The organism is Rhizobium sp. BK456, assembly GCF_014194045.1.
GTDB lineage: Bacteria > Pseudomonadota > Alphaproteobacteria > Rhizobiales > Rhizobiaceae > Rhizobium > Rhizobium redzepovicii.
This window is the reverse complement of sequence record NZ_JACIAO010000017.1, coordinates 1-56671: the sequence shown is the minus strand read 5'-3', so window position 1 is coordinate 56671 and position 56671 is coordinate 1. Positions and strand designations below refer to the sequence as shown.

Below are 56671 nucleotides of genomic sequence, written 5' to 3'. Positions count from 1 at the left end.
CCAAAGTACATGAGGTTGGTGATGATCGAAAACAGGGTGGTTTCCTCTCCGCCATGCTGGGTACCTGTCGACGCGAACTCAGCGCCCACCTTACCGTTGAGAGCTCCCCGTTCCCACAGGCCACCGGCCTGGTCGAGGAAAGAAGCCATCTGCGACGACATGCGGCCGAAGCGAGTACCCGTACCGACGATGATCGCGTCATAGTCGGCGAGTTCCGCTACCGTCGCAATCGGTGCGTCTTGTTTGATCTTGAAGTGAGCCTTTTCGGCGACGTCAAGCGGGACGGTTTCTGCGACACGTTTGATCGTAACGTCAGCGCCAGCGCTTCTTGCCCCTTCTGCGATCGAGCCTGCCATTGTCTCGATATGGCCGTAGGACGAGCAGTAGAGAACGAGAACCTTGGTCACTTGTTTTGCTCCGTTTGGGATGGTTGAATTCTGCGCCGCTTCGCTGTCGTTAATAACAGAGCGTGCGCAGCATCCCTTCGACATTGGGTTTTTTCTGGCACGATATTTTCGCCGGCGGCCTACTCTTAACTTGATTTTTGTCGGCGGCAGCAGGTTTGGGGCGAACGTTGTCGTGATGAGAACATCCAGTACAAAAAGAGGACAATATGGCTATGACCGTTAAGCCAAGGATCACTTTCATCGCCTACTCCTTCTTTTCGGGGTACACTAAATTGGGTTTTCACGAGCCGGATCATACATCTGCTTAACCGAGCGGCGTTCACGGGATTTCTTCAGTGAAGCCGACAGTAACAATACCGTCGACACACTAAAAAAGATCAATGGCCTGCGTGCAAGGCGCTTACATGCTGCAGAGATTTGTTGCAAACGCCTTTCTCCGGATCTCAGCAGTAACGCGCGAACATTTCTTTAAGGCAGTTCAGCGCCCATGTTGGACATTCCTCCCTCGCAAGCCCTCTGTCGTAACCGATCGAATCTTCGAGCCGGGGGACCTACAGCAGTGCCGGTGGCGATCTGTTTCATCCCAGCGATTTTGGGGCGCAAAGCCAATCTTCTTCCGGCGATGACACGATAACTGCCTGCGCCCAGGTGTTGGCTGCCCGTCTTAGCGCGTCGTCGACCGCGTTGATTTCGGGCAGCGTCTCGAGTGATAGGTCCTCGACGGTTATCAACATCATTGTCGGCAGGGACGGATCCGGACGCGTGAAATCTCTCGGCGGATGAAAATTAGGCTGCGAGGCCGGTTCCATAAAGCCACCTCTTTGGTTTTGAATAAGTCCTAGTAAGCACACCTGCTGTGGCGATGCGGCTTACCAAGCGATTGGGCTGCCATCATAGGCAAAGAACCCCCCGGAATCAGCAGGCTGGAGGGAGTCAAGCGCTTGAAGAACCGCCTGCGCGGCGTTTTTAGGCTCCGACCTTTGATGGCCAGACGAGAACGGAGCGGAGAGCGAGGTCATGACACTTCCCGGATGCACTGTCACAACCACCGACGCCGGGTTCGCCCTGGAAACCTCGATCGCTGCCGTGTGGACGATCTGGTTGAGTGCTGCCTTGGAGGAGCGGTACGAAATCCATCCACCGAGCTGATTGTCGCCAATCGACCCGACGCGCGCAGACAGGAACGCAACGATTACGCGCCTTTTCCTAGCAAGTAGCGGAGCGAAGTGTTTCAGGATCAGTGCAGGTCCAACGGCATTGGCGGCAAACTGGTTCATCATCGCGTTTTGCGAAAGCTGTCGGATCGACTTCTCCGGCCCGACGCCGTTTATCGTCAGAGCGCCCGTCGCACAGACAATCAGATCGAATGCAGTTTCCCGAAGCCGGTCGGCGGCGCGATGGACGGTTTCCTCGTCCGTTATCTCGAGCCCGTCCTCCCGGCGCGAGAGCCGAACCAGGTTCGAACAGCTAAGATCAGCTGCCAAGCAATTGGATATTGCCTGCCCGATGCCGCCGCTGGCTCCTATGACTAGGGCCGAGTAACCGGCCTGCAACGATTTCATCAGCGTATCGGCCATGGAACATTCCCTCCCGCAGTTTGGGTGGACGACCAATCCAGACAGATCAGCCGCGCGCCAACATCATGAAGCGTGACTGGTCCTCAGCTGAGCGCTCAAATTGGCCGATGAACACCGTCGTTATCGTTTTGGCACCCTGTCTCTGAATGCCGCGCATCGCCATGCACATATGCTCGGCTTCGATCATGACGGCCACACCCTTGGGGCGGACATAAATATCCACCAGCCGTGCCATCTTGGAGAGGCCGAGCACGCCGCCTTCCGGGACATATGCGATATGGGCAACGCCATGAAAGGGAACCATGTGATGCTCGCAATGTGAATGGAATTGTATATCCTTGACGACCACCATGTCGCCGTAACCAGCAACATCGGAGAAAGTCTTTGCCAGAATGTCTTCCGGGGCGGTGTCGTAGCCGGCAAAGAGCTCACGATATGCTTTGGCCACGCGCGCCGGGGTGTCGTGGAGGCCCTCGCGCGATGGATCGTCGCCAGCCCAGCGGATCAAGGTGCGCACGGCGGCTTCTGCTTCCTCCTGCGTTGGGATGTCTGAAGCTCTTAAAAATTCGGTATCGGTGACGATCGCGTCCATCGGAACATGTCCTTCATTTATAACCGCGCTGGTACGTCGGTCGTCTTACGCCGGATCAAATTTCCCAGCATTCGAATAGCAAGTTTTTGATCTGCTACGCGGCCGTGGCGTAAGATCTGCGTGTCTTATGGAGTTCATCCCAATGTCGGCAAAAATCGTGATAGTGGGGAACGGGTCATTTTCGGGAGACGAAGCGGACAAGATCGACAGTTGCGATCTCGTCATCCGCTTCAACGGCTGCCGTTCGGCCGGTGAGGGTGGCATCAGAACCGATGTTGTTGCGGTGTCCAATACAGGCCGTCCCGCAGCGACGATGATCAGGCACAATGCGTGGCGCAACCATCCGGCCGTCAAGAATGCCGCGGAAATTTGGGGCGTTCGCGACGCTTTGAAGTTTGCTGAACTGAAGCCAATCATCGCGATACAGTATCCCGAGCTTGATGATTTCTGTGATGACCACACGGAGGAGTTCGCCAGCTTCTCCGCCGATGGCGGCAAGAGTTTTGCTGTTATTCCCGGCCGATACCATGATCTCCTCGATTTAGAGCTGCGCGCTTTGATGCCAGGCGGTTACGTGGTCACGAGCTCGGGATTGCTCGCTGTTGCTTATGTGATTGGCGAGGTTGCGGTTCCTGGCGACAAGGTCTTGCTCGCTGGTTTCTCCCATCAGGATGGGACGGGCAACCGTTTGCCGCCGAGCAGGCGCTTATAAGAATAAGCGGATCAGTAGAATGAAAAGCGATCAGCGCGTCGTGTCGATCGCCTTGACGTATTTGGGCGCATTGCCGTTTTGGCTGCTTATACTCGCGTCCGTGGCCGCCCCGCAGATTGAAGCTCAGCGCGCGTTTATAATTTATGGTGCGATTATCGGCTCATTCATGGCAGGAACGCTTTGGGGGAGTATTCAAAACGGCCGGCACGACGTCTTGGTTGTCGTTTCGAGTAACGTGTTGGCGTTGGTTGCATTCGCGACGCTCCTCATTGGATCCACCACAGTGAGCCTTCTCACTCAGATGATTTCGTTCGGTCTTCTGCTCGCCGCCGACGCCAGGATTATTGCTGAACACGATGACCTCGGCTGGTACTTGAAGCTTCGTGTAAGGGTCACGCTGGTCGTTCTATTCGCTTTCTGTCTGATGTTTGTGTTGCATTGGGCCGGGTAACGCGCAGTTATTGTCATGAGATCTGGACTGCATGGAGTGTTCGTAGGATTTGAGTCAGCCTAGCCGCATAGGAGACGAGAGCCGACATCACGTCGTGATCCGGTCACGATAAGCAGAGCACGCCATCAGCTCTTTGTAGCATAGTGGATGCGGGGTCGTCCTACGCTGAAGGCCGTGTTGCGAGCCACATCAGTCACCGTAGGGACTACGAATACCTTACGCGCTTCTGGTGTTGTGATGTTTTATGCAGATCATCCGTTAAGCCAAAGCAGGGACGCATTGAGAAGAGAAGCAAATCCGACCCATAAGGCGTAGGGGACAAAGCACAGGCGCGCTGTGAGGTCTGTGGACACAGCGATGAACGAAACGATCAACGCCAGCAAACACAGGACAACGACAAGGCCTAACAACATCGCGTGGGCACCGAAAAACAGCGGTGTCCACAGCCAATTGAGCACCATCTGTCCAGCCCAGATCAAACCGCTCGGCTGCTTGAATCCGCTGGTCACCCATGTTCGCCATGCAGCCACGGCGATAAGAACATAAAGGATTGTCCAGGCCGGAGCGAAAACCCAGTTCGGAGGATTGAAGAATGGTTTATTCAGCGAACTGTACCATTCTCCAGGCCTGATTGTGAACCCGATCAGGAGCCCGACTCCAAGGACCAGCAAAAGGAAAAAAGCGAGTACCGTCGGGCTGCCGAAAGATCTGGACGTCATGTTTTCCATTTTCCTTGAACTTTAATGAGCTCACACGCCCCATCGCCACCAATGCTTATTGCGCCGGGAACTCAAGCCGGCGCACGTCGTAACCCAGCTCGCTTGCCTTTCTGACCATGCGTTGAAGTTTACTTTTGGACGGTACCGTCCGCGCGTAAATCCAAAGGTCGGTCATCGAGGGGTTGGCACTGATAAACCACGATTTGTCCGGGGATTTGTACAAGACCCAGTAATTGAACGTGATGAACCAGGGATAGCGGACGCGCATTTTCGCGTTCGTCGTTCCATAATCGGTGATGGTGCCGACGCCCTTGACGGTCTTCAGTCGGCCATTTGGCGTATCCACCTTGCAACCATCCTCGACGAGGATCTCGTCACGCGATGGGCCGGGCCTATACGTCGAGTAGCCCGCGACGCAGCCGTCGGTCAGATACATCGGTCTCCTGCCGATCTCCAGCCAGCTGCCGCGATAGTGATCAGGTCCGACCTTTACGACATTGGGTTCGGCCTGTGCCAGGCTCGTTGCCGACACAATGACGGCCAGCGCCAGCGTCAGCGGCCGGATCTTACGAAGATGATTTTTCATTGAGACCTCCCTGGACTGTTACTCTGAGTTTCCGATGTTGATTGTTGACGCCGAATTCCCGCGTATCGGAGCGCGACAAAGGTCGTCAGGCTGGCGACCGCGAACGCGTTGAGATTGAAGAGTGTAGCCAAGTCGCTTTCGCTCCACACATGTAGCGGCGCACCTACAAATGATCGTGAAGCGACAAAAACGACGAATACAAAGGCAGCCATTCCCCGCTGCCACCATGTCTCCTCGGCACGGAATGACATCGCAGCCAACATGGTGCAGGCCGAAAAAAACAATTCTGTCCCGGAGTTTTGTCCGAATAGTTTCGTCTCGAACAATGTATCGAGTGTTCCAATGAGGGGTAGCGCAATTCTTGCAGCGAGCGGCGACCGCTTGGCCAGAAAAGGGATTGTCAGGAGAAGAGGAGCGGCTGCCAATGCCCAGAGCGACGCATATACGCCATCGCCGACAAGGTACCACACGTAGACCGGATAGAAGGGCTTATTTGCGATGATCACCCACGCAACGGTGACAGTCGCCTCGGTTAGCGGGTCCAGCCGTTGGTCGACAGCTCTCATCGCATCGGTGCCATCAGATAGTGGCCGACGCCCCATACGTCGCCAGCGCCATGGCCGAACAGCCCCGCCGTCGAGAGAAAGAACAGCCGCCAACGACGCTGCCAGAGTGCGGCGTCGGCACCGTATACCCCAGTAAAAGTCGGGCGGATTTGTTCGACGCGTCGATCGAAATTGGCAAGCCAGTCGAGCGCGGTGCGGCGATAATGCATGCCAGACCAACGCCATTCCGCTTCGACCTGGAAGAGATTGCCAAACCTGTGAGGCAGATCGTGAGCCGGCATGATCCCACCCGTGAAGAAATGTTGTGCGATCCAGTCGGCAGGATCGGCGCGGTCAAAGCGATAGGATCTGTTTTTGTGGGTGAAGACGTGGAGGAAAAGCTTGCCGTCTGGCTTGGTCCAGCCCCAGATACGATGGAGCAGAGCGCGCCAGTTCGACATATGCTCGAACATCTCCACCGAAACCACGCGGTCGAACCGCTGGCCGGTCTCAAACTCGTTCATATCAGCGGTGATGACGTCGAGATTGCTTAGGCCATGCGTGTTTGCGAAGCCGAGAATATGTGAGCGCTGCGATGCGGAATTCGATACCGAGAGGATCCGTGCGTTTGGGAATTTCTGTGCAAGGTAGAGTGAAAGCGAACCCCAGCCGCAACCAAGCTCAAGAATTCTCATGCCGTCTTCGATTTCGGCATGCCTGACCGTCTCGGCAAGCGCCAACGTTTCCGCCTCAGCAAGAGAGATCGTGGCATCGGGATATAGACAACAGGAGTACTTCCGCTGCGGTCCAAGAACCTGTGCGAAGAATTCCGCCGGCACCTCGTAATGCTGACGGTTGGCTTCGACCGTATGAATGGCGACAGGAAACTGATCCATAGCATCCACGAAAGCCTGTTCCGCTTCGTCGGTCTCCGAAATCAACCGCCGTTTCATTCGGCTGCACAGCAAATCGATGGCGGCAAGCGATATCCTGTCTGGCATGGGCGCACGTTCGGCGGTGTTGATGGCAAAGGCCAGCATATTCATTGAACGTCTCCATTGGGATTGAACGAAGATTTACGGCGCGGGCCGGGGAAGAAGGCATTGACGCGCTGTTGCAGGGAAAGGAACTTGGCGCCGCGAGTGCGCAGCATGTAGTCTTCCAGTGGCGGAATACCGGAGACGTGGACGAGCAGCCAATACATCATTATCGGGGCCAGGAGCGAAAGCCAGCTCCATATAGGCCCGGCAAGCGCAAACAGCGGAAAGCAGCACCAAAACAGCCATTCAAAGAAATAGTTCGGATGGCGGGAATAACGCCACAGACCCACCTCGCAAACTCCTGTTCTTACGCCGGGTGACTTCCGAAATCGTGCCAATTGGGCATCCGACGCTGCTTCGCCGCCCAAGGCAATCAACCCGACCACAAGTGCAAGGAAGTCGAGAGGGCGTAAGAGATATCCGTCATTGGCCGACGCCAGATAAACGGCCAATACGAGGACGAAGGCGGCGACGGCCTGCACCTGCAGGAATACAAACAGCCGCCTCGGCGCGCTATTGCCCCACTCTTCGATGAATTTCGCGTAGCGGGGATCCTCTTTCGCGCCTCTTGTGCGCAGCCCGATGTGGCTGGCGAGCCTCAGCGACCAGATTGCCACGAGGATCAGCACGAGGGAGCGACGACTGAAGCTACCGTCTGCGAAAATTGCCGCTGCTATGCCGCCGGCTCCCACAGTCAAGGACCAGATCGTATCTATCCAGCCGCTGAGGCCAGTCGCGCGCTGTATGGCCCAGGCGCCAGCCATCACCACGGAGAGCCCGATCGCAATGATGACCAAGAGATAGACGTCCATCATATTCCCAACAAATATCTGTTTTGCGAAGGCCTCTACGCCGGGTTCGGCAAGTCGGTTTGCGGATTACGGCCAGAAACGCGAAAAAAACCTGCACGTGAGAAAACCGCAGCGAATTTCATCCGTAGAGATTGTCAATTCATGCCTTAGAATGACGAGAGAGCGTTTATGGAATTTGGACCTCGCAGCGCCGGTTCGCGCCGCCTTAAAGTTGGAATTATTGGTAGCGGTATCTCAGGTCTTTCCGCCGCTTGGCTTCTCGCAAAACATCATGACGTGACCGTATTCGAAGCTGCGGGTCGGATTGGCGGTCACAGCAATACTGTGACGTTTACGGCAGAGAGCGGCGAGGTTGCGGTCGATACAGGCTTCATCGTCTACAACGAAGTGACCTATCCCAATCTCACCGCAATGTTCGACACACTCGATGTCCCGACGGCTGCATCCAATATGTCCTTCGCCGTATCCCTCAACGAAGGAGAATTCGAATACTCCGGCGGCACAGGACTTGGCCTATTCGCCCAGTGGTCAAACGTCGCAAGCTCCCGCTTCTGGTCGATGATGCGCGATCTCCTGCGTTTCTACCGCAATGCGCCGCGCGATCTCGCGATGATGGGCGGCATTTCTCTTGACGACTATCTCTCTCGAAACGATTACGGTCGTGCGTTTCGCGAGGATCATCTTTATCCGATGGCCGCAGCGATATGGTCGACGCCGGCAATCCAGGTCGGTGCCTATCCTGCCGCCAGCTTCGTCAAATTCTGCTGTAATCACGGACTTCTCGCTCTCTGGAATAGACCAGCGTGGCGCACCGTCAAGGGCGGCAGTCGGGAATACGTGGCGCGGATCACCGCTAGTCTCCCTGACCGGGTACGGCTTTCGACTCCTGTCAGAGAGATCCGCCGTCTCAGCGATCACGTCGAGGTCCGCGATTCATTCAACAAACGATATACGTTCGATGACGTTGTCGTTGCGACGCACGCGGACCAGGCGCTTCGGATGTTGGCCGATCCGAGTGAAGAGGAGCGAAGGATACTTGGAAGCTTCCGCTACTCGCGGAACGAAGCGGTTCTGCATGGCGATACCGGCTTTATGCCAAAGCGCGCTGCAGCCTGGTCAAGCTGGAATTACGTCGCAGGCAACAGGGGTTCCTATCCGCAGGATCATACGCAGCCTTCGATCACATACTGGATGAACAGGCTGCAGCCGCTTGGTTCTGCACCGCCCACCTTCGTCACGCTCAATCCGAGCCGTCCGCCACGTGCCGAGACGATCATCGCCACAGAGACTTATGAGCATCCGGTTTTCGATCTCGAGACAGACCGCGCCCAGCGCGCAATCTGGTCGCTTCAGGGCTCACGCAAGACATGGTTTTGCGGCGCGTACTTCGGCTCCGGTTTCCATGAGGACGGCATTCAGGCGGGGCTAGCGGTTGCTGAAGATCTCGGCGGTGTGCGACGCCCGTGGAAAGTCAGTGATGAAAGCGGGCGCATTATTCGCGTCCCATCGATGCGATCTTCCGACCTGCTGCCTGCTGATCGGGAAGTGCTTGCATGAGGATCACAAGCAGGACGTCATGGCCTCGCCATTTAGGCTGGTATGTCTCTTGCCGTTCAAACACTAACGAGGCAAGACCCCATGGCGCAGTTTAACGAAGCTACCAACTCACCGATCGCAGGTCCTGGTGAGCAGACGAGGGTTGGCGTTGGTGGGCTTATATTCGGACGGTTGATTAAGAACCTTCAGCACGGTCAGATGACTGTCGTCCTGCCGAATGGGGAAACCGTTACAAAGCGAGGCACTGAAATCGGACCCGAAGCGACGGTTGTCATTCGCCGATGGGATGCGCTTCGCAGGCTTGTGGTGTCTGGTGATCTCGGAGCGGCGGAAGGATATATCCACGGAGATTGGACAACACCGGATCTAACGGCGCTTATACGCTCGGTCGCCGTAAACGCCGATTTGCTGGAGCCAGCTCTGTCCGGAACTCGGATAGCAAGACTGGCTGGCCGCCTTCGTCATATCCTCAACGCTAACACCAAGCGCGGCAGCCGCCGCAATATTGTGGCGCATTACGATCTGGGCAACGAATTTTATGAGCAATGGCTTGATGGCTCGATGCTGTATTCCTCGGCCGTCTTCGAGAATTCCACGCAGACACTTGAAGCGGCGCAGCAAAATCGGCTCCAGCTCATCCGCGACAAGCTGGACGTATCGGATGGGCAACGCATTCTCGAGGTCGGTTGCGGATGGGGCGCTCTGGCGCTCGACCTCGCCACGCATTCAAATGCACATGTGATGGGTATAACCCTGTCGCCTTCCCAACTCGATTGGGCAGACCGCGTCATAGTGGCGGCCGAGAAAACAAGCCAGATCGAACTGAGGCTTCAAGACTACCGTGATTTTTACGGTAAGTTTGATCGTATTGTTTCTATCGAAATGTTCGAAGCGGTCGGTGAAGCCTATTGGCCGGATTACTTCGCGATGGTCAAGCGGTGCATGACATCAGGCGGGCGAACCTTGATGCAGGTCATTTCGATCGAAGAGAGCCGGTTCGACGCCTATCGGGGTAGCACCGATTTCATTCAGAGATACATCTTTCCCGGCGGATTTCTGCCTTCCGACGAGGCGCTGCGAAGCGCGGTCGAACGCGCCGGGCTTAAACTGACCGAAGTCGCGCACTTCGGCAAATCCTACGCCCGCACCCTTCGGGAATGGCGAAGACGGTTTGACGCGAATTGGCCGGCTATCGCTAGTTTGGGCTTCGACGAAACGTTCAAGCGAATGTGGCACTACTATCTTTGTTACTGCGAGGCAGGGTTTGAGGAGGATAGTATCAATGTCGGACTTTACACGATCGAGCATGCCTAAGACGGCGGTCTTCGGCAGGAACAGAATGAAATCGTTTGCGTGGGCAATCCCCGTTATCGTTGTTGGAGCTGCATTCCCGGCTGAAGCCTCCGACATAAACGGCAACTGGGCCCGTGGAGACGGAAATGCGCATGTGCGGATTGCGCCGTGCGGCGCCGATATCTGTGCGGTCAACACATGGATAAAGCCCGGTACGCCGAAGGAGAAGGAAGGCGACAAATTGGTGATGTCCATCAAGGAAGACGCTGAGGGCAGCTACTCTGGCACCGCTTTCGATCCGCAACGCGACCTGAGCTACAAGCTCACCGTGAAAATCGACGGCGACAGGATGACCACGAAAGGCTGTGTTATCGCCGGTCTGATTTGCAAGGGCGTGGACTGGACGCGCATGAAATGAGCCCGAAAATCCATCTGGGAGCCCCGTATGAAAACTTACCTGACAGCCTATACTGCAACACTGATCGCTCTCGTGGCAATCGATTTTGTCTGGCTGAGCACCATGGCCGACCGTCTCTATCGACCGACCTTAGGAGACATGCTGGCGCCGCAGTTCCGATTGGTGCCGGCAGTGGCATTCTATCTGATCTATGCTGCCGGGCTGACCTTCCTCGCTGTCAGGACAGGGTTGATGTCAGGATCGATAGCAACAGCAGTGATCTATGGCGCTGCCGTTGGTTTCATGGCTTATGCCACCTATGACCTGACCAATCAGTCCACCCTAAAAAACTGGTCGACCGTCTTGACGGTTGCCGACCTTATCTGGGGAACCGTCCTGTCGGCGGCAGCGTCAGGCGTCGGGTTTTGGGTCACGCAGCGGATCTTTGGCGCTGTTGCGCGCCCTTGACGCCTGAAGGCGACATCGGCCGACAGGCGCTATCGGGGTCCGAGCAAAAGACCTCGAGGCAAATTTTGGAGTTGATTTTTGATCCAGTAGTAGGCTGATGCGTAGGTTATGCCATGAATATGGAAATGCCGCTTCGAACCGGATTACTTCGAGATACATGCGCCAAGGCGAAAGTGTGGCCGACGTCGTCGTCGGGCGGGGCGCGAAAGGTCGGTCAATTGGAGGAAGAACCCGTCAGCTTAGATGCCGAACGGATCAAGGCGCTGATGTCCGCGGTCGCAGATTCGCGCGATATCGGCGCGTTCGAACTCCTCTATCGGCACTTTTATCCCCGCGTGCGCTCTTACATGGTGAAGATGACGAGAGGAAACCGGATACTAGCAGAGGAGCTGGCGCAGGAGACGATGATGCGCGTGTGGCACAAGGCGGCATTGTTCGACCCGTCCAAGGCGCAGGCGTCAACCTGGATATTCACGATCGCCAGAAATCAGATGATAGACTCGGTTCGCAGAGCTTTAAGACCTGACTTCGATCCCAACGATCCGGCGTTCGTGCCAGATGAGTTCGTGGCCGCCGACCTGCTAATCGAGCGAAAGCAAAGCGCTGCAGCGCTGGGCCGGGCAATGACGGCTCTGAAGGGCAGATATGCGGAAGTGCTGCGCATGTCGTTCTTCGAGGGTCTCACCCATTCGACGATCGCGGAAAACCTAAACCTCCCAATTGGTACGGTGAAATCAAGGATACGACTTGCATGCGAGAAACTGCGCACAGCGCTTCAGGACGAAGCCAAATGATCGAACATCATCTGGATGACGACATGCTCCAGCAATATGCGGCCGGGACCCTGGCTGAAGGCTGGAGCGTTGCTGTGGCGTCTCATCTCGCCTTATGCCCGGCATGCAGATCCAAGCTGTCGGTCCTCGAAAGCGTTGGCGGTTATTTTATCGATAGTGAAACTGCTGATGAAACCGATGTCTCGCAAAGTTGGGCAAGCCTCAAAGCAAAAATCGATGCGGGCCAGATGGACAAGGTTGTGCCAATCAAGAAGCGGTCTGCTTCGGATCAGACATACCCGGAACCGCTGAGGACCTATATCGACGCAGCCGGCGGTCTGAAATGGCGTCAGCTTGGGCGCGGCGCTGCCCAAATGATGATACCGACCGGCGACGGAACAACGAAAGTGCGATTACTCAAGATTCCCGCCGGTCAACCGGTTCCGGAGCATTCCCATCGGGGCGTGGAATTAACGCTGGTGCTTGATGGGAGCTTCAGCGACGAGGTTTCGACATTTGCGCGAGGCGACGTCGAAATGGCAGACGACAGCTTGATGCATCAGCCGAAGGCTGATGCCGGCAAAGACTGTATTTGTCTTGCAGTGACCGAGGCGCCGCTCCGCTTCAAGAGCAGATTTTTGCGGTTGATACAGCCAATGCTCGGCATCTGACGGTCAGCATCATCGATCAACCATCGCATAGCTCAAGAGCGCCCGTGAATATTACCTCACCAGATCTTTCTTCAATTTTTGAACTGAAGCGGCCGTCATTCGTACAATCGATACCGAGCCAGGAGGCCGGCATTGAGAGGAGAGGATCACTAAGGAATTTTTGGTAGTTTCGGCCGTCGCGTTGGCGAGCATTATGACAAGCAGCATGGCTGCCTATGCAGCCAACCCGAAGGTGGAGCTGCGATGTTCGAGGACAAAAACATCGTCGAAAACGCCGCCAATTCGAAGGATCACACGACGCTCGTCGCTGCCCTCAAGGCTGCGGGTCTCGTTTCCACACTCGAAGGGAAGGGTCCGTTCACCGTGTTCGCTCCGACCAACGAAGCTTTCGAGGCGCTTCCGAAAGGGACCGTCGAGACGCTGCTCAAGCCCGAAAACAAGGACAAGCTCACTAAAATTCTGACTTGCCATGTGGTCGCCGCTGACGCAATGGCCAGCACCGTTGCCACGATGATCAAGAACGATGGCGGCCACCATGACATCAAGACCGTCGGTGGGTGCGTTTTGAAGGCCAAGGAAAGCATGGGCAAGATCACGCTCACAGACGAGGCAGGTGGCACGGCGACAGTGACGATCGCGGATGTGAAGCAGTCGAACGGCATGATCCACGTGACCGATAAGGTACTTCTTCCCAGATGAAAGTGCCGGGCCGACTTATCGGCCAGGCATTTTCTCAATCTAAGTCACATCAACTGTTTCGGTGTATCCCGATCGTTCGAACGCCAGCCGAGTTTGAAGCATAAATCTTCCCCAGCAGCAACGCCACTGCGGGCACTTTCATAAGGTCCTTTGAGTATCGTGGTTTTCCCACGGAAAACAACGATTACTGTCTTTGATACCGGATCGTAAAACACGGTCATACCGTCTTCGTAGTCCATTGATGACTTCCTCCAATGAAGGGCCGGCGGAGCGGCCGCCGGCCCCTGCGGATCCTATGCAGATCCGCGTCAGCTCCTGGGGTGTGGAGCCGGCTCCACTGCTATAGTGCTCTGCATGGAGCAGACTTGTTACGGAGTGCGCGAAACCCGGATCAAAACAGAAAGGATTTTTGTGGGTTACAGTCATCTACGCGGTTGACCACGGGCCAACAGTCGCTGGCGCTGTCATCTCAATGTTGTTACCGCTTTCAGCGAACACCCTGTTTATATGTTCCCAGCGGACTTGTTCGGCGGACTTCAGGCATGGGGCCTCAGTCTCGCCCTGAGCTACTCCAAGCACTTCTAGAGTTCATCCACATCTGCAGGTTTGTTCTCGTCCCATCACATCTAGGGCATATCCGGGCAAAGACTTGCCGCTAAATTCTGGACTGTGCGGGGATTATGCTGTCTTTTTCGAGGATCGCCTCGTCCGAATTTTGCGCGTGGGCGTCACCAATGATGCTGGTGCATCGGCGAGTGCCTCGCGGGCAGCTGAGGTCAAGGTGGTGGCAACGAAATCCGCCTCCGGAAGCGCAGGCGGTTGCTCTTCCTCCTGATTTTCCACCCAAAGGACCGCGCCGACCCGAATGGCCGGGTATATGCGCTTGTATCGACGAACAAGTATGGTGGCGTGCCTTGCGGAGTCCTCGTTGAGGAAGCATACCACGATGGCGTTCGATTGTTTCGGAACGAGGCTCATGGCACGGCGATTGGGGATGTCAGAATGCCTCGCTGCGACCACCTCGGCTCCCTGTACCTGAAGAATCTGGGCAAGCATCGCAGCCGACGCGTCGTCGAGCGGGCCCCTGCCTCCGACGCAAAAGACGGTCTTGCCCCGTCCATCAGGTAGTTCGCTTTCATCCCCATTTCCTTCCCTAAGGGGGGTGCTGGGCCGACTTGCCGCTTCCGTCTCCTTCTGTTCGTCTTCCTCTTCCTGCTCTTCTTCCTCCGCGATTTCCCCGAGGTTCGAGACCAGTGTGATGGCGGTCCCGAACACCTGTTCCATCTGCTCCGCGGTCAAGACGCCTCGACGCCTGTCCTTCTCCGCGAGTAGAAGGGCGGGAATGGCAACCTCGCCATAGTAATCCTCCAGATAATCCTCCTCGAGGAACTCCTCAGCGTAGTCGGTCGCCTCGTCGGGATCGCCGGCAAGAAGCCGCTGGTACAGCCGCTCCTTGGGATCGAGCACCGGGTCGCTACCAAAAACGACCTCAAGGAACTCGAACTGCGGGACATACCGGCCCAACACTGCAAGACACACGGTCAGGGGCGTGGACAGCACAAGACCAACTGGTCCCCACAGCCATGCCCAAAAAATCGCCGCGACGATGATTGCCAGCGGAGAGAGGCCGGTACGAGAACCATAGAGCCAGGGCTCGATGACGTTGTTGCTGGTCAGTTCCAGCACGACGAAAATGGCCGAAACCCAGAGAACAAGGCTCCAGCCAGGGTCTACTGCAAAGGCCAGGAACAGCGGCAGAACTGTAGCGATGACAGGCCCGATATAGGGGACAAATCGAAGGACGATGGCCAGCATCCCCCAGAGCGCTGGATTTGGAATGCCAACCGCCCACAGTCCAAGAGCCAATGGAACACCATAAGCGCAGTTCACCACCAACTGCATAAGAAGATACCGTGCGACGCGGCTTCCCGCCTCCTGGATGGCTTCTGTTGTGCGATGCAGATCTCCATAGCCAACGAGCCGGATAAAGCGATCGCGAAGCTCTTCCCGTTCCAACAGCATGAATATTACCACGACGATGATCAAACCCAATGAGGCGATGGGACCAAGCAGAGGACCAATCAGGCTAGTGAGCGTTTCAATTGGTCTACTCGGCGCGAATATCTCGACGAGCACGGGCTCCCTTGGTCTCGATGAGGTGCCGGAAGCAACTGGGCGCTCCTCCGCATTGCTGAGCTCACGACCGACGCTTTCAACGACGGACGTCAGGCGCCGCACAATGCTGCTATCCGTTCCACCTTCCTGCAGAGAGCGGATTTTCGCTATGATATTGCCCTGGTAGGCCGGAAGGTTCTGCGCAACTTCGGCAATGTGTCCCGCTACGACAAGCCCGAACAGGACAAGGACAAGAAAAGCGAGCACGACAGTGATGATGACCGCCGGGATACGAGGCAGGCCAAGCTTTCGAAGATGGGAGGAAATGGGAGCTAAGGCGAACGTCAGCAGGACTGCGATTGCTAGAGGTAAGAGTACGTCCTTGCCGAAATACAGAATAGCAATAACAGCGAGTACACTCGCGAAGGCAGGCATTCGTGAAGGGGAGGATGTCGAGGTCGAATATACACGTCGGGGGCCGAGGTCTTTTTCCAATTCCGCCTCCGTGAACTTGGCGTTGCTCGAAGACATCGACATGTCGGTCGCCCTCGCCAAGTCTTTGCAATTAGGGCGCTGTGTGGCCTCGGCAATGGTTGGGACCCTACCTCCTTTGACGGCCTTTAGGACATCATGTGCGGAGTGACCGCATGGGCAGAGAGACCGCCAGCAAAAATCCGCAACAAATGTCGGCCGCCGATATCTACCATCACTTCCCAGCAAGCCTGCGGCGGCGGCCGCAATGGCGGAAGGTCTGATTATCACGGGAGAAATTTGTCAAATGGGCACCTGATTGTGGCCATGGTGAAGTGGGATCGTCCTGACAGCGATCTGCCGGCTTGTGCAGCCGTCGAGGCATACTATCTCTGGTGTAATCCCAAACCCGGAGCATCGCCATGGATCGAAGAGCGCCCAATATGCTGGCAGCGAAAGTCTTCGTGGAAATTCTTCCGCCGGACCGCGGACTCAACGACATTCCCGGCTGTCGAAAGATACGACCGGCATCGATCATGAACGACGATGGCTGCTGAATCTGCGACGAATGCCTGACAACATGACGGCTTGCAGAGAAACACCTTCACCTCTACAGGCGACGTTCGAAGACGCGCTTGCGAAATTGCCCGACGGCTATGTCGACGGACATTTTGATCAGCGATCATGGGGCGTGACTGTCAAGCGGTCGCAGGATGGCAAACGGATCTGGCTATACGGAGAGGAGCTGAGCGGAACGGATATCGTCAGCTTCAACCTCTATCGATTGGCTGGATCGGGGTCGATCCTAAAGCCGTGCGAAATGTCCACTGCCAAGGTGATCGAGTTCGTTGTCGGTTTCGAGCCCAGTACCTGAGAACGCTGCCTCCCGACCACAATGGTGGAAAAATAAGCGGAGATTTTATGTTGCATTGCAGCAAGCGCATGACTGCACTGCGATGTGAGCGCTGGCGGTCGGGGCAGCCTCTGATATCTTAAGTCAGCGAAGCAATGCACCTCCTCCCGCAAAGCTTCGTGTTTCAGGCGACCTATTCCTCCTCCCAGAAGGCGCCTGACGGAACAGCGGCACTCCTCCTCCCAGCCGTTGTTCAATCTTTGAAAAAGCCTGCCGCACCTCCTCCCGCGGCAGGCTTCTTCGTTTTCGATACAAGCCCGGAATTCAGGCGGCAAAGCGGACGGCCCTGTTCCACCAGCTCTCTGGATTTCGAAACGATCGTGGATCCGTACGGGTACGCGGGACGAAATGATCAGCGCGTCATCCAGTAAAGGGCGCTTGCATCCAGGTGTCCGTCTCTTTCTTCGTCAGCAACAGGACCGCCATCGCCTTTCCATGAATTGGCTTCACCAGGTCGTTGGGATCGGTGGTCAAAAACCTAGAGATCGTCGGTGGTCAGCCCCTCCCTGACCTTTCGGACGCTCTGCCTACGGCACACGGATGCCGGCAAAGAACATCGCGGTTTGGATGCGTCAGGGGTGAACCAGGCGTTCGGCACGTCGCCGCCTTGCTCCTGGCTAGCAGGATCCGGCTCGGCGAAACTGGCGACCGGGACGAGGCATATGTTTTCGACACCGAACCATCGTTTCCAATGCGGAAAATTGAGCTTGCGCACATTGGTCGTACCGCGGTCGGCCTCCATGCGGAGATAAGATGGCGTCGGATGACCGGTTGCCGGCTTGTTTGCCGCATACGCCCAACGATTGCTGCAGCAGCCCGAAAACCGGCCGGCCCTCAGCGTCAAGAACCACGGCCTCGCCGTCAAAGGCGACGCAACATGGTTAATCACATGGATATATCCCGTCTAGTGGACAGGACTGTGGCTGAAACGTGAATCGCCTTGGTGAAAACCAAGGGCACGGTCAACTTCCTACGAGCCAATCAAGAGCGGCTTCTTATCGTTGCCCTTTTTCATAAGGACGCCGGTATCTGGCCCGAACATCAGATATAGCGGAAGAACGCTTGCTCCGAGCGCGGAACCCCGGGCTCCCAGAGCGCCTGCGGCGATCGTGGGCGCGATCAGGCCGGGGGGCACCATCTCCGAAAAACATTGCCGGACGCGGGCAACGGTCTCCATCAGCAGTGGGGCGGGGAGAAGCCCATCGATGACAATGGCTTCGACATCGATGACTGCAATGCTTCCGATGATTGCCTGGGCAAGGGCATCCGCGCAGTCATCCTGCCATTCCGAGACCAGGGTCCGCGCGGCCGCCGGCATCGGGTCGAGATCCCGGACACGTTTTATGTCTATCCCGTTTGTTCTAAGATGATGGACGAGCGTGTAGATCGACGCCCGATGCAGCAGGACTTCAAATTTTCCAGTCGGCTTTGGAACGGAGCTTAAAGTTGAATGTGTGACCGGGAAAGGCCCGAACGCAGCCGTATTGCCGTTCGGACCGGTCTGCAACGTTCCGTCGACCACAAGCCCTCCGCCGACGAATGTGCTGAGCGAAATATGCAGGAAATCGGCGAACTTCTTGCCCAATCCGTAGACCAGTTCGGCGACGGCGGCTGCTGACGCGTCGTTCTCGATCATGACGGGAAGATTGTGCGTGTCTGAGAAATGGGCTTTCAGGTCAAAGGACCGCCAGGCGAGCTGGACATCGCTGGGAAAGCCGAGTTCTTCGTCCCACCCGCCGATGAAATAAGGGGCTGATATCCCGATGCCGATCAGACGCGAACTTTCGTCGCTCCCGAGCTGGGTCCTGAACCGCCCGATCGCCCCGCCACCGAGACGCCTTATGCTCTCAGGATCCGGATGGTCGTAGTCATGGGTCTCGAAAGCGCAGGTTTGGCCGGCAAAATCGATCAGGATGGCATCCATGGCCCTGCGGCCGATATGAAAGCCGATCGAATAGGCCCCGCTGCTGGCAAGTCCGTACATGGCAGACGGCTGGCCCTTGCCGCCGAAGCGTTTGCCGTTTTCGACCAGGTAGCCGCCGGCGACGAGAGCCTCGACGATCGCAGCGACAGCTGGTGGCGTAAGATGCGCGAACCGCGCGATCTCTGCCTTCGACGCTTGGCCGAAACGCCGAACGGCATCCAGGACAACGCGCTCGTTGTAGTGACGGAGCTGGACGGAATTGCTGCCTTTTCCTGCCATCCGATTCCACCGTTGATAACCATAGCAAAAAGCACTTTTCTTTAAGCGCATGCGGTGCGCCACACCTAGCGCGACCGCTGAATGAACGCAACTCATTGCGCCGGAAGCAAAAACCGTCTCCACAGATAATCATTAAGACGAGGCTTGACGACATTCAACCATTATTATAGTAAATTGCTTTAATAAATGGGTGATGGGAGTTGGGGCGAGAGATAGGCTCTCGGTCATGAGGAGGCATCGAACAGATGACGTGCTGTGCAGGGTTAGCGATTCCGGTTATGTCGGACGCTCGGGATGCTTGAAATATCAGGCCGTCAAACCGCCGCGCCGACGATGGAGGCCGGGCAGGTCGTTGCGTCGCTCGAAGGTGCCACGAAGGTTTTTGGCGGCACCGTTGCCGTTGCGGATGTGTCTATCCAACTGCGCGCAGGCGAAGTGCTGGCCCTGCTTGGGGAGAATGGGGCGGGCAAAAGTACCTGCGTCAAGCTGCTCGCCGGCGTGTATCGCCCAGATGGCGGGCAGGTCTCCATTCTGGGGAAGGCCGTCACATTCGCGTCCCCGCTGGAAGCCCAGCATGCCGGCGTAGCGGTAATGCATCAGCATCCGGGTCTCTTTCCCGATCTCAGCATTGCTGAAAATCTCTTCATCGGGCAGACCGGGCTGCGTTGGAAACTTGACCACCTGTATATGCGCGGCGAAGCGGCGCGCCTCCTTACGCTCGTTGGCCTCGAGGTGGATGTCACGGCGCCCTTGCGGCGGCTTCGGACATCAGAGCAGCAATTGGTCGAAATTGCCCGTGCGCTTTCGCTCGACGCGCGCGTTCTGATCATGGACGAACCGACCGCGGCCCTGTCCCAAAGAGAGGTGGAGCGGTTGTTCACAGTCGTGGACAATCTCCGGTCCCAAGGGGTGGCGATGATGTTCGTCGGCCATCGCATGGACGAGATCTATCGAGTCGCCGATCGTATCGCCGTCCTGCGCGACGGGCGACATGTCGGAACGGAAGCCGCGGCTGATCTGTCTCGGGAACGTGCCGTTCAGATGATGGTCGGGCGCGCGCTGGACGGGCTTTATCCTCGCAACAACGCCTCCCCGGGCGAGGTAGTTCTCGATGTTAAGGGGTTGTCCTGCGATGGCTCTTTCAAGGATGTGTCGTTTCAGTTGAGAGCGGGCGAGATCCTGGGGTTCGGCGGATTGGTCGGCAGTGGCCGTACCGAGATCGCCCGGGTGTTGTTCGGGATCGATCAGCCGACTGCGGGAACAATCAGGATCGATGGCAAGGCACAGCGCTTTGCCTCTCCGAAAGATGCCATGGACAATGGCGTCGCCTATGTTTCCGAAGACCGGATCGGGCAGAGCCTGGTGATGGATTTCTCCATTCTGAACAATGCGTCGTTGACAGTGCTCGACAAGGCGACCCGAGGCGGGTTGATGTCGCGCGAGAGGGAGCTTGACCTTGCAAAGCCGTTTCTCGATCGTCTTCGGCTGCGTTTCAAATCCTTCGATCAGCCGGTCGGCGCGTTGTCCGGCGGCAACCAGCAAAAGGTCGTTCTGGCAAAATGGCTGGCGACCAATCCTCGCATCCTTATTCTCGACGAGCCGACGCAAGGCATCGACGTTCAGACCAAGGCCGACGTGCATGCGATGATGGCTGATCTCGCCGGCAAAGGCATGGCGATCATCCTGATCTCATCCGAGCTGCCAGAACTGCTAGGCATGGCCGATCGGATGATCGTGCTGAGAGAAGGCTTGGTTACGGCCGAATTCCTCCACGACGAGGCCACGCAAGAAAAGGTGATCGGCGCTGCGACAGACGCGATCGTCAAGAAGGTGGACGGCGAGATCGTCGCCAAGCCGGTCCCGCATCAAGAGGAAAAATTGGAGGTCCCGGAAAGAGCGGCGCAGGGCACATGGCGGCGGATTCTCGCCCGCCGGGAATTGGGCCTGTTTGCGGCCATTGCAGCTGTCGTCACTCCGATTTCAATATTGAACATACGTATGCTCAGCGGCTCAAATCTATCCGCTCTGGCAATGGATGCCGGCCTTCTGATGATCGTCGCAGTCGCCCAAATGCTTGTTGTCATCACCCGAAGCATTGATCTTTCGGTGGCTGCGATCATTGGCCTTGCAGCCTATGGAGCGGCCTCGACGATCCATCTGCATCCCGAGATCGGCGTGATGGGTGGGGTCGTATTGGCTTGTGCGATCGGGCTCGCCGCAGGCTTCCTGAATGGGCTGATCGTGACCTACGGCCGCGTACCGGCCATCGTCGTCACGCTCGGCACCATGTCCATCTTCCGGGGCATCAACAGCCTCTGGGCCGGCGGAACGCAAGTGAGTGCCGACCAGGTGCCGCAAGCCTGGCTGGATATGACAGCGTCAAATATTCTTGGGGTTCCGGCTGTCCTCCTGATCGCCATCGCCACGCTGCTCGTCGTCGCCTACATCCTGCGAAATACCTCGATCGGTCGAGAAATGTTCGCCATCGGTTCCAATCCCGGCGGAGCGAGCCTCATCGGCATTCCCTCGCGGGCGCGCATCCTCATGGCGTTTTCGGCAGCCGGGCTTCTGGCCGGGTTCGACGGTGCGCTCTGGGCTTCGCGCTATGCCACAGTCGATGCACGCGTTGCCTACGGTTTCGAGTTGACGGTGATTGCGGCTGTCGTCGTCGGCGGCATTGCCGTGCGTGGCGGCTCCGGCACGGTGCTCGGCGTCGCCGCCGGCGCCTTGATGCTGCTCATCATCAACAACGGGCTGACACTCGTGCGTGTCGATCCACTTTGGCTGCAGGGGGTCTATGGCCTCGTCATTCTCGCAGCCATCGGTATCGACGCACTCGTCGCCCGCCGCGCCGCCGGCAAGCGCAAGGGAGCACATTGATGGACACAAATTCCGAGCGCAATTCCGACTTCGTCACCCGCTTTGCCAACTGGGATAATTTCCTGGCGGCGCTGACGATCGCCGTTATCGCCTACGCTCTCCTGGGCGTGCCGAACTTCGCTTCCGTCTTCAATATTTCGCAGGCCGTTGCGGGCATTTCGGAGAGGGCGCTCATCGTGTTGCCGATGGTTCTGCTGATCATCGCGCGCGAAATCGACCTGTCCGTCGGCAGCATATTGGCGCTCACCAGCGTGATCTTCGGTTTGCTCACCCAGCAGGGCGCGCCACTCCTTCTGGCCATTCCGGTAACACTTGTCGCCGGCGGAATTTGCGGTGCCTTCAACGGCGTGCTGGTGACCAAGCTCGGTCTTCCCTCGCTTGTCGTGACGCTCGGAACGATGGCCCTGTTTCGCGGCGTTGCCTATATTCTGCTCGGCTCGGACTCCATCAACGATTTTCCCGACAGATTCCTCGATTTCGGCATCGATACTGTCGGCACATCGCCGGTGCCGCAGACTATTCTTCCCTTCCTGCTGCTTGCCCCGATTTTCGCCATATCGCTTCAAAAGATGCCGCTCGGCCGGCGCATCTATGCGATCGGAGGGAGCCCTGACGCCGCGCGTTATTCCGGCATTCGCCTGGCTCGCACCGTGTTCGGCCTGTTCGTCACATCTGGTGTGATGTGCGCGGCAGCCGGCATGGTCTACGCGGCCCGGCTGGCGAATGCCCGCGCCAACAATGCGGTCGGCATCGAACTCGACGTCATCACCATCGCGCTTTTGGGCGGGATCAGCGTCTTCGGCGGGCGTGGCCGGCTGACCGGCGTGCTGTGGGCATTGCTTCTGGTCGCCACCATCCGCAACGTCCTTGGTCTGCTGCAGATCGGCGGCGACGCGCAGGGTACGGTCATCGGCCTTCTGCTCATCGTTTCACTGCTGGCCAGCAATGCGGCGGAGCGCGTCTTTGCCGGCGTTCGAACGCGATATTTCAAAGTCAAAGCAGGCGAGTAGTTTCCGGGGCTAGCCTGCTTCACTCAACCGGATATCTTGAGGAGGAACGTCATGACATCGCATCTTATTAGAAGCCTGCTGGTCGCGGGCAGCGTGATCGCAAGCATCGCGACGGCAAACGCGCAGGAATGCGCCAAGGAGCCGGTCACGGTCGGCTTCCTGCCGAAACTGGACACCGACCCCTATTTCCAAGTCGCGCAAACAGGTGCGGAAGAAGCTGCAAAGGAAATCGGCGGCAAGGCGATCAAGCAGGCTCCGTCGCAGGCGACCGCCGAGGCGCAGATCGATTTCATCAACAATCTGGTTTCCCAAAAAGTCGGTGTCATCGCGATCTCCGCCAACGACGCCAATGCCGTCGCTCCCGCTTTGCGCCGCGCAGCCAAGCAGGGTGTGAAAGTCGTATCCTATGATTCCGACGTGTCGGCTGCCGCCCGTTCCGTCTTCCTCAACCAGGCGGCCGGCGACAGCCTGGCCGAAATGATGCTGGAATCGATGGGACAGATGATCAACTACGACGGTGAGTTTGCGATCCTGTCGTCGACGCCGACGGCGACGAACCAGAATGCCTGGATCGACTTCATGAAGAAGACCATGGCGGCCGACAAGAAATACGCCAAGATGAAGCTCGTTCAAGTCGCCTATGGCCAGGAGAGCGAACAGGTCAATCAGCAGCAGGCTCTGGCCCTGGCACAGGCATTTCCGAACCTCAAGGGCATCATCATTCCGGCAGGCATCGGCTTGCCCGCGGCTGCCCGTGCCATGGACCAGGCGGGTCTTCTCGGTAAGATCAAGCTGACCGGTCTTGCTCCAGCCACCCTCATCAAGAAATACATCCAGAACGGCTCGGTCCAGGACATTTGGTGGAACGTCAAGGATCTTGGCTATCTCACCTACTATGCGGCCCAGGCCGTGGCGCAGTGCAAATTGACCGGCAAGGAGGGCGAGACCTTCGAAGCCGGCAGGCTGGGTTCCTACAAGGTTGGCGCAAAAGGCGAAGTTCTTCTCGGACCAGCTGACATCGTGACGCCGGCAAACGTCGAAGAATTCAAGTTCTGAAATCCTCGAGCTGAAGGGTGGCGCCGCATGGCTCCACCCGTTCCAATTGAAATCGGGAGCCCACCATGAAGCCAGTGTTGCTCGCCGGCGAGACGTTTCACGTCACGTCCTTTGCCGCCAAGGGATATGAGGTTGGAGCATCGTCACGCTATTCCAACGGTGCCGAGCGCTATATATTCTAGGCCTCGCGGCGCAGGACATTTCGGTTGTCCAGATCGGCGGCGAGCGCTGCGAAAGCGAATTCCCGACGACACTGGAAGGCCTTATGGCCTATTCCGTCGTCCTGCTCTCCGATGTGGGTGCGCTGTCGCTTCTCTATACCCCACAGACGAGGGCGGGCCGCCGCTCCGTCAATCGCCTTGAGCTACTTAGGGACTGGGTGGAAAAAGGCGGGCGTTGATGATGGCGGGCGGATATTGCAGCTTTCAAGGCATCGATGGTCTTGCCATGTTTCGTGGCACCGGTGTCGAGGAATGCCTGCCTATCGAGTGTTTTCCCGGACCGGATGGCTTAGAGGCGCCAGAGGGATTGGACCCGGTCATACATGAAATCGGTCATTCGATACTGGCGGGAGTGCCATCGCCTATACCTTATCTCCTTGGCATGAACCGCGTTGCCGCCCGCGGCGGGGAGACGAAAACACTGATCAATTGCCGCCATCGCACAGGACAAAATCCGCTCCTATCGGTTCGCGATTATGGCGCCGGCCGAACCCTGGCTTGGACGACCGATATCGGCCCGCACTGGCTGTCGCAGGAGTTCATGCGATGGACCGGCTATGATCTGCTGATGGCCAATATGATCCGCTGGCTCGCTCGAGAAATCTAGGACGCCCTGCGTCGCAACGATGTGGTAGCCAAGAGAGGATTTTGGCCATTCGCGGCGAAATCTCGACGAAATGGACGCATGAATCAAGTTTTATCGATGTGTTTCAACGCATCAACTTCTCGCGCGCCAGCGTCGGGAAAAATCGAGATAGCGTTCGCGGATCAGGTCTACACGGTGCTGTTGCTGGAAGATCTGGGAATGGAAACGATCCAGGCGTCTTCGGGCGAGGAAGCACTCGCAATCCTTGGCTCTGGACAGCTTCCCGATGTGGTGGTCACGGATCATGCAATGCCGAAGATGACGGGCGCGCGCCTTTGTCAGGAGATCCGCGTGCGGTTTCCCACGCTCCCGGTCGTTCTAGCGACAGGCTATGCCGAGTTGCCTGAGGGCTCTGGCGAGATTGGCGAGGTTGTCAGGCTATCAAAACCGTTCAGCCAGAAGCAGTTGTCGCGGGCGCTGGCAGAGGCCTGTCAGGGCGGACGCTGTTTCTGATCGATAAGGGCGGGCGGGCGGATGCGTTGCGATGCTGCGACTTAGCTTGAAGCGCAAGCGTCGCGCGACTTATCTGGAAGCGAGTATGTCGACGCTACTCTTGTCAGACGCTCCACTCCTCCCAAGGGCACTCCTCTTCCCAGTCGCTGTTCGGTTATTTTCGAAAAGCTTGCCGCACGTACTCCCGCGGCAGGCTTTGTTCGCGTTGCCTTTCGCCCTTAACCGGAGTCGAAGCAAACCCATACTTGTACCCAGTCCGCGTTGGCTTCGATTGGATCCGAGGCATAAAACGGTGTTACGTGAACTAATCAGAGAATGGCAATGTGGCTTCGCTTGCCCAAGGACCGCCGAGATATCTCCATAGATCGAGGCCCGCAATCGTGATGTCGCAGGGATGGAAATTGCCGGCGAGTTCGCGGTGAAGCTTGTTCGCTTCGGCGACGGAGACCTTGTTCTGGATCGTGATGTGCGGCCGCCACGTCTGCATGTCCTGCGAGCCCAACCAGTGGACGAAATCGCTGCGTAGGGCATCGCGGATCGAGTTCAGCTCAGTGCTTTCAATTGTGAATGCCACGCCGGCTCCGAGATGACGGACGCCGGTAGCGCGGGCTGAAATCGTGCGCGTCTCCTTCGCAACAAATTGAAGGCTTTCGACGATCCTCCCAACATATTCGCCCGGCAGCCGGTGAAACATCGTCAGATGAGCCCGCAGGAAATTCCGATCTTGGGGAAAATGTTTCTGACGTAGCAGATCGAAAGGGATGAGATCATGCTCCGCAATTTGTGCTGTCACGATCATCGGATGGCGTGTCTTCAAGTCGGCGGTCCGGGCTCATCAAGTAAAGTCAAATCAGTCACAAAAGCGTCTGCTGGGCCGGAACCGGCACCGTGGGTACTTTCCCTCCTCGCCGCAGCAGCTCCGTCTCGGCGCTGAAGCGCACATCGGTATCGCGATCACTTAGGAAGGCAGTCAGCGCCTCTATGGTCAAGCGATCCCAGCTTTTGCCGCGGTCAGGGCCCGCGGGCACCCGCGGTAACAAGCCCGGCTCTGAACTCCAAAACAGGAGCTCATCCAACGAAGCGGCGTTTAGCTCGTCACGCAGATGATGGGCCGTGACATAGGCGTCGGGCATGGCCCGATGGGCGGGAAGGCCGATCTCATGGATCAGACCTTCGGGCCTGCGCTGATAACGCAGCATCTGGTTGGAAAACCTTGGAAGCTCCGGCCAGACACGCAAAGCGCATTTCCATGTGCAGATCCAGGGCGTAACACCGGCCAGTCTTGGCGTGCAGTATCGCTGCTCGAAGGCGGCACGGTGTGCGGCAAGCGCCGCGATCGGGTGCGGTGGCCGCAAGATGCTGGGCGCTACCTCTTTCCAGAACGGTGCGCTTCCGACTTCATAATCCTGGATATGATGGATCGCCATGGTGTCGGCCGAAATCGGCCGGCCCGGATTCACGAGTGCCGAGCCACGCTCCTCCGAAACTTCCCACCGCCCATCTTCGTCCTGAACGACGTCCTGCCACCCGATCTCACAGACATCGCTCGGCCCGTTGCCGGCGGTTTCAAGGTCGATAACGCGAATACAGGATGGCAACATTTCGGCTTTCAATGCTTGATTTGCTCCAGGTCCTTCTGCTCAGAAACCGAGGCCGAGCTGCGGTTGTTCCCCGTTTTCGGAATCTTTGTCATTGGTCAGCGACGACAGCGTCACACCAAGAAGCCGGACTGGTCGCTTGAACGGATAGACACCGGCCAGAAGGACGTTGGCCGCGCCGAGGATGTCCTCAACACCTGCAAAGGGGAGAGCAGTTGTTTTGCTCCGGGTGGCCTGGGTAAAGTCGGAGTACTTTATTTTCACGGTTACCGTCTTGCCGCTGAACCCCTTGGCTTCGCAGTAGGACCAAACCTTTTCCGCAAGCGGCTCGAGCTCCTGTGTCGCCACATCAAGGTCGTCGATGTCGACGGCAAATGTATCTTCCGCGCCGACCGATTTACGCACCCGGTCGGGCCGGACCTGCCGCTCATCGATGCCCCGAGCAATACCATAGAAGTACGGGCCCGACTTTCCGAAATGCTCGACTAGGAACTGCAGGGACTTTGCCTTCAAATCCACACCGGTCTCGATACCGAGCCGGTGCATCTTCTCCGCCGTAGCCGGGCCGACGCCATGAAATTTCTTGACCGCAAGTTGCTCGACGAACGCCGGGCCGTTCTTCGGCGTGATGACCGCTTGGCCGTTCGGCTTGTTGAGGTCGGACGCCATCTTGGCGAGGAACTTGTTGTAGGAGATGCCGGCCGAAGCATTCAGCCCAGTCACAGCCTTGATGCTGGCACGGATTTCCCGCGCGATCTCGGTGGCAACCGACATGCCCTTGAGGTTTTCGGTGACGTCGAGATAAGCCTCGTCGAGCGACAGCGGTTCAATGAAAGGCGTATACTCTGCAAAAATCTCGCGGATCTGCTGCGAGACCGCGCGATAGACTTCGAACCTGGGCTTCACGAAGATCAGATCCGGGCACTTCCGCGCCGCCGTGATCGACGGCATTGCCGAGCGAACGCCGAACTCCCGCGCCTCGTAGCTTGCTGCTGCAACGACGCCGCGAGCAGCCGCTCCGCCGACAGCGAGTGGCTTGCCACGAAGCTCCGGATTGTCGCGCTGCTCGACCGATGCGTAGAAGGCATCCATGTCGACATGGATGATTTTCCTGATGGTTGAGATGGTGGTGAGATCCATGGCGATTGAGCGTCACTGGCGAAAACGAAACAGGAACATATCATCTTCCGACATGGTATCCAAGTGCTGGCCATGTTCGGAGGACCTCCAGAGGGAAACTCCACGCTTCTTCAGGCGTTTGATCATGAATTAGATTAGATAGGAGATTGAACCATGGCCGACGACAGCACCACAACCATCACAGCCGTTTTCAAAACACGAGAGGCTGCCGATCTCGCGGTAGAACATCTCGTCCAGCAGCACGGTATTGCTCGACCGGACATCTTTATCCAATCGACCTCGGCTAAGAATACCGCTGGCTCTGCTCCATCAGGCGGCGATGTCTCTCACGATGGTGGTGCGCGCGGCGATGCTCCGCTGGAGGGCGAGATCGAAGTTTCAGCCGATATCAATTCCAGCATGATCCCTGCGGTCCAGCAGACATTCGGGGACGTCGGCGCAATCCGGGTCTCCGGACGCTGATCCCGGAGATCCCCGATGGCCGACGCGCTCTCCACCTACCGTTCTCAACGTGATTTCCAAAAAACCAAAGGAGCCGGGCGGCGACGGCGGAGCCGGCAGAATATCAGAAAAATCGCGGATGGCGGCAGCTGACGCTGAATGAGCTGCGGGATGCGAGACGGCAGGCAAGGTCTCTGAAACGCGCAAGCGCAGAAATCAAGAAGGTGTCGAGGGAAGGCAGGACTGGCAGAGGTAGATCCCGACTTGCGAGGGCCATTCTTTAAGTCTCGCAACAACACGGATGGAGGAATGACATGTACATCGATGGCGCATGCCAATGCGGAAAGATCGCCTATGAAGCCGAGGTGGATCCGCAGGACGTCGCGATCTGCCACTGCACCGACTGCCAGAGATTGACTGGCACCGCGTACAGGGCAACCGTCAGCACACAACGCAGCCAGTTCCAGATCACGTCCGGTGAGCCCAAGCTTTATGTTAAGACCGCCGACAATGGTCGTCGGCGGCTGCAGTTCTTCTGTGCCGATTGCGGATCGCCCGTCTACACGGCTGGAGAGCAGGAAGATGCCGAGCAGGTTGGGATCAGACTGGGAACGGTGAACCAGCGTAAGGATCTGAAGCCCCGCTCGCAGATATGGTGTTCGTCGGCGTTAGCATGGGCCCTGGATATTACTAAACTTCCAGGTCGACCGGGCGATTGAGCGTCCCCTTAGAAGACGTAAGTGAACCGCTTTTCGACGTGCGCATCTTTGTCGAGAAATTCGCGATCGGATACTTGCCTCTGCGGGATCCGCGAGGAATGCCTTTCACCTGAGGGGCAGGCGGAACTTCCTGACTCCGCGATCGTTTTCCGCTGACCAAAATCATTAGGAGGATTGCAAATGGCAACGACGTCCCAAGGCAGAGCGCAGGATCGCGCCAAGGTCGCAGCCGGACAAGATCATGAAGTCCGTTACGAAGCGAAGAAGGAAGGTGTTTCCAAGGACACGGTCAAGAAAGCCGTGAAGAGCGCAGGGAATTCTCGCAAGAAGGTCGAAGCGGAAATCGGCCGCCGGTAGGCCGTGAAGCTCGCCACCTAAACGTCAACGGCGTAAACGGCCGGCTTGAAGTCCTCCATGGTTGGATGAGGCCGAGCCGGACGTAGTCTGTCTGCAGGAGCTGAAGGCGCCGCAGGAGAAGTTCCCGTCAAGGCGATCGAGGCAGCCGGGTACGGCGCCGCTGGCAGGGCGAGAAGTCTTGGAACGGCGTCGCAATCCTCGCACAAAGGGGCTGGAGCCTCACCTTACGAAAAAGGGACTGCCAGGCGAACCGGAAGTGCTACATCGAGGCAATCGTCGAGGGGACCATTATCGGAGCGCTCTACCTCCCGAACGGCAACCCATACCGCGGGCCGAAATTCGATTACAAACTCCGCCGGTTCAAGAGGCTGCATGACGATGCGGTGGAGCTGCCAGAACTGGACGTCCCGGTCGTGCTTGCGGGGGCCTACAATGTCATGCCGACGGAGATCGACGTTTACAAACCGGAACGCTGGACAAACGACGGGCTCTTTCGGGTTGAGGTCCGGGACGCATACAAGAAGCTTGTCGATCAAGGGTGGGCGGATACTCTGCGCCATCTGCATCCGGGTGAACGGATCTACACGTTCTGGGACTGCTGAGCTCCGAAGCCGCGGAAAGGCTGTCGAAGGCGGAGGTCGACAAGCACGTGCGCGGGTGGGACCACACCAGCGACCATGCCCCCGTCTGGATAAAGTTGCAGGACGAGCCGCTGAATTAGCGGAAGACGAAGTGAACGAAGCCGGCCGGAAGGCCAGTGATTACAGTAGAGTGTCTTCCACCGGTTCGCCAGACTTCGACACGATCGAAGATCCATAGGGCTCACGCGCCAGAATGATCAGCGCATCGTTCGGTAGCGGGCAGGCTAGATCCTTGGCCTCATCCCAGGGCGCCCGCATCCACGTGTCGGTCTCTTCCTTCGACAGCAACAGCACCGGCATGGCCTTTTCATGGATCGGCTTCACGAGATCGTTGGGATCCGTAGTCAGAAAGCCGTAGAGGTCATCGGTCGTGAGCCCGTCCCGAACCTTCCGCACGCTTTTCCATCGCGGTACATGGATGCCAGCGAAGAACATCAGCGACTTTGCTTCATCGCGGGCAAACCAGGCATTGGGCACATTGCCTCCCTCCTGTTTGCTCCCTGGGTCGGGCTCGGCGAAGCTGGTGACAGGAACAACGCATCGATGCTCCACACCGAACCATCGCGTCCAGTGCGGGAAATTGAGCTTGCGCACATTAGTCGTGCCGCGGTCGGTCTCCATGCGGACCAGCTCCTCAAGATCGAAAGCCTTGCCCTTGACCGCCAGTTTCTCGGCCCTGGCTTTGGCCGCCTTCTCAAGGGCGAAGCGCGGCGAGGGCAGTCCCCAGCGCGCATGGACCAGTTGCTTCTTTCCCTCAGGGGGTATTGCGGATGATCGGCCCCATCTGGTCGGGGTTCATCTGGTAGGCCGGCATCAGGTTGATCAGGCTTTCGGCGTCCTGGGCCCATTTGGCGACCCAGTCCCTGTCTTCCATGCGATAAAGGTTGCACATGCTAGATATGTTCTCCGCCAAGCTCGAATGGACGACAATCTAGCTCACGGCGCCAATTTCGCTAGTCGACCCGGAAGACGTCGGCATTGTCCTGGCGTTCGCGCAAACCCTTGTATGACGGGTGGCGAAGTTTGCCGTCTGTCGTCCATGCCCGAAACTCGATCTCGGCAATCAGCGTCGGTTCGACCCAGACGATACCGGCACTTCCGGAATAGGGCAGGGGTGGCTGCTTTCGCTTCCAGCGCAGCGTGTCCATCATCTTCCGCAATCTGATGACCTCGGCTTGCCTGAAGCCCGTGCCGACACTCCCGACGTGGACGAGATCGGCTCCGCGATAGGCAGCAAGCGCCAACGAGCCGAAACCGGCAGGCGAGGCAGATGACATCTCATAGCCGATGATGAAGAAAGCCTCGCTCTGGACGCATTTGATCTTAACCCAATCCCCGGTCCGGCCCGAGCGATAGGGACGATCGAGGTGTTTGCCGACGATGCCTTCCAGGCCGAGGCGGCAGACATGCTCCAGCAGGACGGCTGGTTCGGTGTCGAATGTTTCCGACAACCTGATTGCGCCGTCTTTTCCGTTCAACGTGTTATCGAGGAGATGTCGGCGCGATCGGTATTCGACACCGCGCAGATCGTGCCCGTCGAAATAGCTTAAATCGAAGGCGTAGAAGATGGCGCCGCAGGCCCGGTTGCCGGCTTGTTTGCCGGATGCGCCCAACGATTGCTGCAGCAGCCCGAAATCCGGCCGGCCCTCTTCATTAAGCACGACCGCCTCGCCATCGATGATCATCGTCGCCGGTCCGAGCGCTCGGGCGCCTCTACGATCGCCGGAAAGCGGTGCGTCCAGTCATGGCCGCCGCGGGTGAGAATCCTTATCCCTTGAGGCTCGATGTGAACAGCGAGGCGATAGCCATCCCATTTCAGCTCCCAGCTCCACTCGTTTCCCTTTGGGGGACGGGACTTCAGTTGCGCCAGCGCAGGTTCGACGCGGTCTGGCCTGGGATCGAACAGGAGCTGTGTTGGGCTGAATTTCGCTTCCTGCGGGGCCGGGAACGGATCGGGGCCTGGGCGTCACGAAGGAGGGGTTTTGGTCTAGGAGGCTTCGTCATGCCGACAGTTCAGCAGAAAAATCTTAAGGACACTGTGACGATGTCGACTTCTCCCCGCAATTCACACAAAGGGATTAGCGCTCGCAACCGCTCGGAAAAAACCTTCAGCCGCTACCCACCTGATTCTCCTGAGTATTCTTCTGGTTCCTCATGTTCAGGATAATATTCCCATCCTCCGGTTGCTTGACTCTTCAAGTCGTCGGGAACAGATAGAGAACATCCGCATTTGGATCGACATGATGTTGGCCGCCAATACGACCTTGAAGGGAGCCGTGAACGATGACTGCTGCCCGCGAACGGGTGATTTTCGATCTGCGCGAGCGCATCGCTTCGCTTGAGGGCGTGTCAGGCAGAAAGGCTGGCTGTCTTTCCTTCGGTGTGCCGGAAATCGATGCGGTCCTGCCGGGAGGTGGTCTGGCCTATGGCGCCTTGCACGAATTTGCCGGTGGCGGGGCGGGTACCGTCGATGGTGCGGCGGCAGCCCTGTGTGCGGCGGGGATAGCAGCGCGGACGAAAGGCCCGATCGTCTGGTGCCTGACCCGTCCGGATCTCTTCTTTCCGGCACTCGCTCAGGTCGGCCTCCATGCCGATAGGGTAATCTTTGTCGAGTCGGACAAGGAGGAAGACGTCCTGGCCAACATGGAGGAAGGATTGTCCTTCGGCGGCCTCGGCGCCGTGGTCGGCGAACTTGTCCGATTGCCAATGGTCGGCTCGCGCCGGCTGCAGCTGGCGGCCGAGCGAACCGGGACCATGGCGCTCGCGGTCCGACGATGGCGGCGACAGACTGAGGCCAATGATTTTGGCCAGCCGACGGCTTCAACCACGCGATGGCGGGTGAGCGTGATGCCATCGGAAGAGCTGCCGGTACCCGGTGTGGGAAGGGCTCAATGGTTTCTGGAATTGATGCGCGTGAAAGCGGGTGAGTGTGCTGAGTTTCTCGTGAGGGCGTGCGATGACAAGGGTCGTCTCGATCTATCTTCCGGATCTGCCGACGGATCGTATTCGTCGCGCCGATCCATCCATTCCGCCTGAACAGGCGATTGCCGTGATCGCCAGGAGCGGCTCCAAGCGCTGGGTGTCGGCAAGCGACGCGGCCGCCAGACAAGCCGGCGTTCATGTCGGCATGCCGGCGGCGAAAGCGCAGGCGCTGTTCCGTGGCCTGATGTTGGTCGATGCGGATCCTGCGGCGGATGCCGCAGCACTCGAACGGATCACGATCTGGGCGCTGACGCTCTATTCCCCGATCGTCGCGGTTGACGGGATTGACGGCATTATCATGGATACCGAAGGCGCCGATCACCTGCAGGGTGGCGAGCTGCCGATGGTGACGAAGATCGCCAACCAGTTCCTGGCCAGGAAGCTTACTGCCCGTGTCGCGGTTGCCGACACCTGGGGCGCGGCGCGTGCGTGCGCGCGCGCCATCAGTCGGGATACGGTCATCGTGCCGATCGGTGAGACCGCGCGCGCCGTCGAGAAGCTGCCGATATCGCTGCTGCGCCTTCCTGGCAAAGTCGCCACCGATCTGCGCACGCTCGGCTTCCAGACAATCGGCGAATTGGCCAATACGCCGCGCGCGCCGCTGACGCTTCGTTTCGGTCCGGAGATCGGCCGGCGGATCGACCAGATGTTCGGCCGCTTGTCGGAACCGATCGAGCCGATCCGCACTGCCGAACTGATCGAGGTCAGCCGCGTCTTTGCCGAGCCGATCGGCGCGGCCGAAACCATCAACAAATATGTCGGCCGCCTGGTCGTGCACCTGATCGAGGAACTGCAAAAGCGCGGTCTTGGCGTTCGCCGGGCGGATCTAATCGTCGAGAAGGTGGATGGGACCCGGCAGGCAATCCGCGCCGGCACGGCAAAACCGGTGCGCGATGTCGCTTGGCTGACAAAGCTGTTTCGTGATCGGACGGAAAAGATCGAGCCCGGCTTTGGGATCGAGAAGCTCATCCTGGTTGCGGTAATGGCCGAGCCGCTGCAGGAGCGCCAGAAATCCTCGTCGCTGGTCGAGGAGGAAGTCAAGGACGTCACACCGTTGATCGACATCTATGGAAACCGTGGCCAGCGTGTTTATCGGGTGGCGCCCGTTGCCTCCGACGTGCCCGAGCGCTCCGTCCAGCGCATCAGCGCCGCGGCCGATCCGATCGAGGTCACCTGGGTCGGCCATTGGCGCCGGCCGGTCCGGCTGCTGGCCCGACCGGAACTGATCGAGGCGATTGCGCTGCTGCCGGATCGCCCGCCGGTCTCCATCACCTGGCGCGGCAAACGCCTGAAGGTCAAGCGGGCCGATGGTCCGGAACGGGTTTTTGGCGAATGGTGGCAGCGCGACGCCGAGATGGAGGCGGTACGGGATTATTTCATAATCGAAGACGAGGCCGGCGAACGTCTCTGGGTGTTTCGCTCCGGTGATGGCATCGATCCTAAAACCGGAAGCCATCGCTGGTTCATCCACGGGATCTTCGCATGAGCTATGCCGAGCTGCAGGTCACCACCCATTTTTCCTTCCTGCGCGGTGCAAGCTCCGCACAGGAACTGTTCGAGACTGCCAAGGCCCTCGGCATCGAAGCCCTCGGCGTCGTCGATCGCAATTCGCTGGCCGGAATTGTCCGGGCGCTTGAGGCATCGCGGACCACGGGTTTGCGCCTCGTCGTCGGTTGCCGGCTCGATCTGGCTGATGGCATGTCCGTGCTGGTCTATCCCACAGGTCGCGCCGCCTACTCCAGGCTCACCCGGCTGATTACGCTCGGCAAGTCGCGCGGCGGCAAGAACAACTGCATCCTGCACTGGGACGACGTTATCGCCTGTGCCGAAGGCATGATCGGCATTCTGGTGCCGGATCTGCCGGATGACGCCTGTGCGGTGCAGCTGCGCAAGATGGCCGAAGTCTTCGGTGATCGCGCCTATGTGTCGCTTTGTCTGCGGCGCCGGCAGAACGACCAGCTGCGGCTGCATGAAATTTCCAATCTCGCGGCGCGGTTCAAGGTGAGGACGGTCGTCACAAATGACGTCCTCTTCCATGAGCCAGGCCGCCGGCAGTTGCAGGACATTGTCACCTGTATTCGCACCCGCACGACGATCGACGAGGTCGGCTTCGAGCGTGAGCGCCATGCCGATCGGTACCTGAAGCCGCCGGAAGAAATGCAGCGCCTGTTTCCGCGCTACCGCGAGGCACTCGCACGGACGATGGAGATCGTCCGTCGGTGCACTTTCTCGCTCGAGGAACTGACCTACCAATATCCGGAGGAGGCGGTCGTGCCGGGCAAGGATGCCCAGGCCTCGCTCGAGCATTATCTCTGGCAATGCATTCCCGACCGTTATCCGGAGGGTCTGCCCCCTGACGTTCTGAAGACCGTGCGCCACGAGCTCGATCTCATCCGCACCATGAAATACGCGCCCTACTTTCTCACGGTCTTCTCGATCGTGCGTTATGCGCGTAGCCAGGGCATTCTCTGCCAGGGCAGGGGATCGGCGGCCAACAGCGCCGTGTGCTACATTCTCGGCATCACCTCGATCGATCCCTCGACCAACGATCTGCTGTTCGAACGCTTCGTCAGCCAGGAGCGCGACGAGCCGCCTGATATCGATGTCGACTTCGAGCATGAACGTCGCGAGGAGGTCATTCAGTGGATCTACAAGACCTACACGCGGGACAAGGCCGCTCTTTGCGCCACCGTCACCCGCTACCGCGCAAAAGGTGCGATCCGCGATGTCGGCAAGGCGCTCGGCCTGCCGGAAGACGTGATCAAGGCGCTGTCATCCGGCATGTGGTCCTGGTCGGAGGAAATGCCGGATCGCAACATCCGAGAACTTAATCTCAATCCTGACGACCGGCGTCTGGCGCTCACGCTGAAACTGGCGCAGCAGCTGATGGGAGCGCCGCGTCATCTTGGCCAACATCCCGGCGGCTTTGTCCTCACCCATGACCGTCTCGACGATCTCGTGCCGATCGAGCCGGCAACGATGAAGGATCGCCAGATCATCGAATGGGACAAGGATGACGTCGAGGCGCTGAAGTTCATGAAGGTGGATGTGTTGGCGTTGGGCATGCTGACCTGCATGGCAAAGGCTTTCGATCTCATCCGCGAACACAAGGACGACGATCTTGATCTGTCGAAGATCCGCCAGGAGGATGCCGCGACCTATGCGATGATCCGTAAGGCTGACACGCTCGGCACCTTCCAGATCGAAAGCCGGGCCCAGATGGCGATGCTGCCGCGCCTGAAACCCCGCACCTTCTACGATCTCGTCGTGCAGGTGGCGATCGTACGGCCCGGTCCGATCCAGGGCGACATGGTGCATCCCTATCTCCGTCGCCGTGAGGGCAAGGAGCCGGTGGAATATCCCACACCTGAACTTGAGGCGGTGCTCGGCAAAACGCTCGGCGTGCCGCTGTTTCAGGAGAGTGCCATGCGGGTGGCGATGGTCTGCGCCGGCTTTACCGGCGGCGAGGCCGACCAGTTGCGCAAGTCGATGGCCACTTTCAAGTTCACTGGGGGCGTCTCACGCTTTAAGGACAAGCTGGTCTCCGGCATGGTGAAGAACGGATACTCACCGGAATTCGCCGAGAAGACCTTTTCCCAGCTCGAAGGCTTTGGCTCCTACGGCTTTCCCGAGAGTCACGCAGCCTCCTTCGCGCTGATCGCCTACGCATCGAACTATATCAAGTGCCATTACCCGGATGTCTTTTGCGCAGCGCTTTTGAACAGTCAGCCGATGGGCTTTTATGCTCCAGCCCAGATTGTTGGTGACGCGATCAAGCATGGCGTCGAGGTACGGCCGATCTGTGTCAACCGCTCGCGCTGGGACTGCACGCTGGAGAGGATCGGCAGCAGCGATCGGCATGCTGTCCGGCTTGGGTTTCGGCAGGTCAAGGGACTGGCAGTCGCAGATGCCGCCCGGATCGTGACGGCTCGGATGAACAGCCCTTTCGCGTCGGTGGATGACATGTGGCGCCGGTCCAATGTTCCAACGGAAGCACTTGTTCAGCTTGCAGAGGCCGATGGGTTCCTGCCATCGCTCAAACTCGAACGCCGCGACGCCCTCTGGGCGATCAAGGCGCTGCGCGATGAACCCTTGCCCTTGTTTGCGGCCGCGGCCGAACGCGAGATGGCGGCAATTGCAGAGCAGCAGGAGCCGGAGGTTGCTCTTCGGCAGATGACGGAGGGGCACAACGTCATTGAAGATTACAACCATGCCGGATTGACCCTAAGGCAGCATCCGGTTGCCTTCCTGCGCACGGACCTTTCCGCACGCAATATCATCACCTGCGCAGAGGCGATGAACGCTCGGGACGGGCAATGGGTTTATACCGCAGGCCTTGTTCTAGTTCGTCAAAAGCCCGGGTCGGCCAAGGGTGTCATGTTCATCACCATCGAGGACGAAACGGGGCCCGCCAACATCGTCGTCTGGCCGTCACTGTTCGAGAAGCGACGGCGCGTTGTCTTGGGATCCTCGATGATGGCGATCAACGGGCGCATTCAGCGGGAAGGGGAGGTGGTCCATCTTGTCGCCCAGCAACTGTGCGACCTGTCAGGCGACCTCGTCGGTTTGGCTGGTCGGGATAGCCGGTTCAGGCTGCCGACCGGACGCGGCGACGAGTTTGCCCACGGCGGCGGTGGGCCAGATTCGAGAGACAGGCCGAGGCCCGTTGTCCCGCGGGACCTGTTCACGCCCGATCTTCATATCGATACGCTAAAGGTGAAAGCGCGGAATTTTCAGTGATTTGTCCGACGGAATGACGGGCCTCCGGTTCGAATTGGTTCAAGGCGACGGACTGATACGAGTTTGGCGATGATAGAAGTTGCCTCGCAACGTTTTATTCAGTCTCCGATGCCTAACGACCCTTAAAGGGGGAAGCCAAGCTGCATGCCGCGCACCAAACGCCCAGCGCGACGTGGGCCGCGACAACAGGCCAGAAAGCGATGCCGGCGATGCCGTGGCGAATCAATCCAAGAATGAGTATTGCGACCACGCCGAAGTTGTAGAACAGCATCGCTGTCACCAATCCCTTAGCAGCCTTGCCTGCCAGGTCATCCCGCGCAAGCCAGCAAGCGACGGCCAGGCTCAGCACGGCCGCTCCGGCGACACGGCCGGCCGTCATGCCGGCAGGCGTGTCCGGCGCGGCCCCGAGCAACGCTTGAACCAGGAGCGCTGGTGCAATCAGCAATGCCAGTCCCGTCGCGGCTTCGACCACGCCCGTTACCGAAAATAGCAGCCTGGCATTTGCAGCCATCGTTCCAAACATGCCGCCCCTACTATTGCCCGAGCTTGAACGTCAGCTTGTCGATTTTGCCGGAGAACTTGAACGGAGCGTCGTAGCGATACTCGACCAGAGCGACTCCTGTGCGCGTATCCTGACCGACGTCGAAGCTTTCGTCCTCCGGAAAGGTGACGGGCGTCGTGTGTTCAACCGAGTTTGTCGCCACCTGCTTGCCGTCCACCGACAGGACGCCGCTACCGCCCTTGCCGAGGCCCGGACCATCGGACTTGAACTCGAAGACGATCTGGTGCTTGCCAGGGTCCAGTTCCGGCCCCTCCCACATCGTGCGCTTCAGGTCGAGAAGGTTATAGAGAAACACGACCCTGCCCCGCCCGACGCCGAAGTCGCCTTTGCTGAGAAACAGACCATAACCGCCAAACCGTCCGCCCTCGGTCACGATCATGCCGTCCGCCCCGCCTTCGGGTATCTCGACCTCGGCCGTGATCGTATAGGACTTGTTGAGGACACTCGGTGCAGCGCTCGGCGGCACACCGCTCAGTGCCCCCGAATAGGTGAACTCGGTTCGCCCGGCCGTCAGGTTGGGGCGCGGCGTGTTCCAACGGGAAAGCGTCGAATTGTCGAGCGGCAGCACGTCGTACTTCTTCGCCTCGGAATAGAAGAGGTCCTGCATCTGCTTGAGCTTGTCGGGCATCTTGGCGGCCAGGTCGTTGAACTGCGTCGGGTCATCGTTGACGTTGTAGAGTTCCCAGTTATAGCCGGTGATGACGTCGGGCGGCGTGGCGGTGCTCAGCTCCCACGGCCGGGTTGCCGGCGTCGTCGCTGCCACCCAGCCATTGTCGTAGATGGCGCGATTGCCCAGCATCTCGAAGTATTGCGTCGTATGCCGGGTGGGGACATCGGCATTTGCCTTGTCCCATGTGTAGGCCATGCTCACCCCTTCGACCGGCTTCTGAGCGATGCCGTTGATCGTCTCGGGTGCCGGGATGCCGGTGGCTTCGAGGATGGTCGGCACGATGTCGATCACGTGCGAGAACTGGCGGCGGATGCCGGCCACATCAGTGATGTGGCCGGGCCAGGACATCGCCACCCCTTGCGACGTGCCGCCGAAATGCGACGGCACCTGCTTCACCCACTTGAACGGCGTGTCCATCGCCCAGGCCCAGGCCGCGGCGAAGTGCGGGAATGTCCGTTCCGATCCCCAGAACGGATACCAGAGCAACTGATCCTTCACCGGCACCGGGATGCCGTTGAAGGTGGTGAACTCGTTCGGCGTGCCGTTGAGCATGCCCTCGGCACTCGCGCCGTTGTCGCCGCCGATATAGATGATCAGCGTATTGTCGAGTTCGCCGAGATCGTCGACGGCCTGAATGACCCGGCCGATTTCATTGTCAGCGTAAGCAAGGTAGGCGCCGTAGATATCCGCCTGTTTGATGAAGAGTTTTCTCTCTTCCAGGCTCAGCGTATCCCATTCCCGCAGTTCCTTCGGCCACGGCGTCAGTTGCGCATTCTCGGGCATGATACCGAGCCGTTTCTGGTTGGCGAAGATCGTCTCGCGCAGCTTGTTCCAGCCGTCGTCGAAGAGATGCATGTCGCTGATCTTCTTGATCCATTCAGGCATAGGATGATGCGGTGCGTGCGTGGCGCCTGGTACGTAATAGACGAACCAGGGCTTGTCGGGCGCGATCTCCTTCAACTGCTTCATATATTGGATGGCCTCGTCGGCCATCGCCGTTTCCATGTTCCATCCAGGATTGCCTTCGAACGGGTAGATGGCCGTCGTGTTGCGATAGAGGTTCGGCTGCCACTGGCTGGCGTCGCCGCCGACGAAGCCGTAGAAATATTCAAAGCCCATCCCAGTCGGCCATTGATTGAACGGCCCTGCTTGGCTCGACTGATAGGACGGCGTATTGTGGTTCTTGCCGAACCACGATGTCGCATAGCCGTTCTCCTTGAGGATCGTGCCTATGGTGCCTTTCTCGACCGGGATGATTGAATCGTAGCCCGGATAGCCCGTCGCAATTTCGCCGACGACCCCGGAACCGACCGAATGATGGTTTCGGCCGGTAATCAGCGCAGCCCGCGTCGGCGAACAGAGCGACGTCGAGTGGAAATTGGTAAACCGCAGCCCCTGGTTTGCAATGCGATCCATGGCCGGGGTGGGAATGACGCCGCCGAAGGTGCTAGGTGCACCAAATCCCTGGTCGTCCGTCATGATCAGCAGCACGTTCGGCGCACCCTTTGGCGGCGTGACACGTGGAGCCCACCAGGGCTGTGATTCCGACGCTTTTTCTTTGATCACCCCGCCGAAATTCGGCGTGGGTGGCGGAAGCTGCTTACCGTCAAGGGTGATTGTCGCTCCGGGAGACCCGCTTGCCGATTGCGCGATGGCCGACGGACAGCCAAATCCCGTCAACGCTGTAAACCCCAACGCAACAAGGACACGAGTAGACATAAGCAACGCGTGGCGACGGCACATGTGAACACTCCTTCAGGTCGGCAGAGCGACCGATTGTCGATGGGGAAGGATTCGAAACAAGCGAGGCGCTGCTTACAGGAGCTGGAGGGATGATGTTCGCAGAAAGCGGTCAATTGGCAACGTAGGATACAGTAACAACGACAGTACCTACGGCACGTATCCCTCACCCTCCGCTCATTCGTTCGAGCGCTTTTCGCAAAGGTTCATCGGAGACCTGGATAACTCCTAGATTGGGGTGTGCCATGTCTGTGATCAGGAACACCGCGCCGGCTACCGATAGGGCGCAGAACGCGATGACTACGAGTGCCAAAGACCGGCGACAGCAGAGCAACGACAACCAGAACGCCAAAATTATTAGAAATGCGATGGGCAGATCCTCGTCTCCCTGCTCAAGGGTGAGCCAATGCGCCTCCCGCTAACCTCAATCGCGCGATTAGCAAAAGCCGCTCGGCATCGGTTTCTGGTTTCAGCGATAGCAACTGATCCTGCACCGGTTCAGGGCGGAAGATCAAAAAGATCGACGGGCCATGACCGTGTGGCATCTCGATCAAGCGATTCGGATCGCCCTCGATGCGCACGTGGGCTAGGTGGTTTCTCGATCACCCAAACCCATTATGGTCGCCCCAGTTCATGCCTGAAAACGAACTCTCGCGACGCATATTGCATGGGCGGCGCTGGCAGGGCTTCCATGATGGAAGGCAGCGCGGGGCCTGTCAGAGCCTTCATCCGTGCAGGCCTCGTCATAGGCTCCATCCTCCTGACGATTGGGCTGGCATACCCCTGTTGGCGAATCATGCTGGCGGCCGCCGAAGGCGGGCCGCCAGGTAGAGGCCGATCAGCTCTTGATGGCGATGCGCTTGACTTGCGACTGCGCCTTCTCGGACTTCGGCAGGGTCACGGTCAGCACGCCGTTCTTGAAGCGGGCATCAACCTGATCATCCTTGACCTCGACGCCGAGCGGAATGCGGCGCTCGAAGCGGCCATAATAACGCTCGGTGAACTGCCGATCCTTATCTTCGGTCTCGGAGCGCTTTTCACCCTTCAGCGTCAGAACGCCGTCATTGAGCAGGACCTCGATGTCCCTCTCTTCAAGGCCCGGCACCTCGGCGGTCACCTTGATGTCTTTGTCGGTGTCGGCGATCTCGACGCTCGGCCAGCCGGCACTTAATGCAAAGCTGCTGCCGAGAGACGGCAGGCTGGTACCGAAGCCGCGGAAGACGTCGTCGAACAAACGGTTTACCTCGCGATGCAGCGACAGGAAGGGATCCCGATCATCGTCGCGCAGGACATTCGGAACCTGGTTGCCATTGTTGCGGCCCCAGGGATTTAGATCACGAACACTCATGGTTTTCTCCTTTCTGTTAATTCAAAGAGCAAAGCTTCTCCGCTGGCGCCGGACGATGCGCCCGGCGCCGTCTTTGCTGACCGTGCTGTTGTTCGAGTTTATGCCGCCTGTTTGTCGGCCGCGATCTGTTTCGGCTCGGCCTCCGGCAGAGCCATGTCAGTCGCAATCGCGATGGGGCGCGGTTTCATCGCCTCCGGGATTTCGCGCTTGAGATCGATGGTCAGCAAGCCATCGGCGAGGCCGGCGCCGACGACCTTGACGTGATCGGCAAGCTCGAACCGGCGCTGGAACGAGCGACCGGCAATGCCGCGATGCAGATATTGCATGTCTTCAGCATGCGTCTTCTGGCCGGAAACGAAGAGTATGTTCTGCTCCTGGGTGATCGTCAGTTCGTCCTGCGTGAACCCCGCCACCGCCATGGCGATGCGGTATTCGTCCTCATGGGACTTGACGATATCGTAAGGCGGCCAGTTGTCCGTCGTCTCGACACGGCTTGCGGCCTCAAGCGCGTTCAAAATTCGGTCGAAACCGATGCTCGACCGGAATAGGGGAGAGAAATCGAGGTTTGTCCTCATAGCCATATCCTCCTTGTAAGCAACATGGATACAGGGAGACGCCAAGAGCACATGGCGCCTCCTGGACTATTCGATCCCCATTGGGCAATCGAACAATAGTAATATTGTTCAGCCGGTTGCGCGTTCAAGAGCAATGTGGGATTGCCCGATAAAAATTTGAATCTTTTCTTTCCGTTACCAAATGCGGTGAGCAGATACGGAGAAATCAAGAAAGCAGCAATTGATATAACAATGACTTCTAACGACGTCATCGCTGTTCTTGGCCTGTCGATGCAACGCTGGTGGCCGCGGTCGTAGCGACGAAATCGCCACAGGCTGAACTCGCTCAGGCTTTTGCCTGGGCCAACAACGACGAGGCCATGCTTGGCGAAGGGCGACCTCTGCCGGTTGGCAAGATCGCCGCCCTAATTGAACTGTTGGTTTCGGATGAAGAAGAATTTGAATAGCTAAGGGCGGGACGGCGCTGTCTGGTCCTGATCGCGCGTAAACATACCCTATGTGGTGGTGAGCACGCGAACTTCGCCGCGGCGATCGATGACCTCAACCACAACCTGTTGACCCGAACCGCGAATAGCGACGTCGGCCGAGCCCTTACCCACCTGCAGGCGGCCTAGGATGACCTCATTCAGGAAACCCGGTAGTCGCGGCTCGTTAAGGCTGATGAGCTGGCCATTGGGTTCGAAATCGAGACCGAGGCATGATTGCAACAACAGCAGAGGGGCAGCCGCGGCCCATGCCTGCGGCGAGCAGGCGACCGGATAGAAGGTCGGCCCCTGCGCCCGCTGAGGGGACATGCCGCAAAAAAGCTCGGGTAGCCGCCTCAGATCGATATAGGTCGATGCCGCAAACAGACCTGCGAAGATCCGCGCCGCCTCGCCGCGATAGCCATAGCGTGCAAGACCGCTCGCAATCATGGCATTATCATGCGGCCAGATCGAGCCGTTGTGATAGCTCATGGGATTATAGCGCGGTTCGGATGAGGCAATTGTGCGGATGCCCCAGCCACAGAAGGAGGAGGCACTCATCAGCGTGCGGGCGACCATTGCGGCTCGCTCCGGATACGCGATGCCGGTAAACAGAGCATGGCCGGCGTTCGAGGAGCGCACCCGGCAGGGGCGCTTGTCTCCGTCGAGCGCCAATACGTAAGTGCCGAGTTCCTCATCAAAGAAACTAATGTCGAACGCGCGGCGTAGACCTTCCGCCCTTGCCAGAAGTTTAGCTGCCCGTTCCGGCCGGGCAAGCCGCCGGAAGATCTCGGCCGCCGCCTGCCAGGCGCCGTAGACATAGGCTTGGACCTCGGCGATCGCGATCGGCCCCTTCGCCAATGTACCGTCGGCATGGAACACGGAGTCGTAGCTGTCCTTCCAGGCCTGATTGATCAGCCCTTCTTCGGTCAGCCGTCCATATTCGACGAAACCATCGCCGTCGCGATCGCCGTGCTCATCGATCCAGGTCAGCGCCGCCTCGATATGCGGCAGGAGCCGCTCGATGGCGGCGAGATCTCCGGTCCGTTTGAGATACTCGCCGGCCAGCATCGCGAAGAGTGGGGTGGAATCGATGCTGCCGTAATAGCGGCGGAAAGGAACCTCGCCGAGTTCGGCCATTTCGCCATAGCGCATCTCATGCAGGATCTTTCCGGGCTCGGCATCCGAGTCTGGATTGAACTCAGTCGCCTGATTGGCGGCCAGATGACCAAGGACGCCGCGCGCGATCTGCGGGTCGAGCCACAGCGTCTCCAGCGCAGTGATCAGCGCATCGCGACCAAAGACGGTGCTGAACCAGGGAATGCCGGCATAGGGATATGGCCCTTCCGGCTTGTCGGTCATCAGCATGTAGAGATCGGAGATGCTGCGTCGCGCGACTTCGTTGAAGATTTCGTTCGACGTTGCGATCGACGCGGCCCGCGAGCAAGATGAGCGCAGTGCGCGGCGGGCGTCCCGCAGAGCAAGGAAAAAGGAAAGATGGTTTGGTGAGCGCGCTTCAGTTTGATCGCAGCCGATTTCGATGAACAGCGAGCGGGTCTCGTGCGGCGCCAAGTGAAAATCATAAACAGCGAGATTGCTACCCAATCTACTTGGGGCAGGGTCGAAGGATAGGCGCGTCGACCGTTTTCGTTCGTCGAGGCCAAGATAGGAAAGAAGTGTGCTATCCGCCTCGACGACGGCTGGGAGACAGTGTCCCTTCCTGGCTCTGACGGTTCCTCGGACCTCGAACAGATCTGCAAAATCGGCCTCAAATGCGATCTCGATACGGACTTGCTGAAGCCTTTCGTCATAGTTCTTCGCTGTTATCCGCTCATAGCAGCGGCTATTCCAGAGGAATCGGGTCCGGCGGAGGTGGATAAGGTCGTGGGTAAGCGCAAGCTTGCCCTTGTCATCGAAGAGATCTGGATTGGTGAGATCGCAAGTTAGGGTCGCGTTGTCGTCTCGGAGCGTCGACGACAGCAGCATCGGCCGCTGGCCGTTGAGCTTGAGGGAGAGGTGCGAGAGAAATCGCGTATCTAGGTGAAACAAGCCTTCCGGGCTGCCCGGGCCCGAAAGCGCATCGCCATTATGGTCAAAGACGGCGAAGGTGTCGCCGTGCTTCAAGGTGCGCGGCCGCCGTTCCTGCATCGAAGCGGTGGCCGGAATGAAAAATTGAGCAACGGACGACGACTGCGTTGATGTTGCCGGCGTCCCGTTGCTGTCTGTTGGCGCGATCGACATGACTCTCCCTATGCGACGACCTGAAGGTCAGGAGCCGTCCCATTGGACCGGCGCATGCGAGCGGCGTCGGTGCGCACCCCTGGCAGAGTCCGATAGATATCGAGGTAGTCGGACGCCATGCGAGTTGCAGAGAAGCGCTTTTCAAAGGTCTCGCGCACCTTGCGACGATCCATGCGCAAGGCCCACTCGACATTTTCCACTGCCTCCGTCACTGAATCGACGATTATGCCGGAGAGCCCGGGGTCGATCACTTCAGGAACCGAACCGCAATTGAAGGCGATAACGGGTGTGCCGCACGCCATGGCTTCGATCATGACCAGCCCAAAGGGCTCAGGCCAGTCGATCGGGAAGAGCAACGCCCCCGCATTGCCGAGAAAATCCGCCTTCTGATGTTCGTTGATCTCGCCGATGAACTCGACGTTTGGATGGCTCTTGACCATCGGCTCGATCACATTTTCCCAGTACGCCTTGTCCGCCTTGTCGATCTTGGCGGCCATCTTGAGCGGCATCCCGACCTTTGCCGCGATCTGGATTGCCCGATCGGGACGCTTTTCCGGCGAGATGCGGCCCAGGAAGGCCAGATAGTTGCCTTTCGGCTGTGCTGTGAAGGGTAGGCCATCAGTGGCAAGCCCGTGGTAGACCGTTCCGGCCCAGTTGACGGGCGGCATGGAACGACGCTGGTCGTTGGAGATAGACACCAGCGGAATATCTGGGAAGGCCTCGTAGAAGGGCCGAAGGTCGGGAAGGTCCAGCCGCCCGTGCAGCGTCGTAACAGTGCGATTGGCAAAATCCCGGATCAGCGGGAAATGCAGGAGATCGATGTGGAAGTGCAGGACGTCGAACTCCTGCGCCCGCCGGCGAACCTCCTCAAGCATCACTACCTGGTGCGGCAGGTGGTCCTTGACGGCGGGATTGAGGCGTAACGCCACGTCCGAGCTCGCCACCAGGCCGGCGCCGGTGATGGAATCGCCGCTGGCAAAAAGCGTCACGTCGTGGCCCTGGGCGACAAGTTCTTCGGTGAGATAGGAAACAATGCGCTCGGTTCCCCCATAAAGTTTGGGCGGAACACTTTCGGCGAGCGGAGCGATCTGTGCGATCTTCATCGGCAAAACCTCCTCAGTTGAGCAAAGAGTCGACGGCAAAAATCATGACAGCGTCGTCAAAGGCGCGCGGCAGTTCATGGCAGTCTGGATATCGAATGGCTGGCGGCGGCGGCCTCCTTTCCGATAGCTGCATAGGCCGAGGCCGCCAAACCGGCGTGTTTGCGGTCTCCGGCTATGGGTATTTCGGACGTCGAGCTCCTGCTCTTCAGATTGCTCATCGTGGTGGTCCAACCTTTTCAGTGCTTCGATGATCTCATCGTAGCTGACGGCTTTATCCGTGCCGGGATAAAGACGAAGGGCCGGAATGGACTCGATTGCGAAGATGTCCGATGCCCACGATGCGAGAATGGCACGCTTCTCGTCTTGGCCGATATCATCGGCGGCAAGCACGTCACGCGGATGATCGAAATGTTTGCCCGGATGAAGCAGATGCGCGGTGTTGATCGCTGCCGTGGCTTTCGAATTGCTGATGTTTTCCTTTCTCATAGCTTGGCTCCATTGATCTTGAGCGATGGAACGTTGTTTGACCCTCAGTAGGAGGCCCGCTCCCGGCGGATGGCGCGGGCCTCTTCGATTGCCTTAGAAATCCATGCCTGCGCCGGCGGGCATGGCAGGAGAGGTTTCCTTCTTGGGCTTCTCGGCAATCATGGCCTCGGTCGTGACCAGAAGGCCGGCAACAGACGCGGCATCCTGGAGCGCGGTCCGGACGACCTTGGCCGGATCAATGACTCCTTGGGTAAAGAGGTCGCCGTATTCACCAGTCTGGGCGTTCCATCCGTACGAGAAGTCGGCTTTCTCGCGCAGCTTGCCGACGATGACAGACCCTTCTGCCCCAGCGTTCTCAGCGATCTGACGCACGGGAGCTTCGATCGCGCGGCGAACGATATCAATCCCAACGCGCTGATCGTCGTTGGCAGTCGGCAGACCGTCCAGTGCCTTTACCGCCCGCAGCAACGCCACGCCACCACCTGGAAGGATACCTTCTTCAACGGCTGCGCGGGTTGCGTGAAGCGCGTCGTCGACGCGGTCCTTCTTCTCCTTCACTTCGACTTCCGTCGAGCCGCCGACGCGGATGACAGCAACGCCGCCGGCGAGCTTAGCAAGACGTTCCTGCAGCTTCTCACGATCGTAGTCCGAAGTGGTCTCCTCGATCTGGGTGCGGATCTGCGCAACGCGGCCATCGATCTCGGCCTTGGAGCCGACTCCGTCGATAATGGTCGTGTTTTCCTTGTCGATTGCCACCTTCTTTGCACGGCCAAGCATATTGAGGGTGACGTTTTCGAGCTTGATGCCGAGGTCTTCGGAAATGACCGTACCGCCCGTCAGAATGGCGATGTCTTCGAGCATGGCCTTGCGGCGGTCGCCGAAGCCAGGAGCCTTGACGGCAGCGATCTTGAGGCCGCCGCGCAGCTTGTTGACGACGAGCGTAGCAAGAGCTTCACCTTCGACGTCTTCCGCAATGATCAGCAGCGGCTTACCCGACTGGACGACCGCTTCGAGCACCGGGAGCATGGACTGCAGGTTGGAGAGCTTCTTTTCGTGGATAAGGATATAAGGATCCTCGAACTCGACCCGCATCCTGTCCTGGTTGGTGACGAAATAGGGCGAGAGATAGCCGCGGTCGAACTGCATGCCTTCGACGACTTCGAGTTCGGTTTCGGCGGTCTTGGCCTCCTCGACGGTGATCACACCTTCGTTGCCGACCTTCTCCATCGCTTCTGCGAGATAACGGCCGATCTCCTCATCGCCATTGGCCGAGATGGTGCCGACCTGGGCGATCTCGGAATTGTTGGAGATCTTGCGGGCGTTGGTCTTCAGCTCCTTGACGACAGCGTCGACGGCAAGATCGATACCACGCTTCAGGTCCATCGGGTTCATGCCGGAGGCCACCGCCTTGGCGCCTTCCTTGACGATCGCCTGAGCGAGAACAGTTGCAGTGGTGGTGCCGTCACCGGCGAGATCGTTGGTTTTCGATGCCACTTCACGTAGCATCTGGGCGCCCATGTTTTCGAACTTGTCTTCCAGTTCGATTTCCTTCGCGACCGAAACGCCGTCCTTGGTGATGCGCGGCGCGCCGAAGGACTTGTCGATCACCACGTTGCGGCCTTTCGGGCCGAGCGTCACCTTCACGGCATTGGCGAGTACGTCGACCCCACGTAGCATGCGTTCACGGGCATCGGTGTTGAATTTAACTTCTTTCGCAGCCATTTTTTCACTCCTTCATTAGGCAGCTAGTTTGACTGATAGATAGGGCGCCTCAGGCGGCCTTCTTCTGCTCGGCCTGTGCTTCGATGATGCCCATGACATCGCTTTCCTTCATGATCAGCAGGTCTTCGCCGTTGATCTTGATCTCGGTGCCGGACCACTTGCCGAACAAGATGCGGTCGCCTGCTTTGACGTCGAGCGCCTGGATCTGGCCGGCCTCGTTGCGTGCGCCGGGACCGATGGCGACGACCTCGCCCTCCTGCGGCTTTTCCTTGGCGGTATCAGGGATGATGATGCCGCCTTTGGTCTTTTCCTGGGATTCGACCCGGCGGACGAGAATGCGATCATGAAGCGGTCGGAACGACATGTTTTCCTCCATTGGACAAAAAAGATGACGCAAAATCCCCCGGACCGGGTGACCAATCCGGGCGGATGCGAGCCTCACTCGAGCGTTCGCGGGCAAAATTTATTTTCGTGATTTTTCGATTTCAAGAGGGTTAGATAGAAAAATTAGCACTCAAGTGAAGCGGCTGCTAACATGCTGTAAAGGAACAGAAAGCCGATATCCTACGTTTGAAACGTGTTGATGGCGGCAAAGTTTTGCATCACCATCATCGTGTCACAAAACGGAGATGAAGCATGCAATTCTCAACGGATCTGGAACGGCAACTGAACGGCTACGGCTTGACGACCGCCCATATTCTCTATCGCATTCCGGACTTCGAATCCGTTCTGCAGACCTATGTCTGGCAGGACTACGATCTCGCCCCCGATTTTCCCGAAATGCGCAGGTTCCTGGATTTCTGGCAAACAAGCCTCGATGGTCCGCTGCATTCTGTCCGCTACACGCACCACCGCCTGATCGGCCCCAACGAGTGGCGCCGTGTCAATGGGGAATTCAAGCTGCACTGAGGCTTGAATCCGCATTTTCCCCTTCCTAGCTCACCCGGTGATCGGGGCTTGATGAGCCCGGTCGATTTCCACGTCTGAAGGAGTGAGACCATATGGAAGAGAACATTAAATTCATCAAGGATGCCAGTATCGCGGAGAAGGAAGAGATCATCGTCGATTTTGCGCGATGGCTCGAGACCGCCTCGCAGGAGGCTCTCGTCCATGGTGAGGGACGTTTCGCTGTGATGTCGGCCAATATGGCACAAGCGATCCGGGTAAACGCCGAGGAACTCGCACGCGATACTCCCGAAACGACCGAGCGGGTATTGCAGCAAGCATCCGCGATGATCTCGAAGTTCAAGGCTGCTTATCCGCATCGGGTTCTCAGTCGATCAGTCCACTAATCGAGCAGGTCACGGGTTCGGTGAAAATTTTTCCACAGCAGATCTTGAATCGGAAAATCGCCAAAACTAAATCGTTAGCCGCCAGCCGCTTAAGACAGGGCTGGCATTGCCGGGAGCGCCGCTTTTGGCACTCCCGTACCCATGTTGCTTCAAGGAGGATATGGCTATGGCAACATCTTACGATTACGCACCTCTCTACCGCTCGAGCGTTGGGTTCGACCGGATCTTCAATCTCCTGGAAAATGCGCAGCGGGCCCGCTCGACCAACGACTGGCCGCCCTATGACATCGTCAAAACGGATGACGACACCTACCGGATCTCGATCGCCGTGGCTGGCTTTGGCCAGGACGAGCTCGATCTCACCTTCCAATCCAACCTGCTGACTGTCACCGGCAAGAAGCAGGAATCGCCCACGGATGGCTACCTGCATCGCGGCATCGCCGGTCGCCCGTTCGAACACCGCTTCGAACTTGCCGACCATGTCCGGGTAAATAGAGCGGATCTCAGCAACGGTCTCCTGTCGATCGAGCTCGTCCGTGAGATCCCCGAGGCCTTGAAACCCCGGAAGATCTCGATCCAGAGTACGCCTGCGTTGACGTCGACCGCCCCGGCGCAGATCGAAGCGCAGAAGGCGGCCTGATCTCTAAATTCGTGCATTAGGCAAAGCGCCATCGCGATGGCGCCCGTCAACATTCCGGGTTGCGAAGGAGAGAGCAATGAAACCCGATATGTTCAGACACCCTGTCACCATTCTTGTCGGCCTTGGCTTCCCTGCGGAAGTTCGCAACGTGCTGGACGCTTACCGACACCTTGCTGAGTGGCCGGTGTCACTAAGAGACACGGCACACGCTGTTGCCCTGAAGGCATGCCAAGCGGCGCTTCGTGGCGAAATCGAAGCGGAGACGGCGCGCGGCTTGTTTGCGGCCTTTGCGGACAAGCATGATCTGCTGGCGGCTGATGCCGATGTCATCGTCGCATCTCACCGTCGCCAGGACAGAGATCCACGCGTTCGGTGAGGCCGCGATGATACCCGACATGTTCGACGAGGTCGCCTGCAACGCGACGGCGATGGGACCATTGTTCCGGGCCATCGACTAGACTTCAGGCGATGTTTTCGAGCGCGGGCATTGTCTGACAAGCGGACTTCCACGCAGTCGATTCGAACCCGGCATTCCGTCACAGTCCAGGAACGCCCGAACCGCTCACGATCGATGAGATCAGTGCCGCTCTCCGCGACCTCGACCGTGACTGCACGGACTGACGCGCGGTGAAATCTGCAGGCGTCGCCTTATGGACGTGGACAATCGACAACGATCCATTTTGATCGATGCGTTGGCGTGCGATCACCGGCTCCAATGTCTCTTTTTTCGTGGACGCGCCTGAAGAAGGCACTTGTTTGTCACGTCAGGCCGTTGCGCCGGTCACGGCTTTCAACTGCGCGATTGGGCGAGTCAAGAGCCGCTTTTTAGTGGGGCTATGATTTAGCCGAGTGTGGCGTTCTCCGTCTAAGGCGCGGCTGCTGTCATGGCGGATGACCAAGCCGTCCCCGCCTCCGCTCGGTGATGCCGACGCAGCACTCCGCAGCCGTCCGGCCGCCGGCGCAATCCCTCCCAGCCGCAACTTCCCTTCGATTAGATGCCAGCGCGAATCGATCCGTGCCTCGCTCTACTGAAGCCCCCAATCGGCGCAGGTTCTGGCCATTCAGCCGTTACAATGAAAATGGCAACTGCGCGACGGTATATTTCGGCCGCCACCACCTGTTTCGGATCTTGAATTTTGAGCCTGGTTTCGCCAATTGATCGGCGTCAAATCGCTTTTCTTTGGAGAATCCGAGCACATGACCACAACTGTCGAACAGATTGCTGAACGCCACGTCTTTGAGGCCGATGTTGCCCGCCTTTTGCATATGATGGTCCACTCCGTTTACTCGGACAAGGGCGTTTTCCTGCGTGAATTGATCTCGAATGGCGCCGATGCCTGCGAGAAGCTGCGCTACGAGGCGATCGAGACGCCTTCGCTGCTGGCGAACGATGCCGAGAGCCGCATCACGTTGCGGCTTGACGAAGAGAGCAGGCAGCTTGTCGTGGAGGACAACGGCATCGGTATGCGACGTGACGAGATGATCGAGGCGCTCGGTACGATCGCGAGGTCGGGGACGCGGGCGTTCATGGAGCGGATTGCAGATAACAAGGCCGCTGAAGGCGCACAATTAATCGGACAGTTCGGCGTCGGCTTCTATTCCTGCTTTATGGTAGCCGAGCATGTCGATGTGATTTCCCGTCGCGCCGGCTCAGAGGAGGCCTGGAAATGGTCCTCGGACGGGAAGGGAAGCTATAATGTCGAGGCGGCAAATCTCGTCGAAGCGCCACCTCGCGGTACGCGCATCGTCCTGCATTTGATGGAAGATGCCAAGACATACACTTCAAGGTGGAACGTCGAACGAATCGTCAAAGAACAATCCGGTCACGTCCCGGTGGCGATCCGTATTGTCGACAAACCCGGCGGCGAGCCGGTCCAGATAACGGACGGGACTGCGCTGTGGACCAGATCGAAGAGCGAAGTCAGCAAGGAAGACTATACCGACTTCTACCGCGGCGTATCTGGGCAATACGACGAACCAGCCCTGACCGTGCACTTTCGTGCCGAGGGGCGACACGAATACACAGCCCTGGCGTTTGTACCGGGAACGCAGCCGTTCGACATGTTTGATCCCGAACGCAAAGGAAGGATGAAGCTTTACGTCAAGCGGGTCTTCATCACCGACGATGCGGAACTGATGCCCAGATATCTGCGCTTCGTCCGAGGGCTTATCGACACGGCGGACCTGCCGCTCAACGTTTCTCGCGAGATGATCCAGGAGAGCCCCGTTCTGGCGGCAATCCGCAAGGGTGTCACGAATAGGGTTATCACAGCCGTCGAGAAACTCGCTGACGGCGAGCCGAACACCTATCTCAAGTTCTGGGAGAATTTCGGACCCGTCTTGAAGGAGGGCATCTACGAGGATTACGAGCGGCGTGCACAATTGATGGCACTTGCACGATTTCGCACGTCGACATCGCCGGAAGGGCACCGTTCACTTGCCGAATACGTCGAAGACGCCAAAGAAGGCCAGGACGCCATCTACTATCTTGCGGGTGGCAGCCTGGATCAGTTGAAGGCGTCGCCCCAGCTCGAAGGTTTCCGGGCGCGAGGGGTCGAAGTGCTGCTGCTAACCGACTCAGTCGACAGCTTCTGGGTGGTGAACGCGCCGGAATTCGAAGGAAAGGCGTTCAAATCGATCACGCAGGGAACTGCGGATCTGGCGCAATTTCCAAGGCTCGACAATCAAACGCCGCCGGAGCAGGACAGCCCCGGTTTGGCGACATTTATTGGCTTTGCAAGAGAAAAACTGGCCGGTCAAGTCGCCGATGTTCGGGCATCCGAGCGCTTGACGGAGAGCGCCGTCTGCCTGGTTGCGCCGGAGGACGGCTATGACATGCAGATGGAAAAGATCCTGCAAAACGCAGGTCGTCTCCAGGGAGCAACCAAACCGATCCTCGAAATCAACTTGGCACATCCCGTGATTAAGGCCATCGCGGCCGTCGAGGACGATGCGTCTTTTCAAGAGGACGCAACGTTCCTGTTGCTCGACCAAGCGCGCATTCTCGACGGCGAACGACCACAAGATCCCCGAAAATTCGCGCAACGGCTGGCGAGGGTTTTCGAGAGGTCAGTTCGGTCGTAGGGTTAGGCTGTCACGCTTTGATTACCGCTCGACGTGGCGATCGTGCTGGCCAGCTAAAACCCTGCTCGGCTTCTGGGCGCCAGTTGCTGCGACGCGAACTGAATAGAGTGAGCAGGTGGCGGCGATGAAGAGGCCATTGCGGGCCCGCCGAAGGTGAGGCTTGCAACGGTCTGGGGGAGACGGATCCGTCGCGTCGAAACAATGGACGCCATCGGCTGCGCTCGACCAGAGATTTCCGTTGACATTAGTGGCGGATGCCATCCCGGAATGCCGTTTTCGATGTGGCAGAAGACGCGACCGTTTGCGAGTCAGCTGCCAACTGCTCTTGGGTTCGATAACTTCAGGAGTTCCGACAGGTTTTCCGTCAGCACATCCGGTAGAATTCGCTTCGAGCCGCGGACACCCGGTGCTGACAGGAAGCCGCATTAACAGCAACTAATGACATGAGATCCATAATTGCCAACTTACGCCATTGGCACTGCAATAGCGGGGTCAACGGTTCTCGCACGGCGAAAGCTTTCGAGGCCAGCGTCCAGCTTGTTGCTAAGGGGTTCGCATAATGGATCGATCGGACTGCGCTCAGGCGGCTCACAACCAACATGAGCGCTTCGATACAGCATTTAGTTTCGCGCGTTGGCAGGGGTGTGCAGTGAAGCCCCCGCCTTTTCGGCCGCTGCCCGCAGACGCTTGTCTCTGGTCCATAAGGCCGCTCGTTGATCGAGGAGAACTGAGGCCATCAAGTGGGCATCTGTATAGCCAATGCCCATACTGAAAATGGCGTGGCGATCAATCATCATCATAACTTCGTCGTGCGTGGCGACGAACGCTTCGCGCTGGGCCGCCAGGAAAGCCAACACGCTACTGCGATCCCGAAGGCTGCCAATTGCGAGCTCTCCGATTACCGCTGGATGGCATAAGAGACGGTCTTCCTCAATAATCCTACGCAGCTCTGGATCGGCCTGCCGGAAATGATCGATCCAGATGGACGTGTCGGCAAGTATCACTTGGCAGCTGCGCTCCGGCGGCGTGGGGCCGCCTCCGCATCCGGCATAGTTCCGCCGAGCGCGATCAGGCGTTTTCCCGACTCCACACGAACAAGCGTCTCCAACGCTTGGCGGACCAGAGTGGCGGTTTCTTTCGTGCCGGTTAGGGCCCTAGCCCTTTCCATGAGGGTGTCATCGAGATTGATCGTCGATCGCATCGTTTGGCTTCCTGATTATGATGCTGTAGATAGCACCATTTGGTGACAAAATCTACGCCTTAACTCTACTCCAATAGGTCGGGCGTCGGATGTGCAAATCCAGTAGGGTGACATATTGTTGCAAGCGCGCGGCTTCCTGTCCCATCGACTGCACAGTTGTGGAATGGCGGTGGGGTACCGCGCTACTGCGGCCAGATCTTATCCGACCTCACGCATCTTGTGATCGATCCTTCTGATAAATGTTCGGATAGTCATGGAGATGCAAAAAGCTGCCACTGGCACCGAGCCAACCCGTGTTGCTTTTGGGCGACCGTCAGCACGGAATCGATACATGGATCTTGGAGTAGGCAAGCCTGGAGTATTCCCGATCCGGCCTACCTTGGCCGGAAGTCTGGAAGAGCGGGGATGTCGTCTGGGTCCTCGACGTTGATCGCGCCGCCCTTCGCTGTCTCGGATCTTGTAGGCGCGCGTTCTTCAGGAGCGGACCTCGGCATCGCAACGATACCGAGGCTGATCCAGCTTACTTGTTGAGTTCCTTAGCCAACTGAAGGTGATGTTCCAGGGCCGGGCGGGTGCTTGCGGCCCATGCTTTAAGCTCTGGATTGTCCCCTTCATCGCCATAGCGCTGGAAGAGGTCGACCGCATCTTCGTGGGCTTCCTCTTGATCGGAATGATATTGCTTGTTGAAATCGTCGCCCTTCAGGCCGTTCAGCTTGTCGAGCATACTTTGCTGAGCCGACGACATGGCGTCGGGAAGGGTGGCTTTGACCTTGCCGCCGGATACCAGCGCTTTCAATTCATCGCTTGTCTTTTGATGATCGGCAATCATTTGCTTCGCAAAAGCCTTCGTTGCATCGTCACCGCGCTCGGCAGCCAGTTTGCTGGATGCAATTTCGAACATGTCGCTGGCGGCCGCTTCCTTGACGAAATCCTCGGTCTTGGGCGGAACGCCCATCAACGAATTGACGCCAGTTTTTTCAGCGGCCGATTGGGCAAAGGCCGGAACGGCGAGTGAGAGGGCAAGTGACGCAATGATATAGCGTTTCATCGGGATCTCCTGAGTTTGTCACGGCTAAACTATTCGACAAGCCGAGAGTTCCCGCGTCATCGCACCGAGCGTAAAGTTCCCGATGCCGTGTACCGGATGCGCCGCAGCTCAGCCGTCTTGACTGCTCGGGGGAACGAAGACTACACGCCGAGATCGTCTTCCTCGAACGCCGCGGGCCCCGTGCACGGCGCGTTTCAAGTACTGCTCCCATCGCCTCGATGACGCTTCGTTCGCCAATGCCAGATGTCCGATGACAAAGTCTTTTCGACCATGAGCGAGCTGGAAAGAGCTAGCGACGATGCCGGGGACGATGCGGCAGAAGATCCTTCCCCGGATCGCCTTGGCCGTATCGCAGCTGGACGTAACCACAACTTCTGGCCTTGAGATTTGCCGCTGCCAAGTTGATGCGTTCCTATCCGGGCAATGATGAGATCATAGCCGTATTGCGACGACCGCAAGGCCTTCGGGTGATTACGGGCCATAATGCGCCTCCTCATGGTTTCAGAACGACCTTAATGCATCCGTCCTGCTTGTCGCGGAACGTCTTGTAGAGAGCAGGCCCATCTTCCAGCGTGCCGCGATGGGTGACGACGAAGGAGGGGTCGATCTC

The 56671-nt window shown here is 58.3% G+C and carries 50 protein-coding genes and 11 pseudogenes (1 of these 61 cut by a window edge); 28 read left to right on the top strand and 33 right to left on the bottom strand.

All coding sequences use genetic code 11. From position 1 onward, the window contains the following. The 4 genes from wrbA to folE all read right to left on the bottom strand — a co-directional run. Positions 1–407, bottom strand: the 5' portion of a protein-coding gene (gene wrbA, locus FHX03_RS32280; protein ID WP_183782224.1) for an NAD(P)H:quinone oxidoreductase. The gene continues 202 nt to the left of window position 1, outside the view; 407 of the gene's 609 nt are visible here — the first part of the coding sequence; the start codon lies at positions 405–407; the stop codon falls past the left edge of the window. 578 nt (positions 408–985) lie between these two features. Further along, positions 986–1216 (bottom strand): hypothetical protein, encoded by a 231-nt coding sequence (locus FHX03_RS32275; RefSeq protein ID WP_183782227.1) that lies wholly within the window; start codon positions 1214–1216, stop codon positions 986–988. 60 nt (positions 1217–1276) lie between these two features. After that, positions 1277–1984, bottom strand: a complete 708-nt coding sequence (locus FHX03_RS32270; protein WP_246699332.1) for an SDR family NAD(P)-dependent oxidoreductase — start codon at positions 1982–1984, stop codon at positions 1277–1279. A 46-nt stretch (positions 1985–2030) separates the two neighbouring features. Beyond that, positions 2031–2576, bottom strand: coding sequence for a GTP cyclohydrolase I (gene folE / locus FHX03_RS32265; protein WP_183857234.1), 546 nt, complete (start codon positions 2574–2576; stop codon positions 2031–2033). A 142-nt stretch (positions 2577–2718) separates the two neighbouring features. Between folE and FHX03_RS32260 the strand changes: the two genes are divergently transcribed. Together FHX03_RS32260 and FHX03_RS32255 are read left to right on the top strand one after the other, a co-directional pair. Continuing rightward, positions 2719–3288, top strand: a complete 570-nt coding sequence (locus FHX03_RS32260; protein WP_183857232.1) for a Urease operon accessory protein — start codon at positions 2719–2721, stop codon at positions 3286–3288. A gap of 19 nt (positions 3289–3307) precedes the next feature. Continuing rightward, a complete protein-coding gene (locus tag FHX03_RS32255) occupies positions 3308–3739 on the top strand; it encodes a DUF3429 domain-containing protein (protein ID WP_183857230.1) in 432 nt (143 codons plus the stop codon). Positions 3740–3990: 251 nt separating this feature from the next. Here the strand turns inward: FHX03_RS32255 and FHX03_RS32250 are convergent, their stop codons facing one another. Genes FHX03_RS32250 through FHX03_RS32230 form a run of 5 tightly spaced genes read right to left on the bottom strand, consistent with a single transcriptional unit; the run spans position 3991 to position 7444 of the window. Next, positions 3991–4458 (bottom strand): TspO/MBR family protein, encoded by a 468-nt coding sequence (locus tag FHX03_RS32250; protein ID WP_183857228.1) that lies wholly within the window; start codon positions 4456–4458, stop codon positions 3991–3993. 55 nt (positions 4459–4513) lie between these two features. Then, positions 4514–5044: a lipocalin family protein gene (locus FHX03_RS32245; protein WP_183857226.1), complete on the bottom strand. Its 531-nt coding sequence runs from the start codon at positions 5042–5044 to the stop codon at positions 4514–4516. Continuing rightward, entirely contained in the window at positions 5041–5610 is a 570-nt protein-coding gene (locus FHX03_RS32240) for a hypothetical protein (RefSeq protein WP_183857224.1), read from the bottom strand. The genes FHX03_RS32245 and FHX03_RS32240 overlap by 4 nt, the downstream gene beginning before the upstream one ends. Next, on the bottom strand, positions 5607–6635 hold the full coding sequence (locus FHX03_RS32235; protein WP_097624216.1) for an SAM-dependent methyltransferase: 1029 nt from the start codon (positions 6633–6635) through the stop codon (positions 5607–5609). Before FHX03_RS32235 ends, FHX03_RS32240 begins: the two co-directional genes overlap by 4 nt. After that, positions 6632–7444 (bottom strand): DUF1295 domain-containing protein, encoded by an 813-nt coding sequence (locus FHX03_RS32230; RefSeq protein WP_097624215.1) that lies wholly within the window; start codon positions 7442–7444, stop codon positions 6632–6634. Before FHX03_RS32230 ends, FHX03_RS32235 begins: the two co-directional genes overlap by 4 nt. Positions 7445–7609: 165 nt before the next feature. On the opposite strand from FHX03_RS32230, the gene FHX03_RS32225 reads away from it, so the two are divergent. The 7 genes and pseudogenes from FHX03_RS32225 (at position 7610) to FHX03_RS32195 (ending at position 13299) form a co-directional block, all read left to right on the top strand. Next, positions 7610–8998: an NAD(P)/FAD-dependent oxidoreductase gene (locus FHX03_RS32225; protein WP_097624214.1), complete on the top strand. Its 1389-nt coding sequence runs from the start codon at positions 7610–7612 to the stop codon at positions 8996–8998. 81 nt (positions 8999–9079) lie between these two features. Next, positions 9080–10312, top strand: coding sequence for an SAM-dependent methyltransferase (locus FHX03_RS32220; protein WP_183857222.1), 1233 nt, complete (start codon positions 9080–9082; stop codon positions 10310–10312). Between the two features lie 25 nt (positions 10313–10337). Beyond that, complete coding sequence (locus FHX03_RS32215) at positions 10338–10709, top strand: DUF2147 domain-containing protein (RefSeq protein WP_246699331.1); 372 nt, start codon at positions 10338–10340, stop codon at positions 10707–10709. 27 nt (positions 10710–10736) lie between these two features. Continuing rightward, positions 10737–11156: a DUF2177 family protein gene (locus FHX03_RS32210; protein WP_097624211.1), complete on the top strand. Its 420-nt coding sequence runs from the start codon at positions 10737–10739 to the stop codon at positions 11154–11156. A gap of 113 nt (positions 11157–11269) precedes the next feature. Next, positions 11270–11950 (top strand): sigma-70 family RNA polymerase sigma factor, encoded by a 681-nt coding sequence (locus FHX03_RS32205; protein WP_312865355.1) that lies wholly within the window; start codon positions 11270–11272, stop codon positions 11948–11950. Continuing rightward, positions 11947–12600: a ChrR family anti-sigma-E factor gene (locus FHX03_RS32200; RefSeq protein WP_097624209.1), complete on the top strand. Its 654-nt coding sequence runs from the start codon at positions 11947–11949 to the stop codon at positions 12598–12600. Before FHX03_RS32205 ends, FHX03_RS32200 begins: the two co-directional genes overlap by 4 nt. A 193-nt stretch (positions 12601–12793) precedes the next feature. Further along, positions 12794–13299, top strand: a pseudogene (locus FHX03_RS32195) (fasciclin domain-containing protein). A gap of 44 nt (positions 13300–13343) precedes the next feature. Here FHX03_RS32195 and FHX03_RS32190 read toward each other — a convergent pair. Then, positions 13344–13538 carry a hypothetical protein gene (locus FHX03_RS32190; protein ID WP_183780333.1) on the bottom strand — a complete coding sequence of 65 codons (195 nt, stop codon included), beginning with the start codon at positions 13536–13538 and terminating at the stop codon, positions 13344–13346. Positions 13539–13977: 439 nt separating this feature from the next. Then, a complete protein-coding gene (locus tag FHX03_RS32185; RefSeq protein ID WP_183857276.1) occupies positions 13978–15945 on the bottom strand; it encodes an AI-2E family transporter in 1968 nt (655 codons plus the stop codon). Positions 15946–16453: 508 nt separating this feature from the next. Between FHX03_RS32185 and FHX03_RS32180 the strand changes: the two are divergent. Continuing rightward, positions 16454–16847 (top strand): annotated as a pseudogene (locus FHX03_RS32180) (hypothetical protein). Between the two features lie 234 nt (positions 16848–17081). Here FHX03_RS32180 and FHX03_RS34795 read toward each other — a convergent pair. The 3 genes and pseudogenes from FHX03_RS34795 to FHX03_RS32175 all read right to left on the bottom strand — a co-directional run. Beyond that, positions 17082–17546, bottom strand: a pseudogene (locus FHX03_RS34795) (SOS response-associated peptidase family protein); the annotation flags it as partial. A gap of 1 nt (position 17547) precedes the next feature. Then, positions 17548–17664, bottom strand: a pseudogene (locus FHX03_RS34790) (ATP-dependent DNA ligase); the annotation flags it as partial. Between the two features lie 104 nt (positions 17665–17768). Beyond that, positions 17769–19001 (bottom strand): ROK family transcriptional regulator, encoded by a 1233-nt coding sequence (locus FHX03_RS32175; protein ID WP_183857218.1) that lies wholly within the window; start codon positions 18999–19001, stop codon positions 17769–17771. Between the two features lie 294 nt (positions 19002–19295). On the opposite strand from FHX03_RS32175, the gene FHX03_RS32170 reads away from it, so the two are divergent. The 5 genes and pseudogenes from FHX03_RS32170 to FHX03_RS32150 all read left to right on the top strand — a co-directional run bounded on the left by FHX03_RS32170 (position 19296) and on the right by FHX03_RS32150 (position 25267). Beyond that, positions 19296–21881 carry an ATP-binding cassette domain-containing protein gene (locus FHX03_RS32170; RefSeq protein ID WP_210298798.1) on the top strand — a complete coding sequence of 862 codons (2586 nt, stop codon included), beginning with the start codon at positions 19296–19298 and terminating at the stop codon, positions 21879–21881. Next, positions 21881–22891 (top strand): ABC transporter permease, encoded by a 1011-nt coding sequence (locus tag FHX03_RS32165; RefSeq protein WP_183780341.1) that lies wholly within the window; start codon positions 21881–21883, stop codon positions 22889–22891. The genes FHX03_RS32170 and FHX03_RS32165 overlap by 1 nt, the downstream gene beginning before the upstream one ends. 51 nt (positions 22892–22942) lie before the next feature. Beyond that, complete coding sequence (locus FHX03_RS32160; protein WP_183857216.1) at positions 22943–23947, top strand: rhamnose ABC transporter substrate-binding protein; 1005 nt, start codon at positions 22943–22945, stop codon at positions 23945–23947. A gap of 139 nt (positions 23948–24086) precedes the next feature. Continuing rightward, positions 24087–24775: pseudogene (locus tag FHX03_RS35155) on the top strand (glutamine amidotransferase). A 78-nt stretch (positions 24776–24853) separates the two neighbouring features. Then, a complete protein-coding gene (locus tag FHX03_RS32150) occupies positions 24854–25267 on the top strand; it encodes a response regulator (RefSeq protein ID WP_183857214.1) in 414 nt (137 codons plus the stop codon). A 304-nt stretch (positions 25268–25571) separates the two neighbouring features. Here FHX03_RS32150 and FHX03_RS32145 read toward each other — a convergent pair whose 3' ends face one another. The 3 genes from FHX03_RS32145 to dinB are packed head-to-tail and all read right to left on the bottom strand — an operon-like array spanning position 25572 to position 28005. After that, positions 25572–26066, bottom strand: coding sequence for a 2'-5' RNA ligase family protein (locus FHX03_RS32145; RefSeq protein ID WP_183857273.1), 495 nt, complete (start codon positions 26064–26066; stop codon positions 25572–25574). Between the two features lie 55 nt (positions 26067–26121). Beyond that, positions 26122–26880, bottom strand: a complete 759-nt coding sequence (locus tag FHX03_RS32140; protein WP_246699329.1) for an exonuclease domain-containing protein — start codon at positions 26878–26880, stop codon at positions 26122–26124. Positions 26881–26907: 27 nt separating this feature from the next. Then, positions 26908–28005 (bottom strand): DNA polymerase IV, encoded by a 1098-nt coding sequence (dinB, locus tag FHX03_RS32135; RefSeq protein WP_183857212.1) that lies wholly within the window; start codon positions 28003–28005, stop codon positions 26908–26910. 153 nt (positions 28006–28158) lie between these two features. On the opposite strand from dinB, the gene FHX03_RS32130 reads away from it, so the two are divergent. From FHX03_RS32130 to FHX03_RS32115, 4 genes and pseudogenes are all read left to right on the top strand, one after another. Beyond that, on the top strand, positions 28159–28467 hold the full coding sequence (locus FHX03_RS32130; RefSeq protein ID WP_183780372.1) for a hypothetical protein: 309 nt from the start codon (positions 28159–28161) through the stop codon (positions 28465–28467). A 293-nt stretch (positions 28468–28760) separates the two neighbouring features. Then, positions 28761–29165 (top strand): GFA family protein, encoded by a 405-nt coding sequence (locus tag FHX03_RS32125; protein ID WP_183857210.1) that lies wholly within the window; start codon positions 28761–28763, stop codon positions 29163–29165. A 180-nt stretch (positions 29166–29345) separates the two neighbouring features. Then, entirely contained in the window at positions 29346–29522 is a 177-nt protein-coding gene (locus FHX03_RS32120) for a DUF3606 domain-containing protein (RefSeq protein WP_183780378.1), read from the top strand. Between the two features lie 3 nt (positions 29523–29525). Beyond that, positions 29526–30243: pseudogene (locus tag FHX03_RS32115) on the top strand (exodeoxyribonuclease III). A 40-nt stretch (positions 30244–30283) separates the two neighbouring features. On the opposite strand, the pseudogene FHX03_RS32110 reads toward FHX03_RS32115, so the two are convergent. Both FHX03_RS32110 and ligD read right to left on the bottom strand, forming a co-directional pair. Further along, positions 30284–31055 (bottom strand): annotated as a pseudogene (locus FHX03_RS32110) (SOS response-associated peptidase). A gap of 61 nt (positions 31056–31116) precedes the next feature. Then, positions 31117–32167: pseudogene (ligD, locus tag FHX03_RS32105) on the bottom strand (non-homologous end-joining DNA ligase). Between the two features lie 279 nt (positions 32168–32446). Between ligD and FHX03_RS32100 the strand changes: the two are divergent. The 3 genes from FHX03_RS32100 to FHX03_RS32090 are packed head-to-tail and all read left to right on the top strand — an operon-like array spanning position 32447 to position 37885. Beyond that, positions 32447–33199: an ImuA family protein gene (locus tag FHX03_RS32100; RefSeq protein ID WP_183857208.1), complete on the top strand. Its 753-nt coding sequence runs from the start codon at positions 32447–32449 to the stop codon at positions 33197–33199. Beyond that, positions 33120–34631 carry a Y-family DNA polymerase gene (locus FHX03_RS32095; RefSeq protein ID WP_183857206.1) on the top strand — a complete coding sequence of 504 codons (1512 nt, stop codon included), beginning with the start codon at positions 33120–33122 and terminating at the stop codon, positions 34629–34631. Before FHX03_RS32100 ends, FHX03_RS32095 begins: the two co-directional genes overlap by 80 nt. Continuing rightward, complete coding sequence (locus FHX03_RS32090; RefSeq protein ID WP_183857204.1) at positions 34628–37885, top strand: error-prone DNA polymerase; 3258 nt, start codon at positions 34628–34630, stop codon at positions 37883–37885. The genes FHX03_RS32095 and FHX03_RS32090 overlap by 4 nt, the downstream gene beginning before the upstream one ends. 112 nt (positions 37886–37997) lie before the next feature. Here the strand turns inward: FHX03_RS32090 and FHX03_RS32085 are convergent, their stop codons facing one another. From FHX03_RS32085 to FHX03_RS32070, 4 genes are all read right to left on the bottom strand, one after another. Next, positions 37998–38408, bottom strand: coding sequence for a hypothetical protein (locus FHX03_RS32085; RefSeq protein WP_183857202.1), 411 nt, complete (start codon positions 38406–38408; stop codon positions 37998–38000). A gap of 10 nt (positions 38409–38418) precedes the next feature. Beyond that, positions 38419–40836, bottom strand: a complete 2418-nt coding sequence (locus FHX03_RS32080) for an arylsulfatase (protein ID WP_409565204.1) — start codon at positions 40834–40836, stop codon at positions 38419–38421. An 859-nt stretch (positions 40837–41695) separates the two neighbouring features. After that, positions 41696–42205: an Hsp20/alpha crystallin family protein gene (locus tag FHX03_RS32075; RefSeq protein ID WP_183857198.1), complete on the bottom strand. Its 510-nt coding sequence runs from the start codon at positions 42203–42205 to the stop codon at positions 41696–41698. A gap of 98 nt (positions 42206–42303) precedes the next feature. Further along, positions 42304–42780 carry an Hsp20 family protein gene (locus tag FHX03_RS32070; protein ID WP_183857196.1) on the bottom strand — a complete coding sequence of 159 codons (477 nt, stop codon included), beginning with the start codon at positions 42778–42780 and terminating at the stop codon, positions 42304–42306. A gap of 225 nt (positions 42781–43005) precedes the next feature. Here FHX03_RS32070 and FHX03_RS32065 point away from each other — a divergent pair. After that, positions 43006–43226: pseudogene (locus tag FHX03_RS32065) on the top strand (hypothetical protein). 48 nt (positions 43227–43274) lie between these two features. On the opposite strand, the gene FHX03_RS32060 reads toward FHX03_RS32065, so the two are convergent. From FHX03_RS32060 to FHX03_RS32040, 5 genes are all read right to left on the bottom strand, one after another. Continuing rightward, the gene (locus tag FHX03_RS32060) at positions 43275–45485 is read right to left on the bottom strand and encodes an amylo-alpha-1,6-glucosidase (protein ID WP_183857194.1); all 2211 of its coding nucleotides are present in this window, start codon (positions 45483–45485) and stop codon (positions 43275–43277) included. An 8-nt stretch (positions 45486–45493) separates the two neighbouring features. Next, a complete protein-coding gene (locus FHX03_RS32055; RefSeq protein ID WP_183857192.1) occupies positions 45494–46588 on the bottom strand; it encodes a glycosyltransferase family 4 protein in 1095 nt (364 codons plus the stop codon). Positions 46589–46630: 42 nt separating this feature from the next. Then, entirely contained in the window at positions 46631–47074 is a 444-nt protein-coding gene (locus tag FHX03_RS32050) for a hypothetical protein (RefSeq protein ID WP_183780401.1), read from the bottom strand. 93 nt (positions 47075–47167) lie between these two features. Beyond that, positions 47168–48796 carry a chaperonin GroEL gene (gene groL / locus FHX03_RS32045; RefSeq protein WP_183857190.1) on the bottom strand — a complete coding sequence of 543 codons (1629 nt, stop codon included), beginning with the start codon at positions 48794–48796 and terminating at the stop codon, positions 47168–47170. A gap of 49 nt (positions 48797–48845) precedes the next feature. Then, the gene (locus FHX03_RS32040; protein ID WP_183780406.1) at positions 48846–49160 is read right to left on the bottom strand and encodes a co-chaperone GroES; all 315 of its coding nucleotides are present in this window, start codon (positions 49158–49160) and stop codon (positions 48846–48848) included. A gap of 272 nt (positions 49161–49432) precedes the next feature. On the opposite strand from FHX03_RS32040, the gene FHX03_RS32035 reads away from it, so the two are divergent. The 5 genes from FHX03_RS32035 (at position 49433) to htpG (ending at position 53812) form a co-directional block, all read left to right on the top strand. Then, complete coding sequence (locus FHX03_RS32035) at positions 49433–49705, top strand: usg protein (protein ID WP_183780410.1); 273 nt, start codon at positions 49433–49435, stop codon at positions 49703–49705. Between the two features lie 92 nt (positions 49706–49797). Next, the gene (locus FHX03_RS32030; RefSeq protein WP_183857189.1) at positions 49798–50088 is read left to right on the top strand and encodes a hypothetical protein; all 291 of its coding nucleotides are present in this window, start codon (positions 49798–49800) and stop codon (positions 50086–50088) included. A 166-nt stretch (positions 50089–50254) separates the two neighbouring features. Further along, positions 50255–50728, top strand: coding sequence for an Hsp20 family protein (locus FHX03_RS32025; RefSeq protein ID WP_183780416.1), 474 nt, complete (start codon positions 50255–50257; stop codon positions 50726–50728). A 76-nt stretch (positions 50729–50804) separates the two neighbouring features. Next, positions 50805–51104: a DUF982 domain-containing protein gene (locus tag FHX03_RS32020; protein ID WP_183780418.1), complete on the top strand. Its 300-nt coding sequence runs from the start codon at positions 50805–50807 to the stop codon at positions 51102–51104. An 821-nt stretch (positions 51105–51925) separates the two neighbouring features. Next, positions 51926–53812 (top strand): molecular chaperone HtpG, encoded by a 1887-nt coding sequence (gene htpG, locus FHX03_RS32015; RefSeq protein WP_183780421.1) that lies wholly within the window; start codon positions 51926–51928, stop codon positions 53810–53812. Between the two features lie 21 nt (positions 53813–53833). On the opposite strand, the pseudogene FHX03_RS34775 reads toward htpG, so the two are convergent. The 5 genes and pseudogenes from FHX03_RS34775 to FHX03_RS34240 form a co-directional block, all read right to left on the bottom strand. Then, a pseudogene (locus FHX03_RS34775) lies at positions 53834–54120 on the bottom strand (SMP-30/gluconolactonase/LRE family protein); the annotation flags it as partial. 312 nt (positions 54121–54432) lie between these two features. Next, positions 54433–54816: a type II toxin-antitoxin system VapC family toxin gene (locus FHX03_RS32010; RefSeq protein WP_183780424.1), complete on the bottom strand. Its 384-nt coding sequence runs from the start codon at positions 54814–54816 to the stop codon at positions 54433–54435. Continuing rightward, a complete protein-coding gene (locus FHX03_RS32005) occupies positions 54813–55013 on the bottom strand; it encodes a type II toxin-antitoxin system VapB family antitoxin (RefSeq protein ID WP_183780426.1) in 201 nt (66 codons plus the stop codon). The genes FHX03_RS32010 and FHX03_RS32005 overlap by 4 nt, the downstream gene beginning before the upstream one ends. Positions 55014–55533: 520 nt before the next feature. Next, a complete protein-coding gene (locus tag FHX03_RS32000) occupies positions 55534–56061 on the bottom strand; it encodes a DUF4142 domain-containing protein (protein WP_183780429.1) in 528 nt (175 codons plus the stop codon). A 493-nt stretch (positions 56062–56554) separates the two neighbouring features. Further along, positions 56555–56671 (bottom strand): annotated as a pseudogene (locus FHX03_RS34240) (alcohol dehydrogenase); the annotation flags it as partial.

Excerpts from the sequence above, each read along its gene's own strand:
- FHX03_RS32275 (WP_183782227.1), bottom strand. The coding sequence starts at position 1,216 with ATGGAACCGGCCTCGCAGCCTAATTTTCATCCGCCGAGAGATTTCACG.
- FHX03_RS32270 (WP_246699332.1), bottom strand. The coding sequence starts at position 1,984 with ATGGCCGATACGCTGATGAAATCGTTGCAGGCCGGTTACTCGGCCCTA.
- folE (WP_183857234.1), bottom strand. The coding sequence starts at position 2,576 with ATGGACGCGATCGTCACCGATACCGAATTTTTAAGAGCTTCAGACATC.
- FHX03_RS32260 (WP_183857232.1), top strand. The coding sequence starts at position 2,719 with ATGTCGGCAAAAATCGTGATAGTGGGGAACGGGTCATTTTCGGGAGAC.
- FHX03_RS32255 (WP_183857230.1), top strand. The coding sequence starts at position 3,308 with ATGAAAAGCGATCAGCGCGTCGTGTCGATCGCCTTGACGTATTTGGGC.
- FHX03_RS32250 (WP_183857228.1), bottom strand. The coding sequence starts at position 4,458 with ATGACGTCCAGATCTTTCGGCAGCCCGACGGTACTCGCTTTTTTCCTT.
- FHX03_RS32245 (WP_183857226.1), bottom strand. The coding sequence starts at position 5,044 with ATGAAAAATCATCTTCGTAAGATCCGGCCGCTGACGCTGGCGCTGGCC.
- FHX03_RS32240 (WP_183857224.1), bottom strand. The coding sequence starts at position 5,610 with ATGAGAGCTGTCGACCAACGGCTGGACCCGCTAACCGAGGCGACTGTC.
- FHX03_RS32235 (WP_097624216.1), bottom strand. The coding sequence starts at position 6,635 with ATGAATATGCTGGCCTTTGCCATCAACACCGCCGAACGTGCGCCCATG.
- FHX03_RS32230 (WP_097624215.1), bottom strand. The coding sequence starts at position 7,444 with ATGATGGACGTCTATCTCTTGGTCATCATTGCGATCGGGCTCTCCGTG.
- FHX03_RS32225 (WP_097624214.1), top strand. The coding sequence starts at position 7,610 with ATGGAATTTGGACCTCGCAGCGCCGGTTCGCGCCGCCTTAAAGTTGGA.
- FHX03_RS32220 (WP_183857222.1), top strand. The coding sequence starts at position 9,080 with ATGGCGCAGTTTAACGAAGCTACCAACTCACCGATCGCAGGTCCTGGT.
- FHX03_RS32215 (WP_246699331.1), top strand. The coding sequence starts at position 10,338 with ATGAAATCGTTTGCGTGGGCAATCCCCGTTATCGTTGTTGGAGCTGCA.
- FHX03_RS32210 (WP_097624211.1), top strand. The coding sequence starts at position 10,737 with ATGAAAACTTACCTGACAGCCTATACTGCAACACTGATCGCTCTCGTG.
- FHX03_RS32205 (WP_312865355.1), top strand. The coding sequence starts at position 11,270 with ATGAATATGGAAATGCCGCTTCGAACCGGATTACTTCGAGATACATGC.
- FHX03_RS32200 (WP_097624209.1), top strand. The coding sequence starts at position 11,947 with ATGATCGAACATCATCTGGATGACGACATGCTCCAGCAATATGCGGCC.
- FHX03_RS32190 (WP_183780333.1), bottom strand. The coding sequence starts at position 13,538 with ATGGACTACGAAGACGGTATGACCGTGTTTTACGATCCGGTATCAAAG.
- FHX03_RS32185 (WP_183857276.1), bottom strand. The coding sequence starts at position 15,945 with ATGTCTTCGAGCAACGCCAAGTTCACGGAGGCGGAATTGGAAAAAGAC.
- FHX03_RS32175 (WP_183857218.1), bottom strand. The coding sequence starts at position 19,001 with ATGGCAGGAAAAGGCAGCAATTCCGTCCAGCTCCGTCACTACAACGAG.
- FHX03_RS32170 (WP_210298798.1), top strand. The coding sequence starts at position 19,296 with ATGCTTGAAATATCAGGCCGTCAAACCGCCGCGCCGACGATGGAGGCC.
- FHX03_RS32165 (WP_183780341.1), top strand. The coding sequence starts at position 21,881 with ATGGACACAAATTCCGAGCGCAATTCCGACTTCGTCACCCGCTTTGCC.
- FHX03_RS32160 (WP_183857216.1), top strand. The coding sequence starts at position 22,943 with ATGACATCGCATCTTATTAGAAGCCTGCTGGTCGCGGGCAGCGTGATC.
- FHX03_RS32150 (WP_183857214.1), top strand. The coding sequence starts at position 24,854 with ATGAATCAAGTTTTATCGATGTGTTTCAACGCATCAACTTCTCGCGCG.
- FHX03_RS32145 (WP_183857273.1), bottom strand. The coding sequence starts at position 26,066 with ATGATCGTGACAGCACAAATTGCGGAGCATGATCTCATCCCTTTCGAT.
- dinB (WP_183857212.1), bottom strand. The coding sequence starts at position 28,005 with ATGGATCTCACCACCATCTCAACCATCAGGAAAATCATCCATGTCGAC.
- FHX03_RS32130 (WP_183780372.1), top strand. The coding sequence starts at position 28,159 with ATGGCCGACGACAGCACCACAACCATCACAGCCGTTTTCAAAACACGA.
- FHX03_RS32125 (WP_183857210.1), top strand. The coding sequence starts at position 28,761 with ATGTACATCGATGGCGCATGCCAATGCGGAAAGATCGCCTATGAAGCC.
- FHX03_RS32120 (WP_183780378.1), top strand. The coding sequence starts at position 29,346 with ATGGCAACGACGTCCCAAGGCAGAGCGCAGGATCGCGCCAAGGTCGCA.
- FHX03_RS32100 (WP_183857208.1), top strand. The coding sequence starts at position 32,447 with ATGACTGCTGCCCGCGAACGGGTGATTTTCGATCTGCGCGAGCGCATC.
- FHX03_RS32095 (WP_183857206.1), top strand. The coding sequence starts at position 33,120 with ATGACAAGGGTCGTCTCGATCTATCTTCCGGATCTGCCGACGGATCGT.
- FHX03_RS32090 (WP_183857204.1), top strand. The coding sequence starts at position 34,628 with ATGAGCTATGCCGAGCTGCAGGTCACCACCCATTTTTCCTTCCTGCGC.
- FHX03_RS32085 (WP_183857202.1), bottom strand. The coding sequence starts at position 38,408 with ATGTTTGGAACGATGGCTGCAAATGCCAGGCTGCTATTTTCGGTAACG.
- FHX03_RS32080 (WP_409565204.1), bottom strand. The coding sequence starts at position 40,836 with ATGTCTACTCGTGTCCTTGTTGCGTTGGGGTTTACAGCGTTGACGGGA.
- FHX03_RS32075 (WP_183857198.1), bottom strand. The coding sequence starts at position 42,205 with ATGAGTGTTCGTGATCTAAATCCCTGGGGCCGCAACAATGGCAACCAG.
- FHX03_RS32070 (WP_183857196.1), bottom strand. The coding sequence starts at position 42,780 with ATGAGGACAAACCTCGATTTCTCTCCCCTATTCCGGTCGAGCATCGGT.
- FHX03_RS32060 (WP_183857194.1), bottom strand. The coding sequence starts at position 45,485 with ATGTCGATCGCGCCAACAGACAGCAACGGGACGCCGGCAACATCAACG.
- FHX03_RS32055 (WP_183857192.1), bottom strand. The coding sequence starts at position 46,588 with ATGAAGATCGCACAGATCGCTCCGCTCGCCGAAAGTGTTCCGCCCAAA.
- FHX03_RS32050 (WP_183780401.1), bottom strand. The coding sequence starts at position 47,074 with ATGAGAAAGGAAAACATCAGCAATTCGAAAGCCACGGCAGCGATCAAC.
- groL (WP_183857190.1), bottom strand. The coding sequence starts at position 48,796 with ATGGCTGCGAAAGAAGTTAAATTCAACACCGATGCCCGTGAACGCATG.
- FHX03_RS32040 (WP_183780406.1), bottom strand. The coding sequence starts at position 49,160 with ATGTCGTTCCGACCGCTTCATGATCGCATTCTCGTCCGCCGGGTCGAA.
- FHX03_RS32035 (WP_183780410.1), top strand. The coding sequence starts at position 49,433 with ATGCAATTCTCAACGGATCTGGAACGGCAACTGAACGGCTACGGCTTG.
- FHX03_RS32030 (WP_183857189.1), top strand. The coding sequence starts at position 49,798 with ATGGAAGAGAACATTAAATTCATCAAGGATGCCAGTATCGCGGAGAAG.
- FHX03_RS32025 (WP_183780416.1), top strand. The coding sequence starts at position 50,255 with ATGGCAACATCTTACGATTACGCACCTCTCTACCGCTCGAGCGTTGGG.
- FHX03_RS32020 (WP_183780418.1), top strand. The coding sequence starts at position 50,805 with ATGAAACCCGATATGTTCAGACACCCTGTCACCATTCTTGTCGGCCTT.
- htpG (WP_183780421.1), top strand. The coding sequence starts at position 51,926 with ATGACCACAACTGTCGAACAGATTGCTGAACGCCACGTCTTTGAGGCC.
- FHX03_RS32005 (WP_183780426.1), bottom strand. The coding sequence starts at position 55,013 with ATGCGATCGACGATCAATCTCGATGACACCCTCATGGAAAGGGCTAGG.
- FHX03_RS32000 (WP_183780429.1), bottom strand. The coding sequence starts at position 56,061 with ATGAAACGCTATATCATTGCGTCACTTGCCCTCTCACTCGCCGTTCCG.